General features: G+C 40.4%; 44 protein-coding genes and 1 pseudogene (2 of these 45 cut by a window edge). 22 read left to right on the forward strand and 23 right to left on the reverse strand.

Annotated features, from left to right (window positions below; genetic code table 11):
• The 3 genes from pruA to M595_RS04280 all read left to right on the forward strand — a co-directional run.
• Positions 1 to 1607, forward strand: the 3' portion of a protein-coding gene (gene pruA, locus M595_RS04270; protein WP_023064781.1) for an L-glutamate gamma-semialdehyde dehydrogenase. 1375 nt of this gene lie to the left of the window's left edge; only the last 1607 of its 2982 coding nucleotides appear in the window; the start codon falls outside the window, past its left edge; the stop codon is at positions 1605 to 1607.
• Between the two features lie 107 nt (positions 1608 to 1714).
• The gene (locus tag M595_RS04275) at positions 1715 to 2239 is read left to right on the forward strand and encodes a GIY-YIG nuclease family protein (RefSeq protein WP_023064775.1); all 525 of its coding nucleotides are present in this window, start codon (positions 1715 to 1717) and stop codon (positions 2237 to 2239) included.
• 274 nt (positions 2240 to 2513) lie between these two features.
• The gene (locus M595_RS04280; protein WP_023064812.1) at positions 2514 to 2750 is read left to right on the forward strand and encodes a hypothetical protein; all 237 of its coding nucleotides are present in this window, start codon (positions 2514 to 2516) and stop codon (positions 2748 to 2750) included.
• 9 nt (positions 2751 to 2759) lie between these two features.
• Here the strand turns inward: M595_RS04280 and M595_RS04285 are convergent, their stop codons facing one another.
• Together M595_RS04285 and M595_RS04290 are read right to left on the reverse strand one after the other, a co-directional pair.
• A complete protein-coding gene (locus tag M595_RS04285; RefSeq protein ID WP_023064802.1) occupies positions 2760 to 3158 on the reverse strand; it encodes a type II toxin-antitoxin system VapC family toxin in 399 nt (132 codons plus the stop codon).
• Positions 3155 to 3412, reverse strand: coding sequence for a hypothetical protein (locus tag M595_RS04290; RefSeq protein WP_023064783.1), 258 nt, complete (start codon positions 3410 to 3412; stop codon positions 3155 to 3157). The genes M595_RS04285 and M595_RS04290 overlap by 4 nt, the downstream gene beginning before the upstream one ends.
• Before the next feature lie 214 nt (positions 3413 to 3626).
• On the opposite strand from M595_RS04290, the gene M595_RS04295 reads away from it, so the two are divergent.
• Positions 3627 to 3851 carry a hypothetical protein gene (locus M595_RS04295; protein ID WP_023064873.1) on the forward strand — a complete coding sequence of 75 codons (225 nt, stop codon included), beginning with the start codon at positions 3627 to 3629 and terminating at the stop codon, positions 3849 to 3851.
• Entirely contained in the window at positions 3848 to 4111 is a 264-nt protein-coding gene (locus tag M595_RS04300; protein ID WP_023064814.1) for a Txe/YoeB family addiction module toxin, read from the forward strand. The genes M595_RS04295 and M595_RS04300 overlap by 4 nt, the downstream gene beginning before the upstream one ends.
• 135 nt (positions 4112 to 4246) lie before the next feature.
• On the opposite strand, the gene M595_RS04305 is transcribed toward M595_RS04300, so the two are convergent.
• The 6 genes from M595_RS04305 to M595_RS04330 all read right to left on the reverse strand — a co-directional run bounded on the left by M595_RS04305 (position 4247) and on the right by M595_RS04330 (position 12160).
• Positions 4247 to 4459, reverse strand: coding sequence for a hypothetical protein (locus tag M595_RS04305; RefSeq protein WP_023064766.1), 213 nt, complete (start codon positions 4457 to 4459; stop codon positions 4247 to 4249).
• 80 nt (positions 4460 to 4539) lie between these two features.
• The gene (locus tag M595_RS04310) at positions 4540 to 4842 is read right to left on the reverse strand and encodes a helix-turn-helix domain-containing transcriptional regulator (protein WP_023064792.1); all 303 of its coding nucleotides are present in this window, start codon (positions 4840 to 4842) and stop codon (positions 4540 to 4542) included.
• On the reverse strand, positions 4832 to 5170 hold the full coding sequence (locus M595_RS04315; protein WP_023064852.1) for a type II toxin-antitoxin system RelE/ParE family toxin: 339 nt from the start codon (positions 5168 to 5170) through the stop codon (positions 4832 to 4834). The genes M595_RS04310 and M595_RS04315 overlap by 11 nt, the downstream gene beginning before the upstream one ends.
• A 253-nt stretch (positions 5171 to 5423) precedes the next feature.
• On the reverse strand, positions 5424 to 10388 hold the full coding sequence (locus tag M595_RS04320) for a WD40 domain-containing protein (RefSeq protein WP_083492771.1): 4965 nt from the start codon (positions 10386 to 10388) through the stop codon (positions 5424 to 5426).
• Positions 10363 to 11718 (reverse strand): P-loop NTPase fold protein, encoded by a 1356-nt coding sequence (locus M595_RS04325; protein WP_040483554.1) that lies wholly within the window; start codon positions 11716 to 11718, stop codon positions 10363 to 10365. The genes M595_RS04320 and M595_RS04325 overlap by 26 nt, the downstream gene beginning before the upstream one ends.
• 229 nt (positions 11719 to 11947) lie before the next feature.
• Positions 11948 to 12160, reverse strand: coding sequence for a hypothetical protein (locus tag M595_RS04330; protein ID WP_023064794.1), 213 nt, complete (start codon positions 12158 to 12160; stop codon positions 11948 to 11950).
• Positions 12161 to 12682: 522 nt separating this feature from the next.
• Between M595_RS04330 and M595_RS31000 the strand changes: the two genes are divergently transcribed.
• From M595_RS31000 to M595_RS04350, 5 genes are all read left to right on the forward strand, one after another.
• Entirely contained in the window at positions 12683 to 12844 is a 162-nt protein-coding gene (locus tag M595_RS31000; protein WP_023064835.1) for a hypothetical protein, read from the forward strand.
• Positions 12845 to 12930: 86 nt separating this feature from the next.
• On the forward strand, positions 12931 to 15258 hold the full coding sequence (locus M595_RS04335; protein ID WP_023064841.1) for a phosphodiester glycosidase family protein: 2328 nt from the start codon (positions 12931 to 12933) through the stop codon (positions 15256 to 15258).
• 316 nt (positions 15259 to 15574) lie between these two features.
• Positions 15575 to 16393, forward strand: a complete 819-nt coding sequence (locus M595_RS04340) for a pentapeptide repeat-containing protein (RefSeq protein ID WP_023064764.1) — start codon at positions 15575 to 15577, stop codon at positions 16391 to 16393.
• A gap of 74 nt (positions 16394 to 16467) precedes the next feature.
• The gene (locus M595_RS04345; RefSeq protein ID WP_023064866.1) at positions 16468 to 17184 is read left to right on the forward strand and encodes a DUF8692 domain-containing protein; all 717 of its coding nucleotides are present in this window, start codon (positions 16468 to 16470) and stop codon (positions 17182 to 17184) included.
• Between the two features lie 261 nt (positions 17185 to 17445).
• A complete protein-coding gene (locus M595_RS04350; protein ID WP_023064884.1) occupies positions 17446 to 17826 on the forward strand; it encodes a hypothetical protein in 381 nt (126 codons plus the stop codon).
• Between the two features lie 60 nt (positions 17827 to 17886).
• Here M595_RS04350 and M595_RS04355 read toward each other — a convergent pair whose 3' ends face one another.
• Both M595_RS04355 and M595_RS04360 read right to left on the reverse strand, forming a co-directional pair.
• Entirely contained in the window at positions 17887 to 18522 is a 636-nt protein-coding gene (locus M595_RS04355; RefSeq protein ID WP_040483555.1) for a response regulator, read from the reverse strand.
• Positions 18523 to 18544: 22 nt separating this feature from the next.
• The gene (locus M595_RS04360; RefSeq protein WP_023064869.1) at positions 18545 to 19771 is read right to left on the reverse strand and encodes a molybdopterin molybdotransferase MoeA; all 1227 of its coding nucleotides are present in this window, start codon (positions 19769 to 19771) and stop codon (positions 18545 to 18547) included.
• A 369-nt stretch (positions 19772 to 20140) separates the two neighbouring features.
• On the opposite strand from M595_RS04360, the gene M595_RS04365 reads away from it, so the two are divergent.
• Complete coding sequence (locus tag M595_RS04365) at positions 20141 to 21508, forward strand: diguanylate cyclase domain-containing protein (protein ID WP_023064832.1); 1368 nt, start codon at positions 20141 to 20143, stop codon at positions 21506 to 21508.
• Between the two features lie 42 nt (positions 21509 to 21550).
• Positions 21551 to 22174, forward strand: a complete 624-nt coding sequence (cobO, locus tag M595_RS04370) for a cob(I)yrinic acid a,c-diamide adenosyltransferase (protein ID WP_023064888.1) — start codon at positions 21551 to 21553, stop codon at positions 22172 to 22174.
• Between the two features lie 305 nt (positions 22175 to 22479).
• On the opposite strand, the gene M595_RS04375 is transcribed toward cobO, so the two are convergent.
• Positions 22480 to 23481 (reverse strand): RNA polymerase sigma factor, RpoD/SigA family, encoded by a 1002-nt coding sequence (locus M595_RS04375; protein WP_023064831.1) that lies wholly within the window; start codon positions 23479 to 23481, stop codon positions 22480 to 22482.
• 915 nt (positions 23482 to 24396) lie between these two features.
• A pseudogene (locus tag M595_RS04380) lies at positions 24397 to 25941 on the reverse strand (dicarboxylate/amino acid:cation symporter).
• An 866-nt stretch (positions 25942 to 26807) separates the two neighbouring features.
• Between M595_RS04380 and M595_RS04385 the strand changes: the two are divergent.
• The gene (locus M595_RS04385; RefSeq protein ID WP_040483556.1) at positions 26808 to 28694 is read left to right on the forward strand and encodes a chloride channel protein; all 1887 of its coding nucleotides are present in this window, start codon (positions 26808 to 26810) and stop codon (positions 28692 to 28694) included.
• Positions 28695 to 28730: 36 nt separating this feature from the next.
• Here M595_RS04385 and M595_RS04390 read toward each other — a convergent pair whose 3' ends face one another.
• The 3 genes from M595_RS04390 to M595_RS04400 form a co-directional block, all read right to left on the reverse strand.
• Positions 28731 to 30470, reverse strand: a complete 1740-nt coding sequence (locus tag M595_RS04390) for a helicase HerA domain-containing protein (protein WP_023064851.1) — start codon at positions 30468 to 30470, stop codon at positions 28731 to 28733.
• Positions 30471 to 30718: 248 nt separating this feature from the next.
• Positions 30719 to 31000 (reverse strand): type II toxin-antitoxin system RelE family toxin, encoded by a 282-nt coding sequence (locus M595_RS04395; protein ID WP_023064815.1) that lies wholly within the window; start codon positions 30998 to 31000, stop codon positions 30719 to 30721.
• Entirely contained in the window at positions 30981 to 31193 is a 213-nt protein-coding gene (locus M595_RS04400) for a hypothetical protein (RefSeq protein ID WP_023064793.1), read from the reverse strand. Before M595_RS04400 ends, M595_RS04395 begins: the two co-directional genes overlap by 20 nt.
• Positions 31194 to 31474: 281 nt before the next feature.
• Here M595_RS04400 and M595_RS04405 point away from each other — a divergent pair, with 281 nt between their 5' ends.
• Positions 31475 to 33832, forward strand: coding sequence for a DNA methyltransferase (locus M595_RS04405; protein ID WP_023064854.1), 2358 nt, complete (start codon positions 31475 to 31477; stop codon positions 33830 to 33832).
• A gap of 39 nt (positions 33833 to 33871) precedes the next feature.
• Here M595_RS04405 and M595_RS04410 read toward each other — a convergent pair whose 3' ends face one another.
• Positions 33872 to 35242, reverse strand: a complete 1371-nt coding sequence (locus M595_RS04410; RefSeq protein WP_023064774.1) for a pentapeptide repeat-containing protein — start codon at positions 35240 to 35242, stop codon at positions 33872 to 33874.
• A 288-nt stretch (positions 35243 to 35530) separates the two neighbouring features.
• Here M595_RS04410 and M595_RS04415 point away from each other — a divergent pair, with 288 nt between their 5' ends.
• Complete coding sequence (locus M595_RS04415; protein ID WP_023064798.1) at positions 35531 to 39325, forward strand: PAS domain-containing sensor histidine kinase; 3795 nt, start codon at positions 35531 to 35533, stop codon at positions 39323 to 39325.
• Here the strand turns inward: M595_RS04415 and ribBA are convergent.
• Positions 39322 to 41067 carry a bifunctional 3,4-dihydroxy-2-butanone-4-phosphate synthase/GTP cyclohydrolase II gene (ribBA, locus tag M595_RS04420; protein ID WP_023064880.1) on the reverse strand — a complete coding sequence of 582 codons (1746 nt, stop codon included), beginning with the start codon at positions 41065 to 41067 and terminating at the stop codon, positions 39322 to 39324. The genes M595_RS04415 and ribBA overlap by 4 nt on opposite strands.
• Positions 41068 to 41297: 230 nt before the next feature.
• Between ribBA and M595_RS04425 the strand changes: the two genes are divergently transcribed.
• The 4 genes from M595_RS04425 (at position 41298) to M595_RS04440 (ending at position 49896) form a co-directional block, all read left to right on the forward strand.
• On the forward strand, positions 41298 to 45419 hold the full coding sequence (locus tag M595_RS04425) for a PAS domain S-box protein (protein ID WP_023064867.1): 4122 nt from the start codon (positions 41298 to 41300) through the stop codon (positions 45417 to 45419).
• Between the two features lie 410 nt (positions 45420 to 45829).
• Entirely contained in the window at positions 45830 to 47137 is a 1308-nt protein-coding gene (locus tag M595_RS04430; protein WP_023064822.1) for an ATP-binding response regulator, read from the forward strand.
• 49 nt (positions 47138 to 47186) lie between these two features.
• The gene (locus M595_RS04435) at positions 47187 to 48194 is read left to right on the forward strand and encodes a diguanylate cyclase domain-containing protein (protein ID WP_023064853.1); all 1008 of its coding nucleotides are present in this window, start codon (positions 47187 to 47189) and stop codon (positions 48192 to 48194) included.
• Between the two features lie 64 nt (positions 48195 to 48258).
• A complete protein-coding gene (locus M595_RS04440; RefSeq protein WP_023064776.1) occupies positions 48259 to 49896 on the forward strand; it encodes a hypothetical protein in 1638 nt (545 codons plus the stop codon).
• A 72-nt stretch (positions 49897 to 49968) separates the two neighbouring features.
• Here M595_RS04440 and M595_RS29025 read toward each other — a convergent pair whose 3' ends face one another.
• The 3 genes from M595_RS29025 to M595_RS04450 all read right to left on the reverse strand — a co-directional run bounded on the left by M595_RS29025 (position 49969) and on the right by M595_RS04450 (position 52520).
• A complete protein-coding gene (locus tag M595_RS29025; protein ID WP_023064846.1) occupies positions 49969 to 50997 on the reverse strand; it encodes a DUF3747 domain-containing protein in 1029 nt (342 codons plus the stop codon).
• Positions 50998 to 51359: 362 nt separating this feature from the next.
• Positions 51360 to 51497: a hypothetical protein gene (locus tag M595_RS31720; protein WP_023064845.1), complete on the reverse strand. Its 138-nt coding sequence runs from the start codon at positions 51495 to 51497 to the stop codon at positions 51360 to 51362.
• 168 nt (positions 51498 to 51665) lie between these two features.
• Positions 51666 to 52520 carry a bifunctional 3-deoxy-7-phosphoheptulonate synthase/chorismate mutase gene (locus M595_RS04450; RefSeq protein ID WP_023064850.1) on the reverse strand — a complete coding sequence of 285 codons (855 nt, stop codon included), beginning with the start codon at positions 52518 to 52520 and terminating at the stop codon, positions 51666 to 51668.
• 525 nt (positions 52521 to 53045) lie between these two features.
• Between M595_RS04450 and def the strand changes: the two genes are divergently transcribed.
• Both def and M595_RS04460 read left to right on the forward strand, forming a co-directional pair.
• Positions 53046 to 53618 (forward strand): peptide deformylase, encoded by a 573-nt coding sequence (gene def / locus M595_RS04455; RefSeq protein ID WP_023064785.1) that lies wholly within the window; start codon positions 53046 to 53048, stop codon positions 53616 to 53618.
• 117 nt (positions 53619 to 53735) lie between these two features.
• A complete protein-coding gene (locus M595_RS04460) occupies positions 53736 to 53939 on the forward strand; it encodes a hypothetical protein (RefSeq protein WP_023064768.1) in 204 nt (67 codons plus the stop codon).
• Between the two features lie 341 nt (positions 53940 to 54280).
• Here M595_RS04460 and M595_RS04465 read toward each other — a convergent pair whose 3' ends face one another.
• Positions 54281 to 55063 (reverse strand): MBL fold metallo-hydrolase, encoded by a 783-nt coding sequence (locus tag M595_RS04465; protein WP_023064875.1) that lies wholly within the window; start codon positions 55061 to 55063, stop codon positions 54281 to 54283.
• Positions 55064 to 55383: 320 nt separating this feature from the next.
• Here M595_RS04465 and M595_RS31725 point away from each other — a divergent pair, with 320 nt between their 5' ends.
• On the forward strand, positions 55384 to 56382 hold the full coding sequence (locus M595_RS31725) for a hypothetical protein (RefSeq protein ID WP_023064786.1): 999 nt from the start codon (positions 55384 to 55386) through the stop codon (positions 56380 to 56382).
• A gap of 17 nt (positions 56383 to 56399) precedes the next feature.
• Here M595_RS31725 and M595_RS04475 read toward each other — a convergent pair whose 3' ends face one another.
• Complete coding sequence (locus M595_RS04475; RefSeq protein WP_023064887.1) at positions 56400 to 57044, reverse strand: Uma2 family endonuclease; 645 nt, start codon at positions 57042 to 57044, stop codon at positions 56400 to 56402.
• A gap of 27 nt (positions 57045 to 57071) precedes the next feature.
• Positions 57072 to 57671 carry the 3' portion of a threonine/serine exporter family protein gene (locus M595_RS04480; RefSeq protein ID WP_040483557.1) on the reverse strand. 675 nt of this gene lie beyond the right edge of the window, so the window shows 600 of its 1275 coding nt (coding positions 676-1275); its start codon lies off the right edge, out of view; its stop codon occupies positions 57072 to 57074.

A 57671-nucleotide genomic window follows, 5' to 3' on the forward strand; every position in this document is an offset into this window, starting at 1 on the left:
CCGAAAGCAATATTAAAGACACTTGGAAACCCGTATTTCCCAATGCCGCAGATAGTGATTATGCCGATCCTGTTCAACGGGATAAAGCATTTCAAGCATTAGAAACAGTTCGTCAACAATTGGGTCAAACTTACCTGCCGTTAATTAACGGAAAACGGGAACAAACCGAAACCATTGTTGATTCTGTTAACCCGTCTAACCCCTCAGAAATTGTCGGAAAAATTGGGTTAATTAGTATTGACCAAGCAGAACAAGCATTGGAAGCCGCCAAAGCCGCATTTCCCGCTTGGAAACGGACTCCAGTTCGTCAACGGGCAGGGGTATTACGCAAAGCCGCAGACTTGATGGAACAACGCCGTTATGAGTTGTGTGCTTGGATCGTTTATGAAACTGGAAAAGCGTTACATCAATGTGATGCAGAAGTCTCTGAAGCGATTGATTTTTGTCGCTATTATGCCTCGGAAATGGAACGCTTAGACCAGGGATATAATTACGATACCGCCGGAGAAACGGATCGTTATCATTATCAACCCCGAGGGATTTCTGTTGTGATTTCGCCCTGGAATTTCCCGATAGCTATTCCGACTGGGATGACGGTTGCATCGCTGGTAACGGGAAATTGTACGTTGTTAAAACCTGCGGAAGTTTCATCAGTAATTGCGGCGAAAATTGCAGAAATTTTAGTCGATGCGGGCGTACCAGAAGGGGTATTTCAATATATTCCCTGTAAGGGTTCAACGGTGGGTTCTCATCTGGTAAAACATCCCGATGTTCATATGATTACGTTCACGGGTTCTCAAGAGGTTGGTTCTCGCATTTACGCCGAAGCTGCGGTGTTGCAACCCGGACAAAAACATCTCAAGCGGGTGATTGCAGAAATGGGTGGGAAAAATGCAATTATTGTTGATGAAAGTGCGGACTTAGATCAGGCGGTTGCAGGTGTCGTTTATTCGGCGTTTGGCTACAGTGGTCAGAAGTGTTCGGCTTGTTCTCGGGTGATTGTTTTAGAACCCGTTTATGAGGCGTTTGTTAGCCGTTTAACCGAAGCTGTGCGATCGCTTAATGTGGGGGATGCCGCCCATCCTAGCACGTTTGTCGGTCCGGTGATCGATGCTAATGCCCAAAAGCGGATTTTAGAATACATTGAAATTGGCAAACAAGAAGCTGATCTCGCCATTCAAGTTCCCGCACCGGAAACCGGATATTTTGTTCCGCCAACGGTATTTGTGAATGTTTCACCAACGGGAAAAATTGCCCAAGAGGAGATTTTTGGGCCTGTTTTAGCGGTGATTAAAGCGCCGAATTTTGAGGAAGCGATTCATATTGCCAACGGGACAAACTTTGCATTAACGGGCGGTTTGTATTCTCGAACTCCGTCTCATATTGCGACAGCAAAAGCCGATTTTGAAGTCGGGAATTTGTACATTAACCGCAGTATTACAGGGGCAATTGTTTCCCGTCAACCCTTCGGAGGGTTTAAACTTTCCGGTGTTGGTTCCAAAGCGGGAGGGCCGGATTATTTGTTACAATTCCTCGAACCTCGGACGATAACTGAAAATATTCAACGTCAAGGGTTCGCGCCGATAGAAGGGTTTAGTAACGAGTAGAATATTAGTTAGGGGCATGACAATGTTGTTGTTATGTCCCTAGAAAAATATGTTCTACTTGAGAAGAACACTGATTTTTTATCATTCAACAATTTGGAGATTTTGAGATGAGTGGACTACGAGACTTTCTTCAAGATATTGATCGACGCTATCCTCCTAATACTGATTTTGGGTATATCAGGTATTTAAACAATGAACATATAATAAGATTAATAGAGGAAAATCAAAGATTGAAATATGAAAACAGTGAATTGAAATATGAAAGTGAACGCTTAAAAATTGAATTTCAGGATGAAATTGAACGCTTGAAAATTGATCGAGATACTTTACTCAAATTAATTACTATTCCACCCATTATCAAGTGTAATAATTTCTCTGATTTACCCGAAAATGCCGGAATTATATATTTTATGCAAGAAGAAAATACTCTTTGTGTAAAAATCGGTCATTCTACAGGAATAAGTTCAAGACGTTCTAATCTTCAAACTGGAAATCCGAGAGAACTACATCTTTTAGGATATGTGGAAGGTGATAAAGAACTAGAAAAGGAGTTTCATACAACATATAGAAATTTTAGGATAGAAGGAAGAAGAGAGTGGTATTATAATCCCCCTTTGAGATATTCATACTAATAGCAGATAGCAGGTGGGTGACAACCGATAACTTAATTGTTGAAATCAGAAACTTTTTGATATTATTCACCCTACTGTTAGGCGATCGCTGAAATGTGAAAAACCCGTGTTCAAGTTGTAGGGTGGGTGAAAACCGATAACTTAATTGTTGAAATCAGAAACTTTTTGATATTATTCACCTCACTTGAGGCGATCGCCTAAATTGAAAAAACTGTGTTAAACTAACGTTAGATTAAGATATAATAAATGTGATGGGTTTTGGAAGCGTTCGCTAATGCAAATTAACATTAATCTAGATGAAGAAATGGCTAGAAAATTAGCCTATATTCAACAACAAACCGAGCAAGATGTATTAGAGGTGATTCAGTCTTCCATTGAAATACATTATCAGCAATTGCAACAACAAGCCGATCCTTTAGCAAAGTTAAAGCAAAGTCCGTTTATTGGTTGTTTTCAAGCGGAACCCGACTTAGCCGAAAAATCTGAAGCTATTCTTAGCTCAATGGAGTAACCGCAAGATCTAACGCCAAACCTGAACTTGCATGACATCAAAATGATAATCATACGTCCAAACAGGCAAATTTAGGCGAACAGCAATAACAGCAGTAACACCATCAAATAAAGTAATTCTTTGATCGGGATAACCAGCTACTTTATCTTGGGCGGCTAGATAATCATTAACGGTAGGATTAATTAATTCTGCACCCGTAACTAAACTCTCAAGAAAAGTCAAAGCTAATTGAGTATCAAGACGTTGTAATACCAAGGTATATGCTTCTAAAACAGTAGGATAAAGAATAATAACTTCTAGACTTTCTTGAGCCAGTCTTTGTAGCTCTGCTTGGGACTGAATATGATACTGATCGCTTGGATCAAATGCTGCATAAAGAGGGCCTGTATCAGCAAGAACTGCTCTCAAGATTCTTCCTCTGACGGCTGACGGGTAAGAACTTGATCGTGGTTAATCGATGTATCCGCGTAACCACTTCCTCGGGGAGCAGGTTGAATTCTTAGCGTTTTTTTCAACTGTGGAAAATACCCCCGTTGAGCGAGAAATTCTTCTAACGCTGCTTGAATAACGGCGTCGGGGCTTGATTGACTAGCCTGTTCGTTTGTATATAATTCAAGTGCTTGTAGCAGCGAATCCGGTAAATTTGTGTTGATCTGTTTCATACAAGAAGTGTGATTGGTAATAAGAAACAAGCTTTCGTTAACGACAATATTATCACATTCCCTTCGGAGTATTCAAGTTTTAGGGTGGGTAACAACCGATAACTTAATTGTTGAAATCAGAAACTTTTTGATGTTATCCACCCTGCTGTTAGGCGATCGCTTAAACGTGAAATAACTGTGTTAAACTAAGCTTAGAGTAGGTGAAGTTTGAAATATGGAAAAAGTCTACAAAGTTAAGGCTAACGACTTAGATGATCGTTTTTTGACCGAGTTGAAAGCCACATTTCGAGATCAAGAGATTGAAATCATTGTTTCGGAGATTGATGAAACTTCATACTTATTCAAGTCTCCAGCTAATCGAGAAAAATTGCTCAAAGCCGTAGATAATATTAAGAAAAGAGAGAATTTAGTTGAATTTAATAGCGATGATCTGACATGAGAAGAAGAATCGTCTTTGAAGCATCAGCCTTTGAAGATTTTAACGCATGGGCTACTCAAGATAAAAAACTGTATGGAAAAATTATTAAGTTAATTCAGGATATTGACCGCTCTCCTTTTGAGGGTTTGGGTAAACCAGAACCTTTAAAATATGAACTCACTGGATTTTGGTCAAGACGGATCAACGATGAGCATCGCTTAGTTTATCAGGTAACAGATGATGAAATTATAATAGCTTCATGTAGATATCATTACGAGTAATGATGATACCTACTAAAGTTGTATTTCAATTCTGCAATAGAAAGATGATCATTATTAAAGCTGGGTAAAAGGCGATCGCCAAATGTAAAATAATGGCTAAAGACTGGGTTTTGATTTCTGTTAATGATTCTGTCATTACCATTCATCCCGAACTTGACGCTGATATTCTAGGGGGTCTTGAGTTAATTCAATCACTCCTGAAAATTTGGATAAATCAGACTGTTCCTGCTCGAAAAAATGACTCTGTTCTAGAAACTTCTCAATGTTTTGCCAATCCTGATAATCAATAATAACACCAACTGGACGCATTTTTTCATCCAAAACCAGTCTCTTTTTGGGGGGGTGCATATTGTTCTCCAAATCCCAAGACAAAATTTAGCTTTTGAACGGCATTATCTATTATAATCTGTTCGGAGCGATGGCGTTAGTTATTCTTTAACCTTGACAGACAACTCAAAACCCAAAGTATTCAACAGTTCAACAAAAGTATAGATTTCTGTTCCGCCACTTTGATCTAAGATTTTTTTGAGTTTATCATAGTTTAAACGAGCTAAATTTGAAAGTTGATTACTCTGTATCTTAGCTTCAATTACATGACTCATAACCCTTAATAAAAGTTCAGGTTCAGGGTTTTGTTCTTCTAAAGCAGCTTCTAAATATGCAGCAATATCTTCATCATCTTGTAAAGATTTAATTAAAAATTCATGGTAACTCAAACTTTTAGGTATCATCTTGACTCCTGTAATCTATCCAATAGTCTATCGCTTTCCGAATATCATTCTGTTGGGTGCTTTTATCGCCACCGCAGAGAAGAATGACAAGGGTTGACCCAATTTGTCCAAAATAAACTCGATATCCTGAACCATAGTTAATTCTTAATTCACAAACCCCCTCTCCAACGGATCGATAATCTCCTAAATTTCCTAAAGCCACTCGTTCTAGTCTTAACTTAATTTTAGCTTGAGCTTTGCGATCGCGTAGTGAATTGTACCATTCATCAAACGGAATTGTACCATCAGAGGTTACATAACGTTGAATTTCCCTCGGTTGTGCTTCCATAAATTCTATCAGAGTTGCTTCCAGTTTCAATATTACCGGAGTTTGAGGCGATCGCTTAAACGTGAAATAACTGTATTAAATTAACGTTTGATTAAAATATAATAAATGTGATAGTTTTTGGAAGCGATCGCATTAGTTATTCTTAGACCTTCACTAACAACTCAAAACCCAAAGTATTCAACAGTTCAACAAAAATAAAGATTTCACTTCCATCACCTTTTTTAGAACTTTTCTGAGAAGATATCATTATAGATTAAAAGACTGGAGGTTGAACTAAATTACACAGTTCCTTGTCTTCTGTTTCCACTTTCGGGTTATATTGAAGATAATTGCCAATTTGATCACAAGCCCGTTCCAATAAGCGATCAATATCAGAATTTTGAAAGAGTTTTTGAAAATCCAAATTCCAAACACTAACCCGGTTAGTCGCATCGATAGAAACCAGTTGACCATCAGGACTAAAACCAACCCATTCAACCCGACTTGAACCTTCTTGTAGAGTCAATAATAGTGTACCTGTATGATCCCAAATTTTCACCGTTCCGTCTTCACTCGCTGAGGCGAGAGTCTCACCATCCGGACTAAAACTGACTTGATAAACGGCTTTTTTATGCGCTCCAATCGGAGTTAAAATCGAAATATCTTGCCAATTTCCATCTTGCGATCGCCAAAGTTTGATCGAACCGTCATCCGTCGCTGCTGCAATCAAATGATTATCAGTCGGACTAAAACTAACTGAAGAAAACTTGCGATTACTCGATAATTTAGCAATCAATTTCCCATCTTGACGATTCCAAAGTCGTACAGTTTGATCTCGACTCGCTGAGGCTAAAATTCGACCATTAGGACTAAAACTCACACTGGTAACAGCGTCATCATGTCTGAGGGTATAAAGCAGTTTACCATTTCGTTGCCAAACCTTAACGGTTTGATCCTGACTTGCAGACGCAATTAACTGACGTTCGGGCGATCTTTCCGGACTAAAACTAACATCATTAACCCCTTGTAAATGTCCGAGTAAAGTTCGTATTGGTTTACCATTTGTTTGCCAAAGTCGAACAGTTTTATCGAGACTTGCCGAAGCCATCATTGTATCATCCGGACTAAAGCTAATTCCTGTTACCTGATCTTGATGACCTTGAACTGTTAACTGTCGAGTTCCTTGAGTTGGATTCCACAATCTAAATGTATTATTATCACTAGGTGTAGCAATCAGTTTCCCATCATGATTAAAACTCGCCCCCAAACCAAATACTTTATAGTCAGGCTGAAAGACTTTTGGCGGAATATTTTCCATACTCCACAGTCTCACTGTCCAGTCACTACTCGCAGAAATCAGGGTTCGACTATCTGGGGTAAAACTTACCTGATTAACAGCACCTCCATGACCGATGAGAGTTGAGATTAATGTCCCGTCACTCGCCCAAAGTTTGACTTCACCGTTGCTACTCCCGGAAGCGATGCGTTGACCATCAGGACTAAAACTGATGTTATTAACGGGAGTTTGATGTTGTTTTAAGGTTTTAAAAATCTGGTAAGTTGAATCGTTGCGTTTCCATAATTTTATTGTGTAGTCATCACTTCCCGAAGCGATCATTTCTCCATCAGGGCTAAAATTCACCGTCCAAACAGCATCACTGTGACCGTTTAAAGTCTGAATTAGCTTTCCTTCAAGATTCCAAATCTTAATGGTTTTGTCTTTACTTGCTGATGCAATCAATTGACTATCTGGACTAAAACTGACACTCAATACAGAGTCTTGATGTCCGTTAAATGTTTTTAATAATTCACCTGTATTCCGGTTCCAAAGTTTAATGGTTTGATCTTGACTTGCTGATGCGATTAACTGACCATCTGGACTAAATGTTACCCATTTTACTTCATTTTGATGTCCGCGTAAAGTCATGATTAAATCACCATCTCGACTCCAAAGTTTAATGGTTTTATCTTTACTCGCTGTGGCAATAATTTGACGTTCTAGAGATAAATCAGGACTAAAACTAACACACCAAATGGTATCTTTATGGTCGTTTAAAGTTTGGAGCAAGACACCCTTTTGATTCCAAAGTTTAATGGTTTGATCTGAACTCGCCGAAGCAATTAATTGACCATCTGGACTGACACTTACACTTAAAACACTATCTTGATGATCTTGTAAACGATTTCGTTCAGAGGTGAAATAAGTGGCTCTCCACAAATGTCGTAGAGTTTCTTGTGCGGATTCTGATAAGTTTTGATCATTCTTTTGTTCTTGTAATTGTTGACCTGCTCTGAGAATTTTCACATAAGCATCCAGTTGATTTTCTTCGACTAAACGTAAGAGTTGATAGGTGGCGTTTAACTTCGCTAAAGTGGTTTCTCTTTTTTGTTCTTCTACCTGAGCTTTTTGTTCTTTAGCTTCCCACCATTTACAAACAACTGTTCCCGAGAGAACCACCATCACCAAACTCACGAAAACAGAACCAATCGTTAACCATTTTTGAAGTTTTTTACGTTGTTCTCGTTCTTTTGTTAAGTCGGAGATGAATTTCGCCCCCTCTCGTTGACGAATAATTGTGACTAAATAATCATGAACAAGTTGATAGTGATGTTCAGGTACTTTCTTCAGTAAAATCACTAATCCTGACTGGACAAAAATTTCCAAAACTAAATTTAGTCTTTCTAATTCAGCGAGGGGATATTTTGCTAAAACTTTTAATTCTCGTTCGAGATCTGTTCGAGTTTTCAGAGGACGTTTTTCATTTTCTTCAGTGAGTAGATATAAGACGAGTTCGGCGGCTCGTTTATTGTCGCGTCCACAATCTTTAACAACATCTTCGAGATGATGATTAACAAGTTTTGCTTTCGGATTTTCACCGAGTTTGAGATATCCTTGAAGGCTGGTAATTTGTTCGGCTTGTAGTTGCGCTCCAACCACTTGTAATTCAATGGGTCTAACTTCTCCAAACTCCTCGGATAAATCTTTAACCACTCGATTAATTAAGCGATCTTCTAATCTAAATGGAGTTTGTTCGGTAATTTTTTGAATCAGAGATTTAGCCTGATCAGGTTGCCAATTTCCCAGATGATAGAGAATTCTACGATCTAAAATATTATTGTCAACAATATCTAAATTGACTAAACGTTCATTACATTCTAGGAGAAAATGTAAACAGTCTTCGCGTAAAGCGAGAATAACTTTAACATAAGGAATATCAAGACAGGTTTTTAAAAAAGTATAAAATTCTTGACGTTCTTGAGGTTTTTGTAAGGTAAAAAATAATTCTTCAAATTGATCAAAAATCAAAAGTGTAACGAACTCTCGTTCAGCATTCACCTGAAACTGATTAATAATATTTTCTTGAGTCTTAAATTGAGGTAGATTTTTAAAGGATTGAGTTTCTTCTAAAGTTTCAGTTAAATTTTTTCCGAGTTCTTGTATCCAATCTGTATAAACTCGTTGTAAAATGGGAATAACCTGACGAGAATCAATCGAATCTTGCTTAACAGTCGGAATTAATCCGGCTTGGAGAAGTGAACTTTTTCCTACACCAGACTGTCCATGAATAATCGTCAGTTTATGGTCAGTTCGTTGAATCCGTTTGACTAAACATTCAATATCTTCTTGTCGAGGAGAAGCGGTAATTTCTGGTGCGACCATTCCCGGTGATTTATGGAGGGGTCGAGTTAAGTTGGTAACTTGTTGTTTAGGACGCAATCGACCCGCTCCGACAAAGGCTCGAAAGCCATATTGACCTTCAATTGCAAGTTGTTCTTTTTTGAGCGTAAATGCAACTAAATAGTCTTGTTCTTGAAAATAACTTTGACGAAGTTGAGATAATATTCCAATATAAAGCTCGGGATCATAATAGGGTTGACTAATTTCTTTGGCAGCTTCTAGAATTAAAATTGAAGCTTTAATATGACCTAAAAGTTGTTGTGCTTTTCCAAGTGAAAATAAATACCATCCTTTATGAAAGGAACGTTCCCAATCCAAAAAAGATTGTAAATCACCTGTAGACTGATCAACTGTTTTTTCAGCTTGATCCAGTAAATCTAAAGCTTTAGTCGCAAAGCGTTTTGCTCGCTGAAGATTGGCAGAATTTTGCCAACAGAAAATAATATTATTCGGTTGACATTTGGAAAGCTCAACTTCTGCTAAAAAACCATAACAACGAGCAGATCTAAAAAGATTCGCGTATTTATTGTGTAGCCATAAAGCATTAATTTTAGGTTGTTTTGCGACTAATTCTTCTAATCCTTTCCAGTCGCCAAGACGATGTAAAGTATCTGCTAATAAGTTAATAAACTTAGCGACTAAATCGAGTCTTTTTGCAGCTTTGAAAGCATTCAGAGATCGCGAAAAATAATCTTTGGCTTGTAAACACGCTTGCTGATATTGAGTTCGTTGTCGAATCGCATGATTGAGCCACCATAATCCTAGATAAAAACATAAATTTCCTTGCTTTTCTAAGTCGCCGATTTGTTGCCATAAAATCAAACTTTGTTCATAATGTTGTCGAGATTCTTCTGTTGTATTATCAGAAACTCGACCCATGACAAACTCTAGACCTGCTTCTAATTCAGGATCTAACTGAATCCCTCGCTGTTTTAAAATTTTGCGTCCAGACTGAAGTTCAATTCGGCGAGATGAACCTGTTTCTAAATGAAAAGCGGTATTTTCTAAAAAGAGATTTTCTTGAGAAGATAAAACGGCTTGAAAAACATCATTAACTGTAGATTTAAGAAATAAAATTAACTCATCTGTTTCAATCAAAAATTCAATACTGGTGGCTCGATTATGCAAATCAGGAGCAACCCGAATCATTTTGTGGATCACTTCATCTGTCACCCACAAGATCAGAGGAAAAGAGAAGTTATTCAACTCCTCAATATTTCGTTTAGCTGTGAGCAACAATTGATTCAAATCCACAACAGATTCTAGCCCAAAAACCATCACCGCATCGGGTTGATCTCCTTGTAGTTGATCGATTAAAGAGGTTAGTAAAGTTTGAGTTGTCGGTTCTAAAAAAACTTCTTCCCAACCGACTGAACACTGATTGCGAATTTGATCGACAATACGTTGAGTGACAACACTGTAACTACAACAGGCTAAAATCAGGGAAAATTCTCCCTGAGACAGCGTAATTGCACGGCTCAATTGCTGAACTGAATTTTGATTATAAATTGTGATGGCTTCTGGTTGATAAAAATCAGACATCATTGAGTTCCTTAGCATCAGCTAAAATTGGATTGATATCAAACCAATTTCCCTGACGATCATCGCGATATTCAAAGACAAATAAACTTCGCAATAATATTTGATATTCATCCTCCCCCCGCACAGCTTTGTGTTGAGCGACTTGTTTAATCAGTTCCCATTCATTCGGAGTAATCGCTTTACTCAATTCATTGCGACGTTCACTAATGACTCGCTCAATTAAACTATGAGAAAAAGGAGGATCATCTTTTTGAATACAGTTTGATACTAGAATTAACAAATTTCGCACATGACCCCCACTCACCTGACATAACCGATCTAAGGTTTTTGGCTCCTCAAAAATTTCTGGAATTAAACTCATCCGTTTTTCCAGTTCAATATCAGGAAAAGCCCTCACTAAAACCATTTCTCGCAATAATTGTATTCCTTTCTCGCAAACGTTACCATTTTTTTCTGTGACTCGCACCATCGGTAATAATTTTGCGGGAGAACCAAAGCGGTTACTCAAAGTTTCTTTATCGTTGGAAAAGGTTAAAATTAAAGGGATGGTATAGATCACATGACACTTGAGTTTGTTTAGTTGTTCCCCACGATCCACAAATAAATATTCGGGTTGAGTTCGAGTTGATAATTTCGGAGTATTATCAATGCGATCTAAATTATCAATAATCACCACTAAACCCGCTTTTCCTTTCTGTTTCAGTTGTTTTTGAGCGGGTTCAATTAATTCTTTATTAATCGCTTCGATAATATTACTGACTCTCGGCTCTAAATGTTGGCGTAATAACGCTCTGACATCCCGACTATTTTTAGCTTTTGCTGTAATTTCTCCAATCCCTAGAGAGAGAGAAAAGGTATCTTCCTCCGCACTCACACCCACCTCTCCCATCATGGGAACATTAGTTTTTAAACCCGTAATATCAGCATTTAAAAAACTCGCCGCATTTTTGAGTAAATTTTGCAAGAAAGTGGGTTTGAGACGAATTCCAGCCCCTTCTAAACTTTGACTAACTTGATGAGCAATTGCTAGTAAAATATCACTAATATCAACATCAGCCATATCTAGATCTTGCGAAGACTCAAAATAAACAACATGAAAATTTTGTTGTTCTAATTCAGCTTGCAAACAAGATAACTCGGTTGATTTTCCACAGCCAATATGTCCAGTAAATAACTGACAAGTGGGTTCATCATCCGAAAACGTAATTGTTCGCCGTAGTTCTTTAATCACATGACTACCGCGTACACTTGCAAAATCGATATAATATTGACGATCTTCAGGCTTCGACATATTCAACCTGTAGGCTGGACTACAAGCTCGAAAAAATTTCGCCAGATTGAGCATCATGTGTTGTTTCCCCCAACCAATTAAACACTATTTTTATTCTGCCTTCTCCGGGTTATTTCTGGACAATTGACAGAATCTCAGAGGCGTTCAACTCCTCAAATGAGCAGTGAGCGCCTAATCATAGCTTCAATTTTAACAACCTTGTCTCTGTCTGCTACTTGAAATATTTGCCAAGACCCTTCCTTAACAACACAAAGCCTGAAAATCAATCACTCCGGTTCTCAACCCCTTAATCAAAAGTTACTTCGATCATCTGTAATAGCTTTCTCAGCCATTTAGACTTGGGGGGAACGGTAGTCGGGGTTGAACAAATTCTGTCAATTAAACTCCAATCCATCTCACAATTATAGTCTTCAATCAAGCCAACTTGATCATGGATATATCGAGCAATTGACTCTGAATCACTCGACCAGAACGCATCATCTACATCTAACTTAATCATCAAGCCCTCTATCCCTAGAATAATTTCTATCTGCTATTTATATTTTCTCAGAGTTTTTACAAAAAACCGGAAAACAGTGCAGATTATCTCTATCTTTTTGAGATAATAATTGCCGGGTGTTCCCCGTTATTTGCTAGATTGTCTTGGGGTTGATTCGTTATTTTTACCATAGAATTATCATGAATATTGTGCTTTAAAGTTGTAAAAAAGTCAGTATAATTTACCAAGCTTGAGCCTCATTAATGTCAATATTCAGTAAAAACACTGACACATTAGATGTGATTGACAATGGCTAAAGTGTACCACCTTAGTCAAGATTACCTGCTTCTAAGGGTTAGCACCTAGAACCGATCCCCGCTCAAATGGCATTTTTACAGACACAACAACGACAATGTGTGGGAGTTTGGACTTCTCGGATCAGAACAATGGACAGATCGACGCTACACATTACGTTCCGGCTTCTCCGGAAAAGAAGGAGGTGATCGAAAATTATCTTGAATTTTAGCTTGATCTATTCAAGGTGTGCAGCCGAGGATCGAATTAAGGATCAATATTGGCGCCCCAACTCGACTGTTGATTGCAGATGCAGTCGCCGTGCGGCACATTGATGATGAGGGAAAAGCAAGTTTTGAAGAAATTGATCACCCCAATTGTAAAGAAAATTTACTCACCATTTGTCTATAGATTTTGATGCGGATCACGACTTCTACGATCTGGAAAAGAAAAACAATGCTTAGATCGTTAGATATAACCCGTATCCTCAACAAATAATGGCAAATTCTCAACCTCCTTTTCCCGATCTTACCCAACATTGGGCGCGTTCTTTCATTCAACGGCTACAGCGCCAAAATATTGTTAGTGGTTTTCGAGATGGGACATTCCGCCCGCAACAAACCCTGACTCGCGCCGAATATGCCGCCCTCTTACAAGCTGCCTTCCAACGTCCCCCCAAACGGGCTTATCTTCCCTTCTCAGACGTTTCAACAGGTTTTTGGGCGTTTTCTGCCATTCAAAAAGCTTACGAAGCTGGCTTTATTTCTGGCTTTCCTGACAACACTTTTCGACCTCAAGCGAATATTACCCGCCTTCATGTTTTGCTGTCTTTAGTTGCGGGTTTAAATATTCCAAAAACAACGGCTTTTGCTTTAGCAGAAGTTTACAAAGATGCCGATCAAATTCCTAACTATGCTGTTAGTGCAATTTCCGGTGCAACTGAGTCTAAAATTGTTGTTAATTTTCCTCAAGCCGTAATTTTAAATCCAAATCAACCCGCGACTCGCTCTGAAGTGGCGGCGATTATTTATCAAGCTTTAGTTTTTCTCGGAAAAGCTTTACCTCTAGCTTCTCCCTATTGTGTTGAACCGACAAAACCGGGAATTGTTCGTACAGGAACTCATTTATCCGTGAATGGTAGACGTTGGAAAATAGCTTGGGGTCAATGGAGTTCGGGCGTTTCAACTTTAACCGGAATTAGTGATAAAGGGATCATGTTAGTTTTGGGGATGAATCCCTTAAATAATCAACACACTTCCTGGCAACCAATTCATTGGTTTTCTCCACTTGTTCAACCTTTTTCTATGCTAACTCAATTTGATCGAGACTATCGTTATCTCAACATTGATGCTTTAGCCAAAACTGGAGAATGGGAAGTTGAACGGGAGGGAAACACTCTCAATATTTTCTCAGAAATCGGTCAAATCAATCAGATTACTTATGAAGAATTTTCTGATGTTTCTCGGATGGTGATTAATCTCAACAAAGCTACACCCTGGGAATTGTATGAACTCAGTTCCGACTGGGAAGTTGTTGTTGATGCACTGACTGAAAAATCTATTGCGGATCGCTTTTCAGAAACACCTCCCGAGTCAACGATCCCTCAACCCGATGAAGACCAAAAAAACGAAGGAGAAACCAGCGGAAGTGAGGCTAAAATCCCCCGTCCTGTGGTTAAACCGGGAGAAACTCAAACTGTAATCAAAGGAAAATTACCCGATGGTTATGGAATCAAAGTATTTACACTAACAAACCCCAATCGGATTTGGATAGAAGTGCGGAAAGATGCCTTAATCGAACGTAATATTCTTTGGACTAAAGGTTTAAATTGGCGACAACAATATTTAACTTTAAATCAGGATCGCTTTCCGGTGGTGTGGTTGGAAGTCAAACGAAATTCTGGCTTAAAACTACAACCGATTTGGACAGACAAAACCCAGATGAAAGGAACAGCATCTCTGTCTCAGATTACAAATACTTGGGGAAGTTTAGCCGCCATTAATGGGGGATACTTTAACCGCAATAACTTATTACCTTTAGGAACAATTCGACAAAATAACCAATGGTTTTCAGGGCCAATTCTCAACCGAGGCGTGATGGCGTGGAATGATACCGGAACCGTCAAAATGGCACGCTTGAAATTAATAGAAACCTTAACCATTTCTAGTGGACGAGAATTTGAAATTGATTTGTTAAATACTGGCTATGTCCAAGCCGGAATAGCCCGTTATACCTCCGACTGGGGAAAAAGTTACACTCCATTAACCTTAAATGAAGTCATAATCGTTGTTGAAAATAATCAACTTAGTCGTCAAATCGAAGCCCTCGATGATCAAACCCCTATCGAAATTCCTCAAAATGGTTATTTACTCACCTTTCGTTCTTTTAGAAGTGCTTTGAGTGCGTTTACCCTGGGTGCTAAAATTGCGATCGCCGCCCAAACAACACCCTTCGAGTTTAACCAATATCCTCACATTTTAGGAGCAGGGCCGCTACTATTACAACAAGGTCAAATCGTTGTTGATGCAGAAGCCGAAGGGTTTAATATTTGGTTTGCCAAACAGCGGGCGATTCGTAGTGGAATTGGGGTGACTGCAACGGGAGATTTATTGATTGTCACTGTTCATAATCGAGTGGGAGGGCCAGGGCCAGATTTAACGGAATTGGCGCAATTGATACAGCAACTTGGGGCGGTAGAGGGATTAAATTTGGATGGCGGAAGTTCGACTAGCCTGATTTTAGGCGGTCATTTACTCAACCGGACAGCAGATACAGCCGCCCGAGTTCATAACGGTTTAGGCCTATTTTGGAGATCAAGAAATTAGAAAATCGTTAAAAATCGGACAAAATTTGCAGTCTATCTCTTGAATACTGTTTCTTTTATTGGGAAAATCTGACACTGTTGTATTCCAGCAAGACGCTAAAATAGTTTAACAAGCGTAACGTATTGAGGGAATAAATGTAGTGATCCATTCTGAGTGTTATATTTTTGAGAACTGTGCAGGCATTTTAAACCCATGTCAGAATCACAGTTAACGGGTTAATCCCCAATCTCCGGGCTGAAATTGCAAAGGTTTCTGTGAAAATGCAAGTCGCCCCAAATCCCAAATCGAAACTTGAGTGAGTTCTGCCACTTCCATGATGACTCCAAGCGAACTAAACTACTGCTATCGCGTGTTAGAACTGAAGCCAGGTGCCACTCTGGATGTGGTTGATCAAGCTTATAAGGACTTGGCGTTTATTTGGCATCCGGATCGCATTCCAGAAGACAATCAGCGATTACGAAAAATAGCAGAAGACAAGCTAAAAGAAATCAATTTAGCCCGAGACAAACTGCGATCAATTTTAAAACGAAGTACAACCTCTCAATATAAATCGACTCGTCAGCAAACGACGACTGCATCCACTCGACAAACTACAACTCGATATTCCCCGACCTCTACTCAAACCCAGGCGAAACCCTATTCTCGTCCAGCAACATCCACCACTTACCGAACTTCTCAACCCAAACCTCAACCCAAACCTCAGCCCAAACCTCAACCCAAACCTCAACCCAACTATCCCCAAACAACACCCTATCAGCGACCTCACGCGCCCGATATGAGTGGAGTTGACCTCAAGGGGGCAGATCTCAAAGAAAGAGATTTTTCGGGGCGGAATTTAACCGGGGCGAACTTAAGCCATGCGAATTTGAGTGATGCTTTTCTGCATAAAGTTAACTTGAATGGGGCGTGTTTGTACAAGGCGAATTTATTTCGGGCAAATTTCCTGCAAGCAGACTTACGGTATGCCAATCTACAAGAAGCGAATTTAATTGGCGCTGACTTGAGTGGGGCGGATCTGCGAGGGGCGAATTTAACTGGGGCGAAAGTCGGAACAGGCGATCGCATTATGGTTAAACTGACAGGGACTATACTCGCAGGAGCTATTTTACCCGATGGTTCGGTTCATCCCCAATAAATTTCAATAGCAATCAGGAATCTCCAGAATAGAAGCTGTAGAGGGAAAAGTTGTATTTATTTTGATCAACCACTGTGAACAAGATCAAGAGACTCAAGCAACTCCCTCTCAAAGCCTCTAATTACGCGATTTTAGCGAGTGTGATTGGGTTTGAACTTGTCATCGTGGCTATCTATCTGGGAAGCATTTTGTTAACAGGTGTTCCCTATCCGCCTTTCGACATGAATGGTCAAATGACGATTCCTTCTTTTTTGCAGGCGTTTTATCTGTTTGCCATTGGTTTGATCGCCTTGATTTTGTTTGTGACTGAACGCCGTTCCAAACAACCCCCTTCTTCGGGGTTCAAGTTAGCGATCGCTATTCTATTATTATACGCGACCCTCGATGAAATCTTTGAACTTCATCTGCAACTGGATAACTGGTTTTCAGTCTTAGGAAAAGGAGACTGGATGGGAATTTATTTGGGGGTATTTTCCATCGCGCCTATGGTTTGGTACAAAGATGTTTGTAAGTTGTGGCGAGTGTATCGTCAAGAAACTTTAATTGTATTGTTAGGACTCACTTTATTAATTGTCGGAGGATTGGGGGCGGAACTGTTTAAAGGTTGGTTTAGACTGATTGTTGGATTATTATTTAAGCATGATTTCATTCTCTTTTTTGCGGATAAAGTCAGAGTTGCAATTGAAGAATTCTCTGAACTTTTAGGAGAAACCCTGATTCTCTATGCAACTTTTTTATTCCTGAAAAAACGTCGTCGCCGTCGTCTTCTGTTTGCTAGAAGTTCCGGATAGGGTAATGGGAGATCGGAAGTTGGGGGGCGGAGGAGATGGGGAGAGAGAAAACTTCTGACTTTTGCCGCTTGACTTCTAACTTTTGATCAATGATTAATCTGTATTCTTTTTTGAATTTCATGTCATCTCACAAACCCGTCTTTTTACAGAGACAGAGATCGATGATAATTCTTCCCTAAGAAAGAGGCAGGTGTCCGGACAATCGTCTGATACTGAGAATAATACCAATAGCCCCGCGATCAAATTATCTTTCCCTCTAGTATGTTAATCTCTGATTCCGCAGCCGTAAGCTATTACGAAGTAGACTCACGAGAGTCGGTTGTACAGGAAGTTCCTCTCTCGAAAGAGTCTGTTAATCAAACCTCTGCGTCTCAGCAAGGGATAGGATTAGTTTATCTCGCCTCTGGTTTTTTAGGAATTGCTTTTATTGTTGTCTTGATTAAGCAGTTACAAGCCCGGAAACTGATTAGAAGTCAACTCTCGATTAGCAAGCCTTTTCAAAAAATTCCTTGTACAAATTGTCAGTATTTTAATGGTAATGTTTATCTTAAATGTGCAGTCCAACCCTCTCTAGTGATGAGTGAACAAGCCAAAGATTGTACAGATTATCAACCCTTTGACCGCCATAAATCTTCATCCTAAAGACTGATGACTAATCTCAGTTTAGACTATTTTAATCCAAACCCTATTCCTGATTTATGCTTAGGTCACTAACCCCGAACGTAATGCAGTAACCGCAGCTTGCACCCGATCATCAACCGACAATTTATTCATAATTCCACGGACATGAGTTTTAATCGTATTGGGACTCAAGTACAATTCTTCAGCAATTTTTACATTCGTTTTCCCCTCGACCATCAACTTCAAAACCTCAAACTCTCGTGGCGATAAATTCGTACTTTTGAGATTAGTTTGAGGGGTTGGCAGTTGTAAATGATTGATCACATATTTCGCCACTTGCGGATCAAGATAAGTCGCCCCCTCACTCGCTGCTTCTATCGCCGCCCGCAAACGATCAACACTCGCCCCTTTAATACAATAAGCATCCGCCCCACTCGATAACGCTGCGATCACCTCTGTTTCTGCTGTATGAGAGGTTAACATCACCACCCGAATTTCAGGTAAAGCTTCCTTAATTTTTTTGGTGGCTTCTATCCCATCCATCCGAGGTAAACCAATATCCATTAAAATCAAATCCGGTTTTTGGTTTAACGCCGCTTCTACCCCCAAATAACCATCTTCTGCAATTCCAATTAAATCAAGATCTGCCCAATCAGATAAAACCTGTTCTAAGCCGAGTTGCATCATCGGATCATCTTCCACAATTAAAACACGCATAGTTCACCTTATTTAAAAAAACCTAGACTTGCAACACTTTAACAACCTCTCCGGCCTCAACTTGTGTACAATTAACAGGTAAAACGGCTAAACCTGTCGTCTGGGCGAGATTCACTAAATTTGCACTATTATGGGTTCCCCCTGCGAGTTTAAACTCATACTCACCATTATTCACACTAAGTTTGCCCCAAAGATAGGTTTCTCGTTTTCCTTTCGACTGTAAAAGACTCAGCGATCGCGCATTAATAAAAACAGGTTGACAATACTCTGATTTTAACCCCGAAAGTTTCCTCAAAGCAGGTTGGATAAACCGCCAACACGTCACTAAAGCCGAAACCGGATTTCCGGGTAAGCCAAAATAAATACAATGGGGAAACTTCGCCACCGTTAGGGGTTTACCGGGTTGAATGGCCACAGACTGGATGTGAATTTTACCGTCCAACTCCGTAATAATTTGTTCAATATAATCATAATCTCCCACCGAAACTCCCCCCGTCGAAAGCACCACATCCGCCTGAGAAATGGCTTCAGAAATGGTTTGTTTCAAGGCTTGAGGAACATCCCGTACAATCCCAAAATTCAAGGGTTCTACGCCCATTTTCTGCATCAACGCAGTTAAGGCATAATGGTTAGAATCAACTAATTGTCCAGGCCCCAAGGGTTGATCGGGTGTAACTAATTCATCCCCAGTAGAAAAAATGGCGACTTTGACTCGACGAAAAACCGGAACTTGTACACATTGACTCGCCGCTAATACCGCCATCTCCGCCGCCTCTAGAAGAATTCCCGGCGTTAATAGCAATTCTCCGGCTTTGTAAAAAGAACCCTGACGACGCACATATGCTGTCGATGGTGGACAGTTCAAAATAGTTACCCGATCACCTTGACGTTGGGTATCTTCCTGTATTACGATTGTATCCGCCCCCATTGGTAAACAAGCCCCAGTAAAAATCCGGGCGGCTTGTCCGGGTTGTAGAGTCTGTTGGGGTTGATATCCAGCCGGAATTTCTTCGACAATTTCTAAGGTTTTGGGATGATCCGCCGTACATCCAGTAATATCTACATAACGTACTGCATAACCGTCCATCGCGGAGTTATCCCAGTGGGGAAAATCGAGGTTACTGATCACAGGTGTTGCTAAGACTCGTCCTCTTGCATCTGGCAGATCAACAGTTTGTATATCTTGGGGACTCTCTAAGGGCTTTACTAAGTCAAAAATGATCGATTCAGCTTGGTCAACAGGTAACATAGAAGTTGAGCAGAAAACAGTTTTATTTTATTGTAAGGGTTTGCCATTACAATACTGTTAAACTTTTATTGATTTTGGCATAATAGAAATACCTCTAGGTCTGTATTCAATCTGAACACGCTTTATTTTCGGGTTTGATTTCTTTCTCTACCCTGGTAATCAACGTTATTTATATTCCCTCTCCATTCGTCTGTTATTCTTGTCGAAGACCAGGACAACTCTTTTGAGAGAGTGTAGAAACCGATCAACAGCCTTTTATCTCTGATTCAGTAATTTTTCTGAATGGGGCGATTTTTTTCTCATTTTTATTGGAGAATTATGTTGAGAAATTTAAAAACATTAAAAGTTATAAGTGGTGCAATACCAACCATGATTTATCCTAACGATAACAGTATATTGGGTCGCATCCTTATTGTTGATGACTGCTTAGATAACTTAAACTTTTTAGCTGAAATGTTAAAAAGTTATGGTTATTTGACGATCAAAGCCGAAAATGCAGAGATTGCACGAATTAAGACAGAATCTGAGCATCCCGACTTAATTTTATTAGATATTGTTATGCCCGGAATGGATGGCTATGAATTCTGTAAAACTCTAAAATACAATCCGAATAATTCGGACATTCCAATTATATTTATGAGTGCTTTAGATGAATTATTTGATAAAATAAAAGCCTTTAAAGTTGGAGGAGTTGATTATATTCCTAAACCTTTTCAAGTTGAAGAAGTGGTCGCTCGGGTTGAAAATCAGTTAGCCCTCAAACATCAAAAAATACAACTCACTCAAGAAATCGAACGTCGTCAACACGTTGAAGAAATTCTCTGTGAGTCTAGAGGGCTATTGGCGAGTGTTTTAAATAGTTCACCCGATGGAATTGCGGCTTTTAAAGCGGTTCGTGATCAGACGGGAAAGATTGCTTCTTTTCGCTGTGTTGTCGCTAATCCTCGGGTCGCTCAACTCATCAGTCAGCCTCCGAATAGTTTAGTCGGTCAACGAGTGTTGAAAAGTATGATTGATCAACTTGATAATACTCTATTTGAACAGTTAGTTCGGGTGGTAGAAACGGGAGAAACTTTGAATCAAGAGTTCTATTTTGATATCCACCATACTCAACATTGGTATCAAATTACAGCCGTGAAAAATGGAGAAGGGTTTGCGGTGACGATTCGTGATGTTTCCGAACGCAAAGAATGGGAAATGTTACTCAATCAAACCAGTCAAAATCTCTATCAACAAGCCATTTCAGATTCTTTAACTAACATTGGAAATCGGCGTGCTTTTGATCATTATCTCGAACAAGAATGGCATCGAGCGAAACGAGAGAAATTAGTCCTTTCTTTGATCTTAGCAGATGTCGATTATTTCAAGGATTATAACGATCATTACGGCCATCAAGCGGGTGATGAATGTTTGCGTCAAATTGCTCAAGCGATCCACGATGCAGTCAAGCGTCCGGGTGATTTTGTCGCTCGTTATGGGGGAGAAGAATTTGCGGTGATTTTACCCAATACGGACATAGAAGGGGCGAAACTTGTGGCGGAATTAATTCACTCCCAAATTCATCAACTTCAGCTTTCTCATGCTCAATCCACGGTTTGTCCATACATCACTTTAAGTCTAGGGGTCAGTGCTTGTGTTCCTCAACCGGAAGATTCATTTAAAATGTTAATTGCTCGGGCGGACGGGGCACTCTATCAAGCCAAAGAACAAGGACGTGATCGCATTGTTGAGGGTTAAAACCTATGATAGTAGTTTAATCAAATTGACAACAGAAAAGCTATGGACTCTCAAACGGATACAACATTAACCCCCGAGCAACATCGCCTCAAAATGCAGCGACGCAAGGAAGTTCAAGAACAACGAGTCGCCAAAGCGTCGCAGACGAAAGGGTTAATTATCGTTCACACGGGGAACGGGAAAGGAAAGACAACCGCAGCTTTGGGGATGGTGATGCGATCGCTCGGTCACGGTTATCGGGTGGCAATTGTTCAGTTTATCAAAGGGGCTTGGGAACCCGCAGAAAAAGCGGTTTTTAGCCGTTGGTCGGATCAGTTGGAGTTTCACGCGATGGGAGAAGGGTTTACGTGGGAAACTCAAAATCGCGATCGCGATATCGCCAAGGCGCAACAAGCTTGGGAAATGGCTTTATCTTTTATCCGCAATACTGAGTATAAGTTAGTGTTGCTCGATGAAATTAATGTGGTGATCAAATTGGGATATCTCAGCGTGGAAACGGTGTTAGCAGGACTCGCAGAAAAACCCGAAGACACTCATATCATTTTAACGGGTCGAGGCGCACCCGAGGCGTTAATTGAACGGGCTGACCTGGTAACAGAAATGACCCTGGTCAAGCACCCTTTTCGAGAACAAGGGGTGAAAGCTCAACCCGGGATCGAATATTAGATATATCTTGACCTCACCGCAACCCCAAACCAAAACCCCCCTTACAAAGCAGGGCCGTGCGCGTTAAGGCCCTAAAACTTGATTTGTGGGGGGGTGGGGAGGTAGGGAGGTAGGGAGGAAAAAACTCCTCTCCCCATCACCCCCGGAACCCTTTCACCCCCAACGGGATAGCCACTCCCCTCAACGCGCTTGTTCCCGCGCACGGGGGTGGACTCACCATCAACCCCGGCAATTTTTAACTGAGAATGAAACAGCCCTGCCCTTACAAAGGGGGGCTAGGGGGGATAAAAACCTCTATCGAACTACTAGCTAGCCAGATATTCTCGCACTTGAGACTTCCGACGACGGAGGTGATTGAGCGCTTGATTTTCAAGCTGACGAACTCGTTCGCGGCTGATGTTCATCCGAGCGCCGACTTTCGACAGAGATAGTTCTTTACCATCTTCTAAGCCGTAGCGTAATAGAATCACCTCCCGTTGTTGCGGGGTTAATTCATCGATCAGGCTTTTGAGATCCTGACGGAGTAGTTCGTGGGTGACGTAGCTATCAGCAGAAGCCGTTTCGTCTTCAAGCAGTTCTTGCAGTTCGGTGTCTTGGTTGTCCCCGACTCGCAGATCCAACGAAATCGGATGGCGAGAAGCGAGCAAGTATTCCCGAATTTGAGACGGTTCTAATTCTAATGCTTCTGCAATTTCGCTCGGTGTCGGGTTGCGACCATATTTTTGAACTAAGTCCCGTTGAACTCGTTTAATTTTGTTGAGTTTTTCGGTGATATGGATCGGTAAACGAATTGTACGACCATTTTGAGCGATCGCCCGTGTAATGGCTTGTCGTACCCACCAATAAGCGTAGGTGGAGAACTTATACCCTCGCATCGGGTCAAATTTTTCGACACCCCGTTCTAAACCGAGCGTTCCTTCTTGGATTAAATCCAAAAATTCCATGTTGCGCTTTTGGTATTTTTTAGCGATCGAAACAACTAAGCGCAGGTTAGCTTCGATCATTTTTTGTTTAGCGCGGCGACCGCAATCTAAAATACGATCTAGTTCATCTTCCGTTAATTCGACTTCATTTGCCCACTCTGTTTTGGAGGGTTCGTGATCGAGTTTTTTGGTCAGTTTGTCTTTTTCTTCCAACTGTTTCATCATCTGTTGGACTTGCTTACCGTAGTGAATTTCTTCTTCTTGGGTAAGCAAGGGAACACGACCGATTTCATGCAGATAAGTCCGCACAGTATCCGCTGAAACCCCAGGTCGAGTGTTCCGTTTGGTAGATTGATCTTTTTTGAGATTGTTTACCTTAGCCATAGTTTTAAATTAAACTCCCTTAACTGAATCAAAATTGGTAGTGAGTCTACCCGACTCAACAATGAGTAGGAAAGAATGATTTGAGTGCGTTCTTTTTTGAACTGGTAGAAAGTCTGACCCTGTGGGATTTCTACTCAATGTTTTGACAGGGGAGCCGGAACGCTCGACAGGTTGCGATAATATATCAGGTTCCCTCCCTTGATTGTAAAACTCTATATATTAGACGATAGTTGTGTGCTATTAGTTCAATTGACAATCAGCAGGTTATCGACTGGTGCTTCAAGAGTATACTTATTCCTCGACTTTCGAGAAGCTATTCAACTGTAACAACCCCCGATGAAGATTGGTTGGATTCCCATTCCAACACTTAATCCCTTGCTCCTTTACTTCCCTTTACATTATTACATTAATAATGGGGTATTAGTCAAGCTGTTCATGGTTCGGTTTTCTGTGTGAATCATTTTCTATCTTTACTTACTATCATGCCCAGAAACACTTGAAATCTATCAGAAGAATGAATACGAGAAAACCGAACTATTTTTTCCTTGTTTTCCCGACAAAATCCGTGTTTATACTGAATTTTGCATCAATTGTTACCTAACGACGAGTAACGCCAGTTGATCAAGACCACGATTCGGTTCACAAACAACTTGATCATTTCCCACTCCAGCAATCAACCGGATCGCGAATTGAGTTTGGTTTTTCCGGAATGAGCCAGAGTTTAAACGAGCGGTTGTGTACTTGATCGAGAAAGAGTGAAAACACAGATAGAGACAAATGAGCGGCAAACATCCAGGGCAAATTAATCTATAGAAAAGAGCATTGTACCCTATATTTCAGTTTTTGACCTGCCCAATGTGTAAATTTGCCAAATTTCGTGACACTCGCTTTCCGTTTTAAAAGGTTCCAGAGCGACTAAACGACTAGAGAAGAAACACGAACTTCTTCTTCAATCATTTGGGGTTGTTTTTTCCCTTCATAACGTTCAATCACACCCGCTCCCACCCCATCACCCCAGACATTAATCGTGGTACGACAGCGATCCAAAAACCAATCGATCACAAGAATTAAGGAAATTCCCTCAATCGGAATATTCACCGCTCTTAATACAATCACCATCGTCACTAGCCCCGCTTCCGGAATTCCGGCCGCACCAATCGCCGCTAAAGTTGCGGTTAAAAAAATCACGATCATCTGTCCAATGCCCAATTCTATCCCGTAAATTTGGGCAATAAAAACCGCTGCAACCGCTTCCTAGATAGCCGTCCCGTCCATGTTAATTGTTGCCCCTAATGGCAAAACAAAACTCGCTATCCGGGGAGAAATATGATTGCGTTCAATGCTGCATTCCATCGTCACAGGTAAGGTGGCTGAACTCGACGAGGTGGAAAAAGCCGTCGTTAAAGCCGAAGCTAAATGTCTAACATAAGGTAGAGGATAACGTTTCCCAAACCCATACAAAATCAGAGGCAAAATAATCGCCCCATGAATCAACAAAGCAATAATGACTGATGCGGCGTATTTACTCAAACTCATAAATTCGGCAGCAAAACCGCTAAAGCCTCCAGCCTGTCCTAAACGTTCAGCAATCAAAGCCCCAATGCCGACTGGTGCCGCCATCAAAATCAAGTGAATAATCCGCATAATGGCTTCATTTAAGCCTTCAAATCGGTGCAGAACATTCTGCCCTAAACTTCCCATTGTCGTTAAAACTCCCCCAAAAACCAGAGAAAAAATAATCAAGGGAAGCACCTGGTTGTCAGCCATCGCTTGGAACAAATTACGAGGAAGTAAACTGACAATCACTTCTTTAAGAACATCTACAATCGAGCGATTATCTTTTCCTTTGACTTTCGCGGCGACAGCTAAATCCACCCCAATTCCGGTTCCGGTTGAATTGGGAGTAATTTCTTTTCCGGTTTCATCTATCCATTGAGAGAGAGTAACAACATTCTCAGGCGTCGATTTTTCGGGTTGAATAGTCCCTTGAATCTGATTTTGATCCAAAAGAATCACCGAATAGCGCTCATCATAGGAAGGTTTAAAGTTTTCATCCTTTAACGTCAATTGTTGATTGCTAATGATATAACTGGTATTAGGAAGTAGTTGTCCTCCCCGCCAGGTAACTCGGGCTTCTGGGGTATCAGCCACACCCGGATTAATCATGTTCACCAGGATTAAACCCACGATCACGGCAATTCCGGTGGTTGCGGTATAGTATAAAAGGGTTCGACCTCCAAATCCTCTAAGCTGTCTGACATCTCCGAGACTGCTGACACTGACAACCATCGAAGTCATCACCAGAGGAATAACCAGCATTAACAAGCCGTTAATAAAGAGTTCTCCCAAAAAAGCAACCGATTCACCCACGGCGGGCAAGATTCCCCCAATGAGGATTCCTACCCCAATCCCGATCAAAATGGGAATGAGCAAGGATTTCGAGGTTTCTTGCGATGTCATTTTACCCTGAATGTGATTAACAGTTTTTGTATTGTGGTATAATACAGTGCAATTATTCGTAAAGTAGGATGCAGTTTGGCATTTCTTAATCTATGGTGAGAGAATTATCGCGCTAGAGAGTGCCAACTTAGGGCTTGTGACCCTATTTTCCGGCAACTGGACAATCAAAAAGTTGCTCAAGGTGAGTTGAGTCGCAAAAGTTGTCGGTTCAGACGGAAAAATTCTAGAGTTCTGAGAGTCTATGTCGGGAGAGGGATAAATGGAGTATACATTGATTTTGCTCTAGATTTTTGATCTCAATAAAGTTTTGTAAGTTGACCGAAAATCAATATTTTCTCAAAGTGATAACTCTTTCTTTCTTGATCGATAATTAAAACCCTCATTTGAGGAACCCAAAACTTTTTGGGAGACAAACAAACAGGTGAGGACAACCGAAAAACAGAACCGTTGAAAAACTCATCCCAAATTAGCTTGTCAAATGGATAGGATTTAAGTTAAATTATAATCAAGAATAAGACAATACCAATCAACTTTTCACCGATTCTAGTTCAGCCGATTCCAAATCTAACCACCAGTTCCTGATTCGATGCAGTGGGGGTTAGTCGGCGGGAATCTCAGTTTCCGTTATTGATTGCGGACAACTCGCTGACCTAGAACCCTCGTTCCTCTGATATCGGTCTGATTCTCCTCAATCCTGTCGAGGGAAATCAAGACTGAGGTTTAAGCAGTCAAATTCCGAGCCACTTCATCCCCCGTCTAAATACCCCTGACTCACTTTTTGTGGGTTGGGGATAGTCGAGGATGAGGATAAAATCTCTGTTTTATATTCCTATATTCCTTTAATTTTCGAGAATACTTTTCAAAAGATGACTGTTACCTCCTCTCCTCCTCCCCAGCTTTCCCTTTCCTCTGAACCCAAAATCCTTTCTTCCTCTCCCCATCATTTTTTCAACCGTTGGCGTCCGTCTCCAGAGTCTCTTGTCTTCATTTCCGCCTTACTCATTGGTGGGGGTTCAGGACTTTTAATGGTCTTGTTTCATACCCTCATTAACCTCTTTTATCACCTCAGCTTTGAGGGATTAATGAGCCAGATTTACACCTGGGGAGCATGGACACTCGCCTTAATTCCCCTGGTGGGGGGTTTAATTATTGGGGTAATGCGTTGGCTTTTTCCCAAAATTTTAGGACAGGATTTTTCGACTTTATTAACAAACGCTAGAGTCCAAAATATCACCCCATTACGACCCCTAATTAAAATGTTAGCGGCGGCTATTTCATTAGGAACAGGCGCTTCATTAGGGCCAGAAAGTCCCAGTGTTGAAATTGGTTCTCACGTTGGGATTTTATACGCTCAATTTTTTCAAGTTTCCCAAGAACGTTATCGTTTACTATTAGGGGCGGGAGCAGCAGCAGGACTTGCAGCGGGTTTTAATGCACCAATTGCAGGTGTGTTTTTTGCCTTAGAAGTCGTACTCGGAGCGACATTTTTCACGGCACCGGCAACCAGTTTAATTTTACTTTCTGCGGTTTTTTCTTCGATTATCTCTCGCATTTTTTTAGGAACTCATCCTGCTTTAGTCTTACCTGAATATCAAGTGATTAGTTCTTGGGAATGGATCTTTTATGTGGGTTTAGGTGTACTATCGAGCGGTGTCTCTTTAGCCTATACACAAGGGATTAAATGGGTAAGGGCTGGTTTTCAGGGAGAGATTCGCTATTTAAGTTTTTTCGGTAAAATTCCCGTCATTTTAAAACCCGCTATCGGTGGAATTTTAATTGGGATAATCGCCTTCAAACTTCCTCAAACGTTAGGAGTGAGTTACGAAACTCTAGAGATTATCTTACAGGGTGAAAATTTCCCGCTATTATTATTGGCTTTACTCTTGATTTTTAAATTAATTGCCACAACAATTAGTTTAGGGAGTGGTTTTGTGGGCGGTGTGTTTGCACCTGCAATGTTTTTAGGCGCTTGTTTAGGGGCGATTTATGGTCATGTTTTGGGGTTGATTCTACCATCGGATTTTGTGGAAATTGCGCCTCCTGCGGCTTATGCAATTGTCGGAATGGCAACCGTTCTCGCCAGTAGTGTCAGAGCGCCTTTAACGGCGATTTTATTGTTGTTTGAGATGACTCGTAACTACTTGATTCTTTTACCGTTAATGGTCGCCGTTGGGGTGAGTATTGTGATTATGGATTGTGTGAAAGCTAAAAGTTCTGTGGGGGGGTTAAATCTACAACAAATGGGGATGAATTTAGCCCAACAAAATGATCAAGAAATCTTACATAAAGTTCCCATTTCAACGCTAATGGATTTTTCTTATTTAGCATTATCTGACTCAACTTCCCTGATAGAAGCGGGTCAAAAAATGATTCAAGCTAAATGTCATACCGCCTTAGTAATCGAAGAAACAAAACTATTAGTGGGTGTGATCACTTTAGCCGATATTAAACGACATTTGATACAAATACAGTCTATGTTAAGTGAAAAAGCTCATTCTGAATACACTTTAACCGCAACAAACTTAAAGATTGGCGAGATTTGTACCTCAGAAATTCTCTACGTTTATCCAGATGATTCGGTCAGTGAAGCCTTTGAACAAATGAGAGTCCGAGGAATTTATTTGCTTCCGGTTGTTCATCCCGATAACCCTCGTAAAATTATCGGTGTTTTGGATAAAAACAAAATGAGTTTAGCCAGTGATTTAGTCTCAACTCAGACTGCATTGGTTCCCTATTCTACCGTACTCAATTAAGCAGAGGAGGGGAATAAATCACCCTTTTCCCCTCTCTTAAAATCCTAAATCATCCATCGCCGAAGCCGCAGCTTCAAACACTTCCTCATCGGGCATTTCTTCCCAAGCGGTATCACCAATTTCCCGATAAAATTGTTCATCGTAGGAACGAGTTTGAATCACCACAGGCATCGGTACCGCATGACCTAAGACTAACGCCTGTTGTTTGGAGTCTAATTTCGCTAAAACTGAACGTAAATTTTGACCTCCAGAAACGCCCGTAAAAATCGCATCAATATCTTTATCATCATTCAATAAAGCGGTAATTCGAGTCCCAATTTGTGACATCACTTCTGCATCAATTCCCGATGGTCTTTGGTCAACCACTAATAACGTTACAAAATATTTTCGCATCTCTCGCGCGATTGTACCAAAAATCGTTGAACGAACAATCGCTGAATCTAAAAAACGATGTGCTTCTTCAATCGTAATTACCAAAGGTGTTGGTCTATCAACGGGGTTTTTAGACGCCAGAAAACGGTCAGCTTTGCGAACATAGGACGCATGAATCCGGCGAGTAATCATATTCGTGACTAACATATAAGACAGCATATCCGACTGTGACCCAAACTCAACAATCACATTTTTTCCCGCATCTAATGACTGTAAAATTCGATCTACATAATTAAACGGAGAAGTCGGACGCATATATTTTAAATTCTCCATCCGCAACAGTTTTCGCTGAAGCGACATAATCGAACCTTTGTGACCTCGTTTTTCATCACAAAAAAGTTGAATTTCTTCATTGGTCATCGATAACAATTGAGAAATCCAAGACTTACCAAATTCACTTCTAAGAATATTTGCACTATCCAAACTCGCCTCAGATAGATTTAACTCTCGCTGAACTAAGCTAATATCTTCGACTTCAATTTGATCATAACTCAAATACAATTCTTGAGCATCCCGCACCCCTCGCCGTTTGGTTGATTCGGGGTCAAGGGTATAGACTTCAACTCGTTCGGGGAAAAGTTGACGTAAACCTTTAACGGTATTGAATTTTTTACCCTCAGAAACAGCTTCCCAACCATATTCGGAGTGCATATCAAAAATCAAATTAACAGCCGCTTGTTTTTTGATTATTCCTGATAATAATAGTCGAGTTAGAAAGGATTTACCCGTTCCTGATTTTCCAAAAATGCCGTTACTGCGTTCAACCATTCGATCTAAATCTACACAAACCGGAACGTTCATATCAATCGGTTGACCAATCGCAAAGTTACGGCGATGGGGGTCATCTTCCCAACCAAAAATCACTCTAAAATCCCGTTCACTGGCTTCATAAACCTGGGAAAAATGAGTCGGAATCGTTTTGACTGGAAGGAGTTGTATTTCGCTGTTGGTTTGAGTTTGAAAGGAAGCCAATGTCCCTCGACCATTATTTTGATTTTCCTGTTGTTTTTCGAGTTTGCGACGAATCGTTTCTTCTGACTGTATATCCGCCTGATTCAACATCAACATCGGGCTTAATTCTATGGTTCCATAGGTGCTATTTCCAGACAGAATTGCTTGCAGAAAATCATCACTAGGTTGAGGAGGATTGGCTAATATTCGCGCATTACTGGTTCCTAAAGAAACATCCGTCAGCAGACAGAAAAAATGTGATCGCACACCACGCACAACCAAAAATTTCCCGACTCTCATCTCTTCGACGGAGATATCTGCATGGAGTCGAACTTCTAATCCTTTGGTGAGGGAACCTTGAATAACGGAACCGAGCGGTTGTTCTGTGGTCATCGATTTAGATCTGTTGGGTGTTGGTGGCGAGTTACTCGGAATGAAGGGTAAAAGTTTTTATCCAAGCTAACCTCTATCTACTCTCTAATATTATGATATTTTCGTCAATCTTTTCACCGATAACCCGATCAATTTCGATAGATTTCTAGATTCCAACAAGCAAAACGCTTGCATGATTCTGGTTTAAAGTGAGAAATGACTTAAGAAGAAACTACTGTTAGAGGTTAAAATACTATAATGATGATTCATCACTTTTTATAGATATCTCCTCTTGTCCCAATTGTGTAAATTTCAATTTCAGCAGAATCAATATTGACTAGAAAGACGATTCTAATTTTACCAATACGCAGTCGATAAAATCCTTCCCAATTTCCCCTCATTTTTTTGATGTCAAGTTCTGTAAAAGGAATAATCCCCTGTTCGTCAACAAAAGTCAAGAGTTGATTGAGTTTTTCTGCAATTTTAGACGCATCTTCAAGATTTGCCTTTTCTAAAAATTTAATCGCGTTCTTACGAAATTTTATTGCCATGTTTCACCCAATCTGTCATATCAACTGATTCTTCATCTTCATAGTCAGACGGTGAACCAAACATTTCATCTAGTTCTTTTTGTTCTTTTTCACTGACGTAGGGAATCAAAGCCTGAGAAAGTAACAATCTTTCTTCTCGCAAAACTTCCCGCACACTCTCTTTAATTAAAGCTTTAAGTTCCTGAATTTCCATTAACGCTATCCTTCGGTGAAAACTGTATATACTTGAATATTGTATACATTATAAACTATATCATCTATTCGAGTCGTAGGGTGCATCAGACAATTAACTCTGTGATTCGATCATTAACTTCAAAATCTGATGCACCCTACTCATCTTGACAGGTGATGGTTTTGTTTGATAACGTTTTATAAAAAAACCTTAAGTTATGAGAAAAAAGCTTTAAGGGAGAAATTCACCAAGCAATTCTCTAGTATATAGAATAAAATATACAAAAATACAAATTACCTGCCATGTCTGCTGACAAAACCTTTGATTATCTTGCTATCAAGCCAATCTCTACGCCGATTGAACCAAAAAAACAAGGTGCAAAGCGTCACTGGGGTAGTCATCCCTATTTTACACGCAGAGCTTGGAATGTTGTGCAGGAGTATATTCGCACTTTTAGCCAGCTTGGTGATGTTGTATTAGATCCATTTGGTGGAACGGGGGTAACAGCAGTAGAAGCGTTGGTTCTCAAGCGTAAAGCAATTCACTGTGATATTAATCCGTTAGCAAATTTCATCTGTTCCCAAATTGCCGTTAGTCCAGTTGATATTAATGCGTTTCGGGCTGCTTTTGATGAAATAGAGAGAAATTGCAAAGAGGCAATTAATGAAGTCTATACTTTACCCGATGCCGAAGTTGAGAATCTAGAAATTGTATACTGGTATCCGCAAGGGATTCGCTTACCCCAAAATGCCGATGCGGAATATGTTGAGCAACTATTCACTCAGCGACAGCTATTTTCTCTTTCTCTCCTGTTGCATCACATTAAGCTAATCTCTGACTCTAGAATTAGAGATTTAATGAAATTTACTTTTTCGGCAACCCTTAATAAAACTAATCTCACCTTTAGCTCCACACGTGGAAGGTTAGCAAGCCGAGGAAATAGTGGAATTATGCACCGTTATCGCTATTGGATTCCGCCTAATACTCTCGATCTAAACGTATGGGAACAGTTTAGCCAGAAATTTAGAAATACTGTTAAATTTAAACTAGAAACTAACTTATTAATTGATCAATATCAAGAGCATAACCTATCTATTTTTAATCTTTCTGCAACCTCATTAACTAAAGATATTGAAAATGAATCTATAGACTATATTTACACCGATCCACCCTACGGTCAGCATATTGCTTATCTTGATCTTTCAACTATGTGGAATGCTTGGCTGGACTTGGAGGTTACTGATACTGCCAGACAATTTGAAGCAATTGAAGGTGGAGATTTAAAAAAAACAAAGCAGGAATATATTGATTTATTATCTTCTTCCATAAAAGAAATGTTCAAAGTTCTAAAGTTTGATCGCTGGTTAAGTATTGTATTTGCTCATAAAGATCCTGCTTATTGGGATGCTATCGTAAAATCTGCTCAAGAAGCTGGATTTGAATACGTTAATACTGCGGTTCAGCCTTCTAAAACTCCCTCACTACACAAGAGAAAAAATCCACTTACAGTCCTCTCTGGTGAACTGGTTCTCAATTTCCGTAAAGTTAGGAACCCCAAAACTATTGCTATTAGCAAAGTTGGTACAAATATAGTTAGTCTAATTAAAGAAGTAGCACAATTAACTATTGTAAAAAATGATGGTGCTAGTACGGAGGATATATATAATGCACTGATTCCTAAGCTTTTAGAAAATGGCTTATTAGGAGAGGTGAAAAAGCAGATTGAGGATATTACAGACATCCTCAGAGAAGAATTTATTTTTTCTGATCTCGATAACTTGTGGCGGATTAAACCCAATACTAAAATTGGCTGCTTCATTCCGTTAGAAGATCGAATTCGCTTCTACCTCATGGATTATTTAAATCGAATGGAGAGAGAATGGAAAAAAGCCACTTTTGATGATATTATTTTAAATGTGATGCCCAATCTCATCAATGGTCAAACTCCCCCCAATCAAACCATTCTAAATGTTTTGGAAAAGATCGCTTTCTCATCCGATGGGAAACACTGGCAATTAAGTCAAGAAGAAGGAATACAAATTGAACTTGATCTGGGTACTTTTGAGGTTAATAAGCTATTGCCAAGTCTTACTTTTCCTCAAGATCCAAATAAAATAGAACACGATGCTATTATTTACGCTTTAGCTAAGATTGGCTTGGCTGCGGGTTTACGAGTGCATATCGGCAAAAAAGAGCAAGGGACAAGTAGCTGGAATGGTGAAGCATTTAGTAATCTATCTTTATCAAAGTTGCCTATTCAAACACATCTTCAAAATTGGTCAAGAGGAAAAATTCAACAGATTGACTTAATTTGGTTTGATTCTTTACATGATCCTGTGTTTGCTTTTGAAGTGGAAACTAGCACGTCAATTACCACAGGAATTGACCGCTTTATGGAGTTGCTCAAGATCTTTCCTGATGTTGCTAAAAAGATTGTGTTAATTATTCCTCCTAAGCGATTAAGAAAAATGAATCAACTTCTTCAAGAGTCTCATTATATTGGACATCCCCTATACATGGAAAACAAGCTAGTTTATAGCTTCAGTGATAGCATTACTAAGATATATAAAACACTATCTACAAAAAAAATTCTTGACTTACAAGAAGTTTTAGCTGATATAAATAGCTTTCTAATTAGTCCAGGTGAATCAGACAATTAACCCAAAGATTAGATCATTAACTTGCAAATCTGATACATCCTACAGATCTAAATCTGTCTCATCTAAAATAACTTGGTTGAGTTTTGCACCTTTTAAATTAACCCCTTTAAGATTAGCACCTTTTAAGCTAACTTGATAGAAGACTGCATGACTCAAATCTGCACCACATAAGTTCGCCCCTTCTAAATTAACTTTGGTCAATTCAGCTTGACTAAGATTCACATTTTCTAAATTAGCCTGAGTCAAATTAGCACGAGTTAAGTCAATTCCTCGCAAATCTGCATCTTTAAAATCAACGCCCTGTAAACTGGCTTGGGTAAAATCAGCGTTGCGTAAATCGGTATGACTCAAATTAGAATTATCCAAATTTGCCCGAGTAAAATCAGCTTTTCTCAGGTCTGAATTCTGGAGATTTACCTTTAATAAACTCGCTCCGGTTAAATCCGCTTGTCGCAAATCGATTCCTTCTAAATTGGCTTGATCTAGAGAAGTCCGTTTTAGGTTAGCATGAGTTAAGTCGGTGTTTTTTAAATTAACTCTTTTTAAGTTTGCACCACAAAAATTAACGCCCGATAGATTACTTTCACTCAAATCAACATCGCTGAGATTGACACCAGGAAGTGAAACATTTGCTGCAATTAAATAAGCACCACCTTGACGCAAATCAATCTCGGTTGATAGGCGAGTATTGGGGTCATAAATAGCTTTTTCAAGAATCGATTCATTTAAAAGTGCTTCTCGAAGATCAGCCCCACTTAAATTTGCACCAGCTAGATTTGCTCGACTGAGATTAACGCCAAATAAATTAGCTTTACAGAGATTAACACCGCGAAGATTTGCTCCTTTGAGATCTGCTCCACTCAAGTCAACTCCTGAGAGGTTAGCTTCTTGTAAAAAGACATCAGGAGCTAATAAATAAGCCCCGACAAGAACGGGATCAATTTCTGGAGGAAATAACGTGCGATTACTATAAACAGCACCTTTTAGAATAGCTGTAAATAATTGAGCGCCTCTCAAATCAGCATCACTGAGATTAGCACCTGTTAAATTCGCTTGATCTAAGTTAGCACCGACAAGATTAGCTTTTTTGAGATTAGCCTGAGTTAGATTCGCGCCAGTGAGTTCAACCCCAATTAAAGTTGCTTCCCGTAAGTTTGCATGAGAGAGATTAGCCCTTGTCAAATTGGCGAGATTGATAAAAGCTTCACATAAGAAAGCTTTACTGAGATTAACTTCTGTTAAATCAGCTTCAATTAAATCGGCATAAACTAACAAAGCTTCACTGAGATTAGCGCCTCTAAGATTTAATCCTCGAAAATTAGCCCCCCGAAGTTGCGCTCCGATTAAGTTTGCACCTTGGAGTTCTTTTTGTTGTAAGCCAAGCTGAGGTAGAAAGTCACCAACATTCATTCATCTGAGAGTAGAATTAAACTTGGGAAAAATAACTGCATTGAACTCATTAAAATCTCTATTTCCAGATAAAATTTAACTAAAAAAAACTACAATTGTCCCAGAAAATCATTAAGAGTTTTTAATTTTAAATTCAATCAATTTAGGTTTGAAAATAACAATCAGATCTTTGAATTGAATTAACAAACGACATGAAGATCGCAAATCTATTAATTTAAGGCATACTATACAAAAGAAGCTTTTCAATGTTCGTTTTCTCATCAACTGGTCACTCCCATACCCTCACCTATGAATCCGTCGAACTCAGACCACCCTGTTAAGAAGCCCCTATCTGCTGATGCTCAAATCTCTACACCCGATCAAATGAACCCCCTCAATACCCGAACTCCCGAAGCACTTTTGCGGTTAAAAGATGCGGCGATGGAAGCGGCTATTGATGCGATTGCTTTGCTGGAGAACGGTCGATATCTTTATCTGAACTCTCAGCATCTGCGGATGTTTGGCTATAACGATGTGCAGGAGTTGATCGGTCAACCTTGGCAAGTTCTCTACGAACCTGAAGAAGCCAACCGTTTGCAAAAGCAAGCCATCCCTATTGTAGAGTCTGTTGGGCATTGGCACGGAGAAGCGATCGCGAAACGCAAAGATGGCAGTACATTTGTCCAAGATGTTTCCTTAACTTATACCGAAGACCAAGTTTTGATCTGTGTTTGTCGCAACATCACCCAACGGAAACAAGCCGAACAACAGCAAGCGGATCTCCTCGAACAACTCCGCCGCAGCAATGCCATTTTACAAGCTCAACAAGAAGCCTCTTTAGAGGGATTTTTAATCATTGATCAAAATCGCCAAGTCATCTCCCATAACCAAAAATTTTGTCAACTTTGGCAGATTCCCCAAACCCTGATCAAACGGGGTAAAGACCCAGAGTTATTAAGATATGTTTTAGATCAATTGGCTTCGCCGAAAGAATTTATCGATAAAGTTGAGTATGTTTATCAACATCGAGAACTGATTATCGAGGACGAAATCCAGTTAAAAGATGGACGTATCTTTGAACGCTATTGTGCGCCGCTTCCCTCGCCATCAGGAGGCTATTATGGTCGGATTTGGTCATTTCGAGATATTAGCGATCGCATTGCGATGGAAGAACAATTACGAGTCTCTGATCAACGACTTTCTTTGTTGGTTCAGCAAACCCCTCTAGCTGTGATTGAATGGAATACTGAATTTCAAGTCACGGCTTGGAATCCGGCGGCGGAACACATTTTTGGCTACACTGCTTCAGAAGTGTTTGGAAAAAATCTCGAATTTTTGATTCCTGAATTTGAGCAAGCCCAAGTGAGCGATGTTGTTGCCGATCTACTCACCCAAAAAAATGGGAGTTATAGTATTAACCAAAATCAGACTAAAGACGGTCGTTTAATTACCTGTCAATGGTACAACACTCCACTGGTGACTGCGGAAGGGGAATTAGTGGGAGTCGTATCAATGGCAATCGATATTACTGAACAAAAGCGTATTCAAGTTGAATTACAACGTTCTCAGGCACAACTCCAAGCTATTTTAGATAATACACCTGTAGCGATTTATGTCAAAGATTTAGAAGGTCGTTATATTCTACTTAACCGTGCGATTGAAGACATTTTTCAGATCAAACAAGCGGACTGGATCGGTAAAACCGATTTAGAAGTGATGCCGCCGACAATTGCTGAATCAATTTTAGAGAATGATCTACAAGTGATTCTTAAAGGTCAATCTATTCATCTCGAAGAAACTGTTATTTCTCAGGGAGAGGAACGTCATTTTGTTGCCGTCAAGTTTCCCTTATTAAATGAAAATAATCAACCCTATGCTCTCTGTGGAATTTCGACAGATATCACTGATTTTAAACGAACTGAACAAGAACTCAAAACTCAAAAATCTTTTCTACAAAGCATTTGGGATAATATTAATTATGGTATCTTTGTTCTTGATGTGATTAACCAGGGTGAAGATTTTCGATTTGTCAGCTTCAATCCAGCTATCATTAAAACGTCTAATCAATCCCTAGAAAGCTTGGTTGGCAAAACGCTAAAGCAAGTCTTTCCCCAAGAGATGACTAAAGCTTTCATTCCTCGCTATGTAGAAGTTGTGCATTCGGGTGAGAGTATTTCCTTTGAAGAACAGTTCTCAAATGAGCATGATTTAAGTTGGTGGTTTATTACTCTTGCACCTTTAAAAAATGCTCAAGGTAAAGTCTATAAAATTATTGGGACTAGCGAAAATATTACCGAACGCAAACGCATTGAAGAAAAACTGAGAACGCAACAAAATCAAATTAAGTATTTACTCAATAATATTCCCCACATGGCTTGGCTGAAAAATAAAAACGGTCAATTTATTGCCGTGAATGAACCTTTGAGTCGGAGATGTGGTTTAACTCCAGAAAACATGATCGGTAAAACTGATTCTGAACTTTTAAATGCAGAATTTGCGCGGAAAGTGATTAGAGATAATCGGCAAGTTCTTGTCTCCAAACAACCTCAACGTATTGAGCAACGAATTATTGATGCTCAGGGTAAAGTAAGCTGGTTAGAAATTTATAAAACTCCCATTATCGGAGATAAAAATCAGGCAATCGGAACTGTGGGAATTGCGATTGAAATTACCGACCGTAAACAAACTGAACAATACTTTCGACAACAAGCTAGACGCGAAAAAATCCTCAATCAACTAACAACACAAATCCGAAAATCTCTAGAGTTTGAAACAATTTTACAGACAAGTTTAGCCAGTGTTAAAGACTGTTTAACAGTAGATCGTTGTGGGTTTTCTGTATATTATCCCCATGTCGAACAGCCTTACTGGGAAGTGATCCAAGACTCTCATAATGAAGATTTACCCGACTTTAAAGGACAAATTTTTTCTGCTGCTGTGATTGCTCCGATTACCGAACGAGCTTTAAACGCAGAAGTGATCAAAATTGTGGATGCTGATCTCGAAGAGAATCGCATTTTTAGACAAGCTTTGAGAGCGACTAAAACTAAATCGATGGTCAGTATTCCCCTGCAAAGATCATCGGGTCAAATTGGCTTACTCACCTGTAGTATACACCAGAACAAAGTTCGTAATTGGACAGATGAAGAAGTCAACTTACTGCAAGCTGTTGTCGAACAATTAGCCATTGCTTTTAAACAAGCCGAACTCTACGAACAAACCCGAACAAAAGCTCAAGAACTCGAACAAGCAATGCAAGAACTTCGCCGCACTCAGGCGCAGATGATTCAAAATGAAAAAATGTCTTCTTTAGGTCAAGTCGTTGCGGGTGTTGCTCACGAAATTAATAATCCAGCAAGTTTTATTTATGGGAACCTCACTCATACTCACGATTATGCTAATGATCTATTAAAACTGATTGAACTCTATCAAACTCACTACCCAAATCCGCCTTCAGAAATTGAAACAGAAATCGCCAAAGTAGACTTAGAGTTTATAATGGAAGACTTACCCAAACTGATCCATTCTATGCAAAATGGCGCAGAACGAATCAAAAAAATTGTTGAGTCATTGCGTACCTTTTCCCGTCTCGATGAAGCCGAATTAAAAACTATTGATCTGCACAAAGGGATCGAGAGTACCTTGATGATTGTCGAAAGTCGTTTGTACAAAAACTCAAACCATCCCGCCATTGAAGTCATTAAAGAATACGGTAATTTACCTCGAATAGAATGCTACGCCGGACAACTCAATCAAGTCTTTATTAATATCCTCAGCAACGCCATTGATGCCCTTGAAGACTCCCTAAAACAAATCAGAGAAAGCGGACAAACTTTCGAGAATCCTCAAATTAAAATTCGGACTGGACTCACACCCGATCATCAAGTGATGATTGCGATCGCCAATAACGGTTTAGAGATTCCCGCAGAGATTCAACAACACATCTTTGATCCCTTTTTCACCACCAAACCCGTTGGGAAAGGAACAGGTATGGGTTTATCCATTTGCTATCAGATTATCACCGAAAAACATGGCGGTTCGATTGAGTGTATTTCTCAACCCAAACAGGGAACAGAATTTATAATCCATATACCGATCCGTTAGGATTTAGAAAAACTGTAAATCGTTTGGGGTTCAAGCCGATCACAAACTGAGGATGGAAATTGAGTCAGAGGAAACGTTTTTCGCTGAAGTTGTACTTTTAAATTCGCTAACGGATCAACACCAGGAGAAACTAGAAATTCTAACTTTTTGAGTTCAGGCGAAGTAATAATTTGATCCAGAATTTTAGCGATCGCTTCTAGATAAGGATGATCCGCTTGTTCATACCAATCCCAACTCGCAGAATCCGGTTGATCTAAGCCTAAATGAAACGTCAAAGAGGTTCGATGAAACAAAGCCGTCGCCACAGGACGCTGTTCTTCTTGCAAGAGTAAATCGTGACTTCTGGCTAAATGAGTGAGTTTTTCTAAGCGATCAGAACGTTCATGGAGTCGAGCCGCAGATTGCAACACCGCAGGAGTCGCAGGCGTATCTGGAGTCAATTCTTCCTCCACCGACTCTATCTCTTTTTCATTCCATTGAATCGCCACCGTCACCAAATAAGTTTGAATCAACAAATGACCCAGTTTTTTGGCTTTGGTTGCCAGATAAACCGAATTATGATCCGTCGCTTCGATCAACAACGGTACCCGATCTACAATTTCAATTCCATAGCCTTTTAACCCAGCAATTTTACGAGGATTATTGGTAATCAACCGAATTTTTTTCACCCCAATATCATTGAGAATCTGCGCCCCCATGCCATAATTTCGCAAATCAGCCGGAAATCCTAAACGTTCATTTGCTTCTACCGTATCCAATCCCAAATCTTGTAAAGAATAGGCTTTTAACTTATTAATCAATCCAATTCCTCGGCCTTCCTGTCGCAGATAAACCACCACACCCGCCCCGGCTTGTTCGATCATTTTCAACGCACTTTGCAACTGCATCCGACAATCACAACGCAACGATCCAAACGCATCTCCAGTCAGACATTCCGAATGCACCCGCACCATCACAGGCTGATTGTGAAACTCTACCGGATCACCTTTAACAATCGCAACGTGTTCTGATTGATCAAGCGTATTCCGATAGGCATAAATCAAAAAATCACCAAACTGAGTTGGCAACTTGGCAACAGATTCGCGATGAATAAAGCGATCATGGGTGAGGCGATAACTAATCAGATCGGCAATGCTAATCAGTTTAAGATCATGAACCTGAGCATATTCAATTAACTCCGGTAAACGAGACATCGAACCATCTGGGTTTTGAATTTCACAAATCACTCCACTGGGATATAAACCCGCCAAACGAGCCAAATCAATAGCGGCTTCTGTATGACCTGCGCGTTTCAAAACACCCCCTTCTCGCGCTCTCAAGGGGAAAATATGGCCGGGTCGTCGTAAATCTTTAGAACCCGTTGTGGGATTAATAGCGACTTGGATCGTGCGGGCGCGATCTTCAGCAGAAATTCCGGTACTGACTCCCATCGCCGGAGACGCATCAATACTCACGGTAAAAGCGGTTTGGTTGCTGTCGGTGTTGTTAGCGACCATCAAGGGCAAATCCAGTTCATCGAGGCGATCGCCTGTGAGGGCCAGACAAATTAATCCTCGGGCATGAACGGCCATGAAGTTAATCATATCAGGAGTGGCAAACTGAGCCGCACCAATCAGATCGCCTTCATTTTCCCGATGTTCATCATCAACCACGACAATACAACGTCCAGCTTTGAGATCAGCAAGGGCATCTGCGATTGAGTCGAATTTAAACGGTTGAGTTGGATTGTTTGGAGAGGACACGGAGTCGTTCACACCTTTTCGGCTGTCTAATTTAGTTTCTTTTGATTGTAACGGTTTAACTCGATCAAGGCATCCTCAACAGAGCGATCGGTGACAAGTCTAGATTTGGTTTTCTGATGGCTTAAAATTAAAGTGTATCAATTGTGTTCAGTATCTACATCTACAGTACATCTGATTCATTCCCGTCGAGCTGACATTTATCCCTGTGTCTGTCCCTTCATCTGTGAGCCATGCCTGTTAATCCCTTGCGTCGTCTATTCGCTCCCAAATTTAGAATGCCTTTGCAATTGATCTTAATCGTACCTTTTGCGATTCAGATTGTGGTCGTTGTCGGGTTAACAGGGTATCTGGCTTACCGCAATGGCCAGAAAGCAGTACAGGATTTGGCGAGTCAGTTGATGGATGAACTCGGTAATCACGTTAACGAACGACTCGATAATTATCTGGAAGAACCGCTACTGATTACTCAGATTAATACCGATGCGGTTCGGATTGGACAACTGGCTTTGAAAAATTTGTCGGTGATGGAGAACCGTTTTCTCCTGCAAATGCAGCGCTTTGAGTCTGTCCAAGAAATTTATCTCGGTACCGCAGACGGAGACTATCTCGGTGTTTATCGGACTTCAGATCCAACACTCGCCAGTTTTGCTTCTCCGACCTACTATCAACGGTTGTTAAAGCAGCGCGATCCCTTACTGGAACCGATTTCTCCCCTCCAATCACTTGATGAGTTTGATCCTCGGACTCGACCTTGGTATAGTGCAGCAGTACAAGGCGGACAAGCCACCTGGAGTCCCATTTACCTCTTTGATCGCGGAGAATTTGGTATAACCGCCGCTCAACCGTTCTATGATCGCAGTGGTAATCTCCAGGGGGTGATGGCGGTTGATTTAGTGTTAACGGTGTTAAGTGATTTTCTACGTCGCCTGAAGTTAACGCCGTCGGGGGAGATTTTTATATTAGAACGTTCGGGCCAATTGGTGGCAAGTTCTACGAATGAACCGCTTTATCAGATTAATCCGAATAATGATCAAGAGTTTAGAATTCGAGGGGTACAAAGTCAAAATCCACTGACTCAAGCCACGATTAAGCATTTGATTGAATCGGTTGGGTCACTGCCTGAGATTAAGCAAGTCCAACAATTAGATTTTAAAGTTAATGGAAAACAACATTTTTTAGAAGTTTCGCCCTATTCTGATGGTTATGGGTTGGATTGGTTGATTGTGGTGGTCGTTCCTGAAGCTGATTTTATGGGGCAAATTAATGCCAACCGTCGCACGACAATTATTCTTTGTTTAGGTGCTTTAGCCTTAGCGATTGGGTTAGGTTTATTCACTTCTCGTTGGATTGCCAAACAAATTTTACAACTGGCGCGGGCGAGTCAGGCGATCGCGTTTGGACAGCTTGATCAAACGGTTCATGCCGCTCGGGTGAGTGAATTAGAGGTTTTAGCTGAGTCGTTTAATCAGATGGCGCGTCAGTTGAAAACGGCTTTTGTAGAGTTAGAAATTCGGGTTGAAGAACGCACGACTCAACTCAAAGATGTTAATCAATTATTGCGAGAAGAAATTTGGGAACGTAAGCAGATTGAACGAGCGTTGCGACTGTCGGAAAATAAATTTTCTAAAGCCTTTCATAGTAACCCAAATCCGAGCATTATGACTCGGTTAATTGATGGGTATATTCTAGAGTTTAATGAAAGTGCGCTTAGTTTTTTTGAATATAAATCGACTGAAGTTGATGATAAAAACTCATTAGAATTGAATATTTGGGCGAATTCAGCAGATCGCGATCGCGTTTTTGACTTACTGGATAAACAAGGTATTGTTCGGAGCTTTGAATGTGATTTTCGGACTAAATCCGGTAAAATTCGGATTGGATTATACTCAGCAGAACTGATTGATTTGAACGGACAAACTTGTGTATTGAGTATTTTACATGATATCACAGAACGCAAACAAAATGAACTGGCGTTGCAAAATCGCGCTCTGATTGATCATTCAATTAGTCGAATATTTCAGCAGTTTGTTGACCAAGATGTGACGACAGCGATTAATTTTGCTCTCGCAGAAATTGGTAAGCTAACCAATAGTGATCGCTGTTATGTGATTCAATACGCAGATCAAGATCGACAGTTTATTCAAATGACCCATGAGTGGTGTAATAAAAATGTGCCTTCTGTGATTCATAAAGTCCAAGAAATCTCTGTTCAACCCCTGAGTTGGAGTTATCAACAACTTCAAAATAATAATATTCTCCACATTCCTAATATCGAAGATTTACCCGAAGCAGCGAGTAATGAAAAACGAAATTGGAAATATGAAGGAACTCAATCTGTTTTAGCAATTCCGATGATTAGCGCCGGAGAAATTGTCGGTTCAGTGGGGTGTAGTATGGTTCGTTATGTCAAAGAGTGGACACAGGAAGAAATTAAGTTAATTCAACGAGTCGGTGAGATTATTCCGATTGGTTTAGAACGAGATATCGCCGAACAAGGACTCAAAGAAAGCCAAGAACGATTACAGGGGATTTTAGAAAATGCAGAAGATGCGATTATTTCGGTTGATGAAAATCAAAAAATTTTACTGTTTAATCATGGGGCTGAGAAAATTTTTGGCTATTCTCCAGCTGAAGCAATTGGTCAATCTTTAGAAAATTTGCTGCCGATGACTGCACGAAATGTTCATCATCAATATATGAGTGATTTCTCTCGTTTAGAGTGTCAATCTCGGAAAATGGGTGAACGTTCTAGAGAGGTTTATGGACGGCGAAAAACGGGCGAAGAATTTCCAGCAGAAGCTTCGATTTCTAAGTTAAAAATGCGTGATGGCTGGATTTTTACCGCTATTTTAAAAGATATTACTAAACGCAAACAAGCGGAAATGGTATTAGAACAAGCAAAGGATGCTGCTGAAGCGGCTAACCGGGCTAAGAGCGAATTTCTGGCGAATATGAGCCATGAATTACGAACACCTTTAAATGCGATTCTCGGCTTTTCTCAACTAATGAACCGTGATCCGTCTCTCACGTCTGAACAGCAAAATAGTCTGAATATTATTAATAGTAGTGGTGAACATTTACTCACCTTGATTAACAGTATTTTAGACCTCTCAAAAATTGAAGCCGGTCGGATGATATTAAATGAGAATAGCTTCGATCTTCATTATTTACTCGATACCTTAGAAAAGATGCTACATTTAAAGGTCGAGACTAAAGGTTTATCTCTACTGTTTGAACGGGATGAAAATGTTCCTCAATTTATTAAAACTGATGAAGGAAAACTCCGTCAAGTTTTGATAAATTTACTGGGAAATGCCATTAAATACACCGAGAAAGGCGGGGTATCTTTAAAGGTAAAAAAACAAAGTTATTCCCTGGATAAATCACCAGAAACAGTTAATATCGTCTTTGAAATAACTGATACCGGAACCGGAATTTCTTCTGAGGAAATTTCGACCATTTTTGATGCTTTTGTACAAACAACCACCGGACGAAAATCTCAACAGGGAACTGGTTTAGGATTACCGATTAGTCGTAAGTTTGTCCAAATGATGGGCGGAGATATCCAGGCTAAAAGTGAGTTAGGTGTCGGCACCCGTTTTGAATTTAATATTCGAGTCATTCCCACAGAATCCGGTGATATTATTGCTCAAAAAAATCCTCAAACCGCTATCGGATTAGAACCCGATCAACCCGAATATCGGATTTTAGTGGTCGATGATCAATGGCAAAATCGTCAACTTTTATTACAGCTTTTAATCTCAGTGGGCTTTCAGGTCAAAGAAGCTGAAAATGGTCAAGAAGCGATTAACCTCTGGAACAGTTGGAAACCTGATTTTATCTGGATGGATATGCGAATGCCGATTTTAGATGGATATGAAGCCACCCAACAAATTCGGGCTTCTTCTGAGGGAGATCAAGTGGTGATTGTTGCCTTAACAGCCAGTGCTTTTGAACAAGATCGAGGAGCCGTTTTAGAGGCGGGATGTGATGATTTTGTCGGGAAACCCTTTCGAGAAGAAATTATTTTTGAAAAGTTGGCTCACTATTTAGGGGTACGGTATATTTATCAACCAAAAATTCAATCTATGAATTTGAATTTGTCTTTGAATACAGAGCAAACCCTAGATAAAATTCAGCCAGCCCACTTACAAATAATGTCAGCCCAATGGCACCAACAAATGCAACAAGCGGCTTTAGTGGGTCGAGATCGACAAATGTTAGATTTAATTAAAGACATTCCAGAAACTCATGCTTCTGTCGCCAACGCCTTAACCCAGATGATCGAAAACTTTGAATTTGACCAGATTGTAGAGTTAATGACTCCCCAAAGCGATTCTCGAGAATCCTAAAAAAAAGAGCGGGTCATAGAGTAGAATAACAACACAGTTGAGAACAATGAAATTTGTGCGATCCCGAGCCAAAAATAGGAACACCAGAGTCATGATTTTTGGGGTGAACCACTTGGCTACACGATTATTCTCGAAAGGTCAGCCAATGATCCCACCACGATCCTTTCAACGGAGGAGAACCCTGAGTTAACCTAGAATTAGATCACGTAATCTGCTATCGGTTGAATCTTGTTTTCCATCCCCGGTACACTCCTCTGGTCTATCTCCATAAAAGCTGAGTTGATCTCAATCCTCATTTTCGAGTTGTGAATTGCTATAGATGAGTGTACGTTATTGAGAGATTATCCCTATTTTTAGCCGAGATTGACTGAGGGAGTCCATTCAAACCACAATTTCCAATTCCAAATCTGATGACTCACAATTCCGTTCGGGAATACAAAGCTGATATTCTGATTGTTGATGATACCCCGAACAACCTGCGCGTTTTATCTTCAATATTGCAAGAGCAAGGATATGAAATTCGCAAGGCTGTTAACGGTAAAATGGCGATCCGTTCGGTGCAAGCTGACCCGCCGGACTTGGTGTTGCTCGATATTAAAATGCCCGATTTGGATGGCTATCAAGTTTGTTCTCAGCTCAAAGCAATAGAAACTACTCGGGATATTCCGGTGATTTTCTTGAGTGCTTTGGATGATGTTTTTAATAAAGTGTTGGCTTTTCAAGTCGGTGGAGTGGACTATATTACCAAGCCTTTCCAAGTCGAAGAAGTTATCGTGCGGGTGAAAACTCATCTGACTCTACGGCGACTCACTAAAGATCTCGAATTGCGGGTACAGGAACGAACGACAGAATTGACACATACCCTCAATGAGTTACAACAAACTCAGGTTCAACTCGAAGATTCCCTGCGAGAATTGATTCAGGCTCGAGATGTCGCTGAAAAAGCTAGTCAGGCTAAAAGTCAATTTCTGGCGATGATGAGTCACGAACTGCGAACTCCTCTTAATGCCATTATCGGTTACAGTCAGTTGCTAGAAATGGAGGCTCAAGATCAAGAGCTTAATGAGTTTATCCCCGATTTACAACAAATTAGCCACGCCGGACAAGACTTGCTAGAAATTTTTAGTAATATTCTTGAAATGTGCCAAATTGAAGCCGGAAAACACCGATTTAATGTCTATGAATTTGAGGTCAAAGCATTAATCGACGAAGTGATTACTCAAATTCAACCTTTAGCGGATAAAAATAATAATACTTTAACAGTTCACTCTGTCAATGATCCCGGTTCCATATTTGCCGATCAAGTCTGGATGCGTCAATGTGTGTTGCAACTGCTCAGTAATTCTTGTAAGTTTACTCACAATGGTACGATTACTTTAAGTCTCGAACGCCAAAATAGATCTCAATTACAATCTAAAAGTTCTGTATATAATCAAGTTAATTCAACTGATTGTTTGGAGGATGTGATATTAGTGAAATGCAACGATACGGGAATTGGGATTAAAACGGAGTGTGTATCCCAGATTTTTGAACCGTTTTTTCAGGTGGATGGATCAACAACTCGTAAGTATGGCGGTGTGGGACTGGGTTTAGCGATCGCGAAAAGTCTATCTCAACTCATGGGAGGAGATATTAGCGTTGAAAGTGTTTTTGGTCAAGGATCAACTTTTACCCTCTGGCTACCGACTCAACTCCCCCCGTCTACATCAAATTTTTAATTACTCCTGTTCTCCTTAGCCCACTTCCAGAGATTGATGTTGACAAACTATGAGCGAAAATCAAACTGAACCTCGTAAAATTAGTATTCTTATTGTTGATGATACCCCGAATAATTTACGATTTTTGTCGAGTATGTTGTTAGAACATGGGTATGAAGTTCGTAAAGCTATTAATGGAAAAATGGCATTAAGATCGGCTCAAGCTGAACCACCAGACTTGATTTTACTCGATGTCAGAATGCCTGATATGAGTGGTTATGAAGTGTGTCATGCTCTCAAAGAAAAACCAGAAACTCGCGAAATTCCGGTGATTTTTCTCAGCGCTCTTGATCATGAAAAAGACAAGGTGATTGCGTTTGAAATGGGAGCAGTTGATTATGTCACGAAACCGTTTCAGTTTCAAGAAGTTTTATCCCGCGTTAAAACTCACATCACAATTCAACATCAACGACAACTATTAATGCAGCAAAAAGCTCGGCTAGAAGAAGAAGTTCGCGCTCATAGAGAGACAGAGTTAGCCCTGAAAAAAGCAAACCAAGAACTTCAACGTCTTGCTAGTATTGATACTGTCACTCATGTGGCAAATCGTCGTTGTTTTGATGAATATTTTCAAGAACAGTGGCAACAGTTAGCCTTACAAAAAGAAGCAATTTCTCTGATTTTATGTGAAATTGATGAATTTAACGCTTATATAGAAACCAATGGTGATCCTACCGCAGATGAGTGTTTACGAACTGTAGCTTGGGCAATTTCTCGCCCAATTAAACCCGCTAAAAATTTAGTGGCTCGTTATAGTGATGCTAAATTTGGTTTGATTTTACCGCGTACAACAGTCGCTGAAGCGTTTAGAGTAGCAGAACAAATTCGGATAGAAGTTGCTCAGTTAAAACTCCATCATGCAGCGGCTCAAGTCAGTCCTTATGTGACCGTGAGTTTGGGGGTTAGCAGTGGGGTTCCGAGCAGCAAATCACAGCCCAAAACATTGATTGAAACCGCAGATCGAGGACTCCACGAAGCCATTAATCAAGGCTATAATCGCACTGTGATTCATCAGTAAATGGAACTTTGTCTATTAGAGCAAGTCGGAGTTATTAACAGTACAGAAATAATCAATAACTCCGATGAACTTTGATATCTTTGATGAAGACTATTATCTCAAAAAATATCCGTATTTGCAACCCGCTATTGAACAAGGCATTATTCAATCTGGTTTAGACCATTTCCAACGCTTTGGCTTACAACAGGGGTTAACAGGCGTTTCTCGCTACTACGACGAAGCCTATTATTTAGCTAAAAATCCGGATGTGGCGGCGGCTGTCGATGCAGGAATATTCCCCTCTGGACTCGCTCATTTTATTGAAATTGGCTACGAACAAGAAGGGCGAACTACTATTTCTTCGGATTACAATGATTTTGTTTATCGAGAAACGAATCTAGATCTAATCCCTTTTATTCAAACTTATCCTTTCCAAAATCCTCGTCCTTTTCGCAATGGATTAGAACATTTTCTCAAATTTGGGGCTGAAGAAGGACGCTACAGCAATTCCTTTTTTGAAGCGGAATATCTCGCCCGATATCCGAATATTATCCCCGCTATTGAGTCAGGAGTTTTGAGAACCGGACGGGATCATTATGAACAATTTGGGCAATTTGAAGAAGGACGAAAAGCAACTTTTATCGGCACTTCTAATAGTGATACTTTAGAAAGTTTTGGAGTCGGTGAAGTTGAATTGATTGGAATCACTCCGGGCTTGGATGCTGAGGGTGATCGCATTTATGTTAATACTGGAAATCGGGGACAAGATATTTTAACGGGAAGTTCAGCTTCCGATACGTTTGTTCTTGGGACAGAGACTTCTTTTTTGATTAACTGGGATAATTCGGTGAGAGAAGTGCCGCCAAAAGATTTTTATTACAATCATTTTAATTCCGGCGGTATAGCAATTATTAGAAATTATGACCCCAATAATGATTTTATCAAACTCGGTCATAATAGCCCGGATTATTATGAATTTTCATCTCTCCCCTACTTAAACCAAACAACTCCCGACTCCCTCTCGATTACCAGCAATAATGGTCGAAGTTTGGCAATAGTTGTGGGGATTACTGATGTTAATAATTTGAATCTAATTTATGGAAATAAAGCCACAGTTGAACGCAACTTTTTTGAGGATAATTATCTGGTCGAAAATCCCGATGTTGATGCCTTAGTCGAAGCCGGAGAGTATCGTTCAGGCTTGGATCATTATGAACAAGTCGGTCAATTTGATGGGGAACGTTCGGCCAAGTTTATCGGTACACCGGGAAACGATATTGTTACTGCTTTTGGCATGGGTTCTCATCAAATTTTCGGGGTCGATGCTGTGCAAAGTTTGTATGAATTTGCCACACCCACAGGAGTATCTTACACCAGCGACGGTAGCGGCGAATTTGATACCTTAATTGGCAGTTCGGGAACAGATACTTTTGTTTTTGGTGATATCCTATTAACTTATAATGAAGGTCTACAACTCCAGCAATTTTATCGGGAAGAAGGGGAAGCCCTTATTCAAGATTTTAATCAAGAACATGGAGATCAAATTAAATTTCTAACGATATTCGATGAAACCTATAGCATTTTCCCATCAGGCGATGATTTAGTGCTAGCAATTGAAGGGGATACGATAGGGGTTCTCGATGGAGGGGCAGACATCACATTAGAGCCTGTTAATGTGCAAGAAGATAACTTAGGATGGTATAAAATTATTACTTTGGGTTAATTGCCGACCCCTAAAAAAAAGTAGAGACGTGCAATTTAAACACGCCTTTACTCTCTCAAGAACTGTTAAACCTTACATATCTCTGTCATAGTATCGGTTAAAGAATCGGTTAGAATTCGAGTTAGAACGGCGGTTATAAATGCGGTTGGAAGTGGTCTTCTCCGGGGTCTTGTTAGCGGTGTTTTCAGCAGTATTATCAGTGCGGTTCAAATTCCGGCTAGAACGGCGGTTATAAGTGGTCTTCTCGATGTTTTCAGTGGTGTTCTCAGTGGGGTTATAAACTCGGTTAGAACGGCGGTTAGAAGTGGTGTTCTCGCTAGTGTTGTCAGTACGGTTGTAAGTTCGGTTAAAACGGTCGTTATCAATGCTGTTGTCAGTCGTATTTTCAGGAGTGTTGTCAGTCGTATTTTCAGGAGTGTTGTCAAGTCGGTTAGAGTTTCGGTTAGAACGGCGGTTATAAATGCGGTTGGAACTGGTGTTTTCGGTGGGGTTATCGGTACTGCTTTCAGTGTTATTTTCAGTTTTAGTTGGATTAATGCTTTGTGAATAAGCAGTTGCAGAATAGTCATGGGTAAAGTAAGTATGACCTAAAGTTTTATCTTGATAGGTACGTTTTGCAAACCGCCAACCGGGTTCTAAAATAATTTTGACAAAGCCATTAGAAACACCATAGCTTCGACCAATCACAATCGGTTCATCGTAGGGATTTTCCCGAGAAGTTGCGACTAATAAAATATCATCCCCTACACCTCGAACACTCAGACTATGAGATAGGGCTAAATCTTCGCCTCCCATCCGCACAGAATAGCCATTACTATCGGTTGCTCGTCCACAAATTCCGGTAAAATCAAAGTTGAGTAATAACGGATCAACTTGAATTGGATTACTGCCACTTTCACTCCAACACGGTGTCGAATTAGAAACCTGTTCAACAATCACTAATGAGTATCCATAAGCACGAGGAACAGCCATCGCGACAAATCGTTCTTGTTCGACTTCTCTTTGACCAAATTCAACTGCAATAGCTTCAGAAGCAACATTTACAGTAGATAAAACGGTCATCGCGAGGGCAGCCAAAGTTCGTTTAAATACACGTTTCATAGCTCAAGAAAACCTCAATAAATGTGTTCAAAAGACCTACGCTATTAATCTGGTGATCATAGAGTAGAAATTAATAACGTTGATAGACGATCCTCAGATCAGATAATTTTGTGGATGTGACTCAATCGCTGAATAATTTGCTTTTTCGGATTCATCTCAATAGTATCAGAAGGTTTTTGATTTTTAACTATAAATAGAATCCTAGAGACCAAAAAACTGTCAAATTTGTAACAACTGTCGTGTCAGCTTCATTAAACAAGTCTTTAAAGTTGCGGTAAAGGTTCCGGAACCTCCAAGATTTTTTGCAGTCATTCAGTGAGTAGCTGTTGCGGGTTTATATTGTAGATCCCGTTTAGGAACGCCTAGTTCCCGTGTTTTTGCGGCAAATTCCAGCAAAATTCCATCGGGATCAAAGAAATAAAACGAGGAGATAAATTTCGAGCCATATCCCGACAAACTAAGGCTAAATGATTTATACCTTGTAATTTAAACTGATTCATCAGCAAGCCCCAATTCTATTTTAGGAAAAATCAATCTGAAAATATTGTTGTGTACTATTTTTGGCACAGTCCGGTTAAATGTCAATCTGTCATCAAACATAAATCAAGGGTGAGTCAAGCCCCACCCCGATTTTAGTTAAAAATCATTTACAAAATTGTGGATGATGCTTACGCACAAACGAGGGGTTCAGAAGCCACCTCAATAACTTTCCGCCCCACAGACGCCGCTACCGGACGTAAATTTTTCACTAACTGTATCATGTCTGCTAACGACAACGCCTGACGCGCATCAGAGACAGATTTCTCCGGTTCGGGATGACACTCTACCATGATGCCATCGGCACCACAAGCGACGGCCGCCCGTGCCAGGGGTTCAACGAGTTCTCGTTTTCCGGCAGCATGAGACGGGTCAACGATGATGGGAAGATGGGTTAACTGTTTGAGTCCGACGACTCCCCCCAAGTCCAGAACATTGCGAGTGAAACTATCGAAACTGCGAATTCCTCGCTCACACAAGATGACATCGGGGTTGCCATGCGCCATAATATATTCAGCCGCCATGATGAATTCTTCGAGAGTCGCCGCTAGTCCTCGCTTCAAAATCACAGGTTTTCCGGCTTGTCCGATGGCTTTGAGTAACTCGAAATTCTGCATATTACGGCTACCGATTTGCAACACATCGGCGTAGGTGACAACAGATTCAATTTGCGGAATAGACATCACTTCTGTCACGACAGGAACGTTATAACGCTGACTGACCCCCTGTAAAATTTTTAATCCTTCCAAGCCAAGACCTTGAAAGGAATAAGGAGAAGTACGCGGTTTGTAGACACCGCCTCGCAACAGTTGAACAGGGGTTTTTATTAACTGTTCGGCGACTTGTTCCATTTGTTCGAGACTTTCAACGGTACAGGGGCCACCAATAATCAACAATTCTTGACCGCCAACGGTTATCTGTTCGTTAATTTTAATCTGGGTTTGGTGTTCGGGATGGGTTTTGCTGACGAGTTTAGCTTGAGACATGGTGAAATTCTCCTTAAGTTTGTGAATGAGTCAAAAAAAAACCCAGAACTTCAGGTGTTCCGGGTGAGGTTAAAGAACCAGCATGAAAACTTACCCGGAATGTGTTCGGGGCCAAAAATAAAAGCCATAAAAGTAGGTGTAAAGTAAAGTCATCGCTGTTGAGTAATATGGGAAAATCTGTTGTGAGCAACTAAAAAGCCGCAGGTCTAACTTCTGCGGCTCACCTTGAGTATCCATGAAAGACTGGACTCACTCTCGGTGAACCGGGCTAAACCAATAATAAAAATAGCTATTCGCTGTGAACATAAGTTGCTGGCTCTTTTTGTTGAGTTGAATCATATCTAGTTAAGAAGGTAACAGAGGAAAGCCAGAAAGTCAATTGATTGCTATTGACCGTCTGCTCAACTCCTGACTCCGCTTTGTGATAACCGAACTATATTCCTCGTCTTGACCTCACTCCAAGGGTTGCGAAGATCCTTTAAGATGAAAGTAGAACGGTAATTACGCAAGCGAGTGACGAAATCCATGACATCTCAAGTAATAGTTGAAAAGCAAAAGTTAGACAATCCCCCCTTTCAAATTCATTATCTTGGCGATCGCGTTCTGCGTCAGTCAGCTAAACGGATCTCTCGTGTCGATGACGAGACTCGCAGACTCATACGAGAGATGCTACAAACGATGTATAGTGCTGATGGTATCGGTTTGGCGGCGCCACAAGTCGGAGTTCAAAAGCAACTGATTGTGATTGACTGCGAACCGGATAATGCTGCAACTCCTCCTCTGATTTTGATCAACCCAACCATTAAGAAGTCGAGTCAAGAAATCTCTCCGTTTCAAGAAGGATGTTTAAGTATTCCAGGGGTTTATATGGATGTGACTCGCCCCGAAGTGATTGAAGTTTCGTTTAAAGATGAAACCGGGCGCCCCCGTACTATCCGAGCAAATGAATTGTTATCACGCGCGATTCAACATGAAATGGATCACCTCGAAGGGGTATTATTTGTAGACCGTGTGGAAAATCAACTCGCCCTCACCCAAGAGTTGACCAAATATAAATTTTCTCCTAAAGCAGTTAAGCCCATGAAGCCCATGAAGTGATAATTTTTGGGGGAGGAAGTTGGTACAAGCAATTGCTAATTTCTCAACCCCTAGCTTTTAGGCAAGGTAAATATTACCATGAGTTAAGATTTCTTAACAAATTGGGTGAAAACGAATATGGTTGGAACGCCAAAGAGCTCCTTATTTTTAGGTGGTTCGTGTATCGCAGGAATTGCCGCCGTTGGTTCCATTTTTGAACTTTCTTCAGGACAGCCTGAACTGGGCGGAACGGTGACGACCGTTATTTTACTCCTCAGCATCCCTTTGGGTGGGTTGTTGTTTTGGGCAGCAGTTCGGGATGCTCAAGCCAACCAAGAATAGTTTGATTGAGTCACAGATTACTCCGCCCCCATGACCCCCAAAATTGGCAGGGCCGTGCGCGTTAAGGCCCTAAAACTTGATTTGTGGGGAGGTAGGGAGGTAGGGAGGTAGGGAGATGGTGAGTCCACCCCCGTGCGCGGGAACAAGCGCGTTGAGGGGAGTGGCTATCCCGTTGGGGGGGAATTTTTATTAATAACAAGCTATTTTTCATCTCCAAAAAATCCTCTCCCCACCTCCCCATCACCCCATAACCCCATCACCCCCGACAATTTTTAACTGAGAATGAAACAGCCCTGCCAGAGTTGGGGGATTTAGAGGGCTGAATACAGAATTCAAATTCTCTACGCTACGCTTACGGGCTGTTTTTCTAGCGGCACCTCAAACCGTTCACCAGGAGTGGGGTTGAGAACACGGGTAGACAGGTTGTGACGAGCCAATAACGACCGAAAATCTTCAAGTGTTCCTACAGCTTTCAGCAGAGAAACCAATACCCCCTCATAGTTGACATCTCCACCTGCGGCAGTCGGTAACATGACTTGGGGTTTCACCCATTCCGCGATTTGTAATGCACTCTTGGTACCTTTGATAATCGGCCCGATTAACGGTAAAGCTAAATCAATAATCGGCGTAATCACTACATCAATTGGTGCTTCTTGTTGAAGCGATTTGTCGTGGTAGCCGTGAGGTTCATAGTAGGCTTTGAAATTGGTTTCTAACTCTCGGAATAAATAACCATTTTCGACTGTTGTCGGCCCGAGGGGAGAACCTGGAACGGCTTTAATTTCAACTTGGTTATCCAAAAAATATGTCGAACCGTGTTCTAAGGCTCTGACTTGAGTAAATCCCAATTCTTGAGCGACTTTAGCAGCACTCGGCGAACCCACAACTGGAATCGTTTTATCGAGTATTTTTAAGGTCGGAGGATGAGCATGATCTTCCAATCCCTGGGATAATACAATCAGGTCAATATTGGGAGGAGCAGGGCGAGGACTGCGTTTTTCTCCTTTGAATAGCCAAGCCTGATTCCCAAACACTAACGGCCCAACTAGCCAGGGATCAATGAAAATTTTTTTGTTGGCGATCTCTAATAGCCAAGAGTTACTATCAAACCAAGTCAGATACATCAGATTTGTTGATCAAGATACTATATTCTCTATTGTAATTAATCTTTATACTCTCTGTTGAACGCAAAGCAAAAAAGTAATTGGGATGATCTCCAGGGACGACCACGCCACAGCAGTGATTTTGTGAGTCTCACGGGTATGAAATCTCTATTTTTTTTGATACATTCAGTAGAACTACGGAGTTGAATATTTAGGCAATCGTCAAATTGTTTTTAAAAGTTCCGTAGTCTTACGGATGACTTGAAGTTGTTTATATTTTAAACTTAGACATAATTGCTTTTTTATAAACCTCAATTTTAATTAAACAAAACTAAAAAAATATGAACTCCTACTCTCAACAAAATTATGCTCAAAACACCAATTTAGACATCATTTATCCCGCCACCGGAACACTAGCAGGAGTGGGTTTATCGGCGACAATTGGTAATATGGGTTTAGTCGGATCATTTGGGGGCGTTGCGGTTGGTGCGTTTCCCGTTGCGGTTGCAGGTTCGGTGGTGGGTTTTGCGGTTTATGGTGCAACAGAAGCGCTCAAAAATAACGATCCTGTTGTCATTTTTTCCGTCGCTACAGGTGCAACAATTGGTGCCGGAATGTTTGGTATTTTTGGCGGAATGGGGTTAGGAATTGCGGGAACTGCGGTGAGTATTGGCGGTGCAACAATGGGGTTGGCGGGTGGCGTTGTTGGGTTGGGGGTTTACGGTGCTTTTAAAATGGTTGAAAAAGTTGATAAAATCATGCCAGCAGAAACGGCGATGCAAGCTTTTTCCCGCATGGAAGAACGGATAAACGATGCTTATATGGATTCGTTTTTTTATACGGAAGCGTTGCTAGAAGTTGCCGAGTTAATTAATCCCGATTTGGCTTGGGAACGGAAATTTAGAGAGTTAGAAATAGAAGAAGAATTACAACAACTGAAAGCGCAGGTTAAACCGTTACCCAAACTTGAAAACGTTAACGTACAAATAACAGTAACGGGTTGGTATGACTGGCATCCTCATCTGGATATTGCACCGAATAGTATAAAACGAGAGTTAGCGAAATTCCTTTGTATTCAAATGAAACATTCCGAAATTAAGTTAATGATTTGGAGTATTAAAGAAATCGCCGTTCAACCCTCTCCCAGAAATTATTTGGGGAAACAATACAAATCACCGAGTATTTCTAAGATTGTTGAGTTTGAGTTAAAAATTGGCTTAACGTTATCGGTTCCCGCCGATATTCTTGCATCAGAAAACTTGAACGATATCGTCAATAAAAATCTAGATATTAATGAACTTTCTAGCTTGGTTAAGGTTGATAAATTTGCTGTGGTTTAAGTCTAATGTTATCAATATTATCGAGAAATTATCGCTTCGACTTCTTCTAATGCTTGAAAACTGCCAACTTGCCAAGAACGTTCCACCGCAGTAGAAACAATTTCAGAAATGGCAATATTGGGAAAATTGGGGCTGGTTTCCGATAAAATATATGTAGCGTTTTCAAATAGATAAATTCCGAGTATACCCCGATTAAAAATCCAGAGTTCGGGAACTTCTAGGGCTTCATAAGCCGCCAAAGTTGTTTGGGAAGTGACATCAATTTCTATTGCTAAATCTGGGGGCGGATCATTCGGTTCAAGTCGCCGACGGTTAATCATTTGTTGATAGTTTTGGATGTAAAAACAGGCATCGGGTTCAACTCCGGCTATTCCTTCTTTTTTAAACGTCGTTGAACCAAAAGATTCGTATCGTTTACCCAGTGATTTTAACACCATTTTGACAATATCAGAAATTAAATCTGTTGAAAGTTCCTGTTCGGCTAAAGGAACCATAATTTCTAAAGTGTTGTGACTATAAACAATTCTCGAAGATCGCTTTTCTCCGAGTTCTTTTAAAATCGCTTCAAATTCCTGCCAATTGACGTTAGGAATTGTGACTACACTTCCGGGGGAAAAGTGCATTTGACTGATGGGTTTAACAATAGGAGTTGTTACCGTCATTTTTAAAACCTGTCTATTTATCCTACTTTATTTTAACTCAAATTTAAAAAATAATAACCGGGGAATCGCCAAACCGACGGGAATTGCTAACGTCATTAATACCGCTTTACTCGCAGCAACAACAGTATTAATTAACAAAGATAATTCGGTTTCAGTTCCCAAGGCTAAAATCTGAGTTAAACCGCTAATTGAGCGAAAAATAAATACACCCGGAATCATTCCCACAACCGCCCCAAATGCGATCGCAGCAGAAGGCGCTTGATAGCGACGGGAGAAATAAACCGTCATTAAACCCACTAAAGTTGAAGCAATTAAATTGCCCCAAACTATTCCTAAATCTAAATTTAAACATATTTCTCTCATTCCATGACCTAGCATTCCACACAATACACAAGCGGCTAATATTTTCTGAGGAACGTTGAAAACCAGTGCAAAACCCATTGCAACTAACCCCGCAAAAAACATATCTTCAGCCAGGGGTAAACGAACGCTTTTACTACTGGCAGAAATTAACGTTTCTGTCGCACTTGCAGCGAGTAATAACCCAAATGCGATTGAACTCAAAGTAACACAACTTAAACCCAAACGGGCGATGCCAATAGTAATATGATTTTCTAACAAATCTAA

Source organism: Lyngbya aestuarii BL J, assembly GCF_000478195.2.
Lineage (GTDB): Bacteria > Cyanobacteriota > Cyanobacteriia > Cyanobacteriales > Microcoleaceae > Capilliphycus > Capilliphycus aestuarii.

Excerpts from the sequence above, each read along its gene's own strand:
- M595_RS04275 (WP_023064775.1), top strand. The coding sequence starts at position 1,715 with ATGAGTGGACTACGAGACTTTCTTCAAGATATTGATCGACGCTATCCT.
- M595_RS04280 (WP_023064812.1), top strand. The coding sequence starts at position 2,514 with ATGCAAATTAACATTAATCTAGATGAAGAAATGGCTAGAAAATTAGCC.
- M595_RS04290 (WP_023064783.1), bottom strand. The coding sequence starts at position 3,412 with ATGAAACAGATCAACACAAATTTACCGGATTCGCTGCTACAAGCACTT.
- M595_RS04295 (WP_023064873.1), top strand. The coding sequence starts at position 3,627 with ATGGAAAAAGTCTACAAAGTTAAGGCTAACGACTTAGATGATCGTTTT.
- M595_RS04300 (WP_023064814.1), top strand. The coding sequence starts at position 3,848 with ATGAGAAGAAGAATCGTCTTTGAAGCATCAGCCTTTGAAGATTTTAAC.
- M595_RS04305 (WP_023064766.1), bottom strand. The coding sequence starts at position 4,459 with ATGCACCCCCCCAAAAAGAGACTGGTTTTGGATGAAAAAATGCGTCCA.
- M595_RS04310 (WP_023064792.1), bottom strand. The coding sequence starts at position 4,842 with ATGATACCTAAAAGTTTGAGTTACCATGAATTTTTAATTAAATCTTTA.
- M595_RS04315 (WP_023064852.1), bottom strand. The coding sequence starts at position 5,170 with ATGGAAGCACAACCGAGGGAAATTCAACGTTATGTAACCTCTGATGGT.
- M595_RS04320 (WP_083492771.1), bottom strand. The coding sequence starts at position 10,388 with ATGCTAAGGAACTCAATGATGTCTGATTTTTATCAACCAGAAGCCATC.
- M595_RS04325 (WP_040483554.1), bottom strand. The coding sequence starts at position 11,718 with ATGATGCTCAATCTGGCGAAATTTTTTCGAGCTTGTAGTCCAGCCTAC.
- M595_RS04330 (WP_023064794.1), bottom strand. The coding sequence starts at position 12,160 with ATGATTAAGTTAGATGTAGATGATGCGTTCTGGTCGAGTGATTCAGAG.
- M595_RS04335 (WP_023064841.1), top strand. The coding sequence starts at position 12,931 with ATGGCAAATTCTCAACCTCCTTTTCCCGATCTTACCCAACATTGGGCG.
- M595_RS04340 (WP_023064764.1), top strand. The coding sequence starts at position 15,575 with ATGACTCCAAGCGAACTAAACTACTGCTATCGCGTGTTAGAACTGAAG.
- M595_RS04350 (WP_023064884.1), top strand. The coding sequence starts at position 17,446 with ATGTTAATCTCTGATTCCGCAGCCGTAAGCTATTACGAAGTAGACTCA.
- M595_RS04355 (WP_040483555.1), bottom strand. The coding sequence starts at position 18,522 with ATGCGTGTTTTAATTGTGGAAGATGATCCGATGATGCAACTCGGCTTA.
- M595_RS04360 (WP_023064869.1), bottom strand. The coding sequence starts at position 19,771 with ATGTTACCTGTTGACCAAGCTGAATCGATCATTTTTGACTTAGTAAAG.
- M595_RS04365 (WP_023064832.1), top strand. The coding sequence starts at position 20,141 with ATGATTTATCCTAACGATAACAGTATATTGGGTCGCATCCTTATTGTT.
- cobO (WP_023064888.1), top strand. The coding sequence starts at position 21,551 with ATGGACTCTCAAACGGATACAACATTAACCCCCGAGCAACATCGCCTC.
- M595_RS04375 (WP_023064831.1), bottom strand. The coding sequence starts at position 23,481 with ATGGCTAAGGTAAACAATCTCAAAAAAGATCAATCTACCAAACGGAAC.
- M595_RS04385 (WP_040483556.1), top strand. The coding sequence starts at position 26,808 with ATGACTGTTACCTCCTCTCCTCCTCCCCAGCTTTCCCTTTCCTCTGAA.
- M595_RS04390 (WP_023064851.1), bottom strand. The coding sequence starts at position 30,470 with ATGACCACAGAACAACCGCTCGGTTCCGTTATTCAAGGTTCCCTCACC.
- M595_RS04395 (WP_023064815.1), bottom strand. The coding sequence starts at position 31,000 with ATGGCAATAAAATTTCGTAAGAACGCGATTAAATTTTTAGAAAAGGCA.
- M595_RS04400 (WP_023064793.1), bottom strand. The coding sequence starts at position 31,193 with ATGGAAATTCAGGAACTTAAAGCTTTAATTAAAGAGAGTGTGCGGGAA.
- M595_RS04405 (WP_023064854.1), top strand. The coding sequence starts at position 31,475 with ATGTCTGCTGACAAAACCTTTGATTATCTTGCTATCAAGCCAATCTCT.
- M595_RS04410 (WP_023064774.1), bottom strand. The coding sequence starts at position 35,242 with ATGAATGTTGGTGACTTTCTACCTCAGCTTGGCTTACAACAAAAAGAA.
- M595_RS04415 (WP_023064798.1), top strand. The coding sequence starts at position 35,531 with ATGAATCCGTCGAACTCAGACCACCCTGTTAAGAAGCCCCTATCTGCT.
- M595_RS04425 (WP_023064867.1), top strand. The coding sequence starts at position 41,298 with ATGCCTGTTAATCCCTTGCGTCGTCTATTCGCTCCCAAATTTAGAATG.
- M595_RS04430 (WP_023064822.1), top strand. The coding sequence starts at position 45,830 with ATGACTCACAATTCCGTTCGGGAATACAAAGCTGATATTCTGATTGTT.
- M595_RS04435 (WP_023064853.1), top strand. The coding sequence starts at position 47,187 with ATGAGCGAAAATCAAACTGAACCTCGTAAAATTAGTATTCTTATTGTT.
- M595_RS04440 (WP_023064776.1), top strand. The coding sequence starts at position 48,259 with ATGAACTTTGATATCTTTGATGAAGACTATTATCTCAAAAAATATCCG.
- M595_RS29025 (WP_023064846.1), bottom strand. The coding sequence starts at position 50,997 with ATGAAACGTGTATTTAAACGAACTTTGGCTGCCCTCGCGATGACCGTT.
- M595_RS31720 (WP_023064845.1), bottom strand. The coding sequence starts at position 51,497 with ATGAATCAGTTTAAATTACAAGGTATAAATCATTTAGCCTTAGTTTGT.
- M595_RS04450 (WP_023064850.1), bottom strand. The coding sequence starts at position 52,520 with ATGTCTCAAGCTAAACTCGTCAGCAAAACCCATCCCGAACACCAAACC.
- def (WP_023064785.1), top strand. The coding sequence starts at position 53,046 with ATGACATCTCAAGTAATAGTTGAAAAGCAAAAGTTAGACAATCCCCCC.
- M595_RS04460 (WP_023064768.1), top strand. The coding sequence starts at position 53,736 with ATGGTTGGAACGCCAAAGAGCTCCTTATTTTTAGGTGGTTCGTGTATC.
- M595_RS04465 (WP_023064875.1), bottom strand. The coding sequence starts at position 55,063 with ATGTATCTGACTTGGTTTGATAGTAACTCTTGGCTATTAGAGATCGCC.
- M595_RS31725 (WP_023064786.1), top strand. The coding sequence starts at position 55,384 with ATGAACTCCTACTCTCAACAAAATTATGCTCAAAACACCAATTTAGAC.
- M595_RS04475 (WP_023064887.1), bottom strand. The coding sequence starts at position 57,044 with ATGACGGTAACAACTCCTATTGTTAAACCCATCAGTCAAATGCACTTT.